Source organism: Thermotalea metallivorans (assembly GCF_001562415.1).
GTDB classification, from domain to species: Bacteria; Bacillota; Clostridia; order Peptostreptococcales; family Thermotaleaceae; genus Thermotalea; species Thermotalea metallivorans.
In genome coordinates this window covers 115,343-173,013 of the sequence record NZ_LOEE01000019.1, presented here as the reverse complement: position 1 = coordinate 173,013, position 57,671 = coordinate 115,343, and the positions used below count along the sequence as shown (strand labels likewise).

The 57,671-nt window shown below is 46.5% G+C and carries 56 protein-coding genes and 1 pseudogene (2 of these 57 running past the window's edge); 53 read left to right on the top strand and 4 right to left on the bottom strand.

All coding sequences use genetic code 11. From position 1 onward, the window contains the following. The 38 genes and pseudogenes from AN619_RS03425 to AN619_RS03260 all read left to right on the top strand — a co-directional run. A protein-coding gene (locus tag AN619_RS03425) for a helix-turn-helix transcriptional regulator (protein WP_068555071.1) crosses the window boundary here: on the top strand, positions 1-26 show its 3' portion. 163 nt of this gene lie to the left of the window's left edge; 26 of the gene's 189 nt are visible here — the last part of the coding sequence; its start codon lies beyond the left edge, outside the window; the stop codon is at positions 24-26. Between the two features lie 32 nt (positions 27-58). After that, positions 59-1,216 carry a hypothetical protein gene (locus tag AN619_RS03420; protein WP_068555070.1) on the top strand — a complete coding sequence of 386 codons (1,158 nt, stop codon included), beginning with the start codon at positions 59-61 and terminating at the stop codon, positions 1,214-1,216. A 13-nt stretch (positions 1,217-1,229) separates the two neighbouring features. Beyond that, positions 1,230-2,921, top strand: coding sequence for an ATP-binding protein (locus AN619_RS03415; protein WP_068555069.1), 1,692 nt, complete (start codon positions 1,230-1,232; stop codon positions 2,919-2,921). 15 nt (positions 2,922-2,936) lie between these two features. Then, entirely contained in the window at positions 2,937-4,547 is a 1,611-nt protein-coding gene (locus AN619_RS03410) for an ATP-binding protein (protein WP_068555068.1), read from the top strand. Then, a complete protein-coding gene (locus AN619_RS03405; protein WP_068555067.1) occupies positions 4,522-6,396 on the top strand; it encodes a hypothetical protein in 1,875 nt (624 codons plus the stop codon). The genes AN619_RS03410 and AN619_RS03405 overlap by 26 nt, the downstream gene beginning before the upstream one ends. A gap of 142 nt (positions 6,397-6,538) precedes the next feature. Continuing rightward, positions 6,539-7,363, top strand: a complete 825-nt coding sequence (locus tag AN619_RS03400; protein WP_068555066.1) for a ParA family protein — start codon at positions 6,539-6,541, stop codon at positions 7,361-7,363. Beyond that, on the top strand, positions 7,314-8,255 hold the full coding sequence (locus AN619_RS03395) for a ParB/RepB/Spo0J family partition protein (RefSeq protein WP_068555065.1): 942 nt from the start codon (positions 7,314-7,316) through the stop codon (positions 8,253-8,255). The genes AN619_RS03400 and AN619_RS03395 overlap by 50 nt, the downstream gene beginning before the upstream one ends. Positions 8,256-8,339: 84 nt before the next feature. Continuing rightward, the gene (locus AN619_RS16115; RefSeq protein ID WP_198153225.1) at positions 8,340-8,513 is read left to right on the top strand and encodes a hypothetical protein; all 174 of its coding nucleotides are present in this window, start codon (positions 8,340-8,342) and stop codon (positions 8,511-8,513) included. Positions 8,514-8,687: 174 nt separating this feature from the next. Further along, entirely contained in the window at positions 8,688-8,846 is a 159-nt protein-coding gene (locus tag AN619_RS15830; protein ID WP_157064891.1) for a hypothetical protein, read from the top strand. Positions 8,847-8,913: 67 nt separating this feature from the next. Next, positions 8,914-9,624 (top strand): Flp pilus assembly protein CpaB, encoded by a 711-nt coding sequence (gene cpaB / locus AN619_RS03390; RefSeq protein ID WP_068555064.1) that lies wholly within the window; start codon positions 8,914-8,916, stop codon positions 9,622-9,624. Beyond that, positions 9,614-10,351, top strand: coding sequence for an AAA family ATPase (locus tag AN619_RS03385; RefSeq protein ID WP_068555063.1), 738 nt, complete (start codon positions 9,614-9,616; stop codon positions 10,349-10,351). Before cpaB ends, AN619_RS03385 begins: the two co-directional genes overlap by 11 nt. Further along, positions 10,348-11,757: an ATPase, T2SS/T4P/T4SS family gene (locus tag AN619_RS03380; RefSeq protein ID WP_068555062.1), complete on the top strand. Its 1,410-nt coding sequence runs from the start codon at positions 10,348-10,350 to the stop codon at positions 11,755-11,757. Before AN619_RS03385 ends, AN619_RS03380 begins: the two co-directional genes overlap by 4 nt. Then, positions 11,754-12,665 carry a hypothetical protein gene (locus tag AN619_RS03375; RefSeq protein ID WP_068555061.1) on the top strand — a complete coding sequence of 304 codons (912 nt, stop codon included), beginning with the start codon at positions 11,754-11,756 and terminating at the stop codon, positions 12,663-12,665. The genes AN619_RS03380 and AN619_RS03375 overlap by 4 nt, the downstream gene beginning before the upstream one ends. An 11-nt stretch (positions 12,666-12,676) precedes the next feature. Continuing rightward, complete coding sequence (locus AN619_RS03370; RefSeq protein ID WP_242867301.1) at positions 12,677-13,582, top strand: hypothetical protein; 906 nt, start codon at positions 12,677-12,679, stop codon at positions 13,580-13,582. 185 nt (positions 13,583-13,767) lie between these two features. Continuing rightward, positions 13,768-14,019: a hypothetical protein gene (locus AN619_RS03365; protein WP_242867300.1), complete on the top strand. Its 252-nt coding sequence runs from the start codon at positions 13,768-13,770 to the stop codon at positions 14,017-14,019. A 101-nt stretch (positions 14,020-14,120) separates the two neighbouring features. Further along, a complete protein-coding gene (locus AN619_RS03360; protein WP_068555060.1) occupies positions 14,121-14,330 on the top strand; it encodes a hypothetical protein in 210 nt (69 codons plus the stop codon). Positions 14,331-14,376: 46 nt separating this feature from the next. Then, entirely contained in the window at positions 14,377-14,862 is a 486-nt protein-coding gene (locus tag AN619_RS03355; protein WP_068555059.1) for a DUF4320 family protein, read from the top strand. Between the two features lie 25 nt (positions 14,863-14,887). Then, positions 14,888-15,373 carry a TadE/TadG family type IV pilus assembly protein gene (locus AN619_RS03350; RefSeq protein WP_242867299.1) on the top strand — a complete coding sequence of 162 codons (486 nt, stop codon included), beginning with the start codon at positions 14,888-14,890 and terminating at the stop codon, positions 15,371-15,373. Further along, on the top strand, positions 15,370-18,486 hold the full coding sequence (locus tag AN619_RS03345; protein WP_068555058.1) for a hypothetical protein: 3,117 nt from the start codon (positions 15,370-15,372) through the stop codon (positions 18,484-18,486). Before AN619_RS03350 ends, AN619_RS03345 begins: the two co-directional genes overlap by 4 nt. A gap of 2 nt (positions 18,487-18,488) precedes the next feature. Continuing rightward, positions 18,489-18,908 carry a prepilin peptidase gene (locus tag AN619_RS03340; RefSeq protein ID WP_242867298.1) on the top strand — a complete coding sequence of 140 codons (420 nt, stop codon included), beginning with the start codon at positions 18,489-18,491 and terminating at the stop codon, positions 18,906-18,908. Between the two features lie 22 nt (positions 18,909-18,930). Next, entirely contained in the window at positions 18,931-19,020 is a 90-nt protein-coding gene (locus AN619_RS15825) for an LPXTG cell wall anchor domain-containing protein (RefSeq protein ID WP_157064890.1), read from the top strand. A gap of 101 nt (positions 19,021-19,121) precedes the next feature. After that, a complete protein-coding gene (locus AN619_RS03335; RefSeq protein ID WP_068555057.1) occupies positions 19,122-19,421 on the top strand; it encodes a hypothetical protein in 300 nt (99 codons plus the stop codon). Between the two features lie 811 nt (positions 19,422-20,232). Continuing rightward, positions 20,233-20,607, top strand: coding sequence for a TnpV protein (locus tag AN619_RS16295; protein ID WP_330382013.1), 375 nt, complete (start codon positions 20,233-20,235; stop codon positions 20,605-20,607). 3,788 nt (positions 20,608-24,395) lie between these two features. Then, positions 24,396-26,894 (top strand): annotated as a pseudogene (locus AN619_RS16770) (DEAD/DEAH box helicase family protein); the annotation flags it as partial. Positions 26,895-26,905: 11 nt separating this feature from the next. Further along, complete coding sequence (locus tag AN619_RS03325; protein WP_068555055.1) at positions 26,906-27,862, top strand: DUF3991 and TOPRIM domain-containing protein; 957 nt, start codon at positions 26,906-26,908, stop codon at positions 27,860-27,862. A 76-nt stretch (positions 27,863-27,938) separates the two neighbouring features. Continuing rightward, entirely contained in the window at positions 27,939-28,229 is a 291-nt protein-coding gene (locus tag AN619_RS03320; protein ID WP_068555130.1) for a type II toxin-antitoxin system prevent-host-death family antitoxin, read from the top strand. Then, complete coding sequence (locus AN619_RS03315) at positions 28,207-28,524, top strand: type II toxin-antitoxin system RelE/ParE family toxin (protein WP_068555054.1); 318 nt, start codon at positions 28,207-28,209, stop codon at positions 28,522-28,524. The genes AN619_RS03320 and AN619_RS03315 overlap by 23 nt, the downstream gene beginning before the upstream one ends. Positions 28,525-28,588: 64 nt before the next feature. Beyond that, positions 28,589-29,068 carry a DUF6650 family protein gene (locus tag AN619_RS03310; RefSeq protein WP_068555053.1) on the top strand — a complete coding sequence of 160 codons (480 nt, stop codon included), beginning with the start codon at positions 28,589-28,591 and terminating at the stop codon, positions 29,066-29,068. A gap of 86 nt (positions 29,069-29,154) precedes the next feature. Next, positions 29,155-30,564 carry a hypothetical protein gene (locus AN619_RS03305; RefSeq protein ID WP_068555052.1) on the top strand — a complete coding sequence of 470 codons (1,410 nt, stop codon included), beginning with the start codon at positions 29,155-29,157 and terminating at the stop codon, positions 30,562-30,564. Positions 30,565-31,401: 837 nt separating this feature from the next. After that, positions 31,402-31,773 carry a plasmid mobilization protein gene (locus AN619_RS03300; RefSeq protein ID WP_068555051.1) on the top strand — a complete coding sequence of 124 codons (372 nt, stop codon included), beginning with the start codon at positions 31,402-31,404 and terminating at the stop codon, positions 31,771-31,773. Continuing rightward, complete coding sequence (locus AN619_RS03295) at positions 31,733-33,130, top strand: relaxase/mobilization nuclease domain-containing protein (protein WP_068555050.1); 1,398 nt, start codon at positions 31,733-31,735, stop codon at positions 33,128-33,130. Before AN619_RS03300 ends, AN619_RS03295 begins: the two co-directional genes overlap by 41 nt. Further along, on the top strand, positions 33,081-33,911 hold the full coding sequence (locus AN619_RS03290; RefSeq protein ID WP_068555049.1) for a PcfB family protein: 831 nt from the start codon (positions 33,081-33,083) through the stop codon (positions 33,909-33,911). The genes AN619_RS03295 and AN619_RS03290 overlap by 50 nt, the downstream gene beginning before the upstream one ends. A 5-nt stretch (positions 33,912-33,916) precedes the next feature. Then, entirely contained in the window at positions 33,917-34,816 is a 900-nt protein-coding gene (locus tag AN619_RS03285; protein ID WP_068555048.1) for an ArdC-like ssDNA-binding domain-containing protein, read from the top strand. Positions 34,817-34,828: 12 nt separating this feature from the next. Beyond that, positions 34,829-35,020, top strand: coding sequence for a hypothetical protein (locus AN619_RS03280; RefSeq protein WP_068555047.1), 192 nt, complete (start codon positions 34,829-34,831; stop codon positions 35,018-35,020). Continuing rightward, positions 35,007-36,770, top strand: a complete 1,764-nt coding sequence (locus AN619_RS03275) for a VirD4-like conjugal transfer protein, CD1115 family (protein ID WP_068555046.1) — start codon at positions 35,007-35,009, stop codon at positions 36,768-36,770. Before AN619_RS03280 ends, AN619_RS03275 begins: the two co-directional genes overlap by 14 nt. Before the next feature lie 26 nt (positions 36,771-36,796). Then, positions 36,797-37,102, top strand: a complete 306-nt coding sequence (locus tag AN619_RS03270; protein WP_068555045.1) for a TrbC/VirB2 family protein — start codon at positions 36,797-36,799, stop codon at positions 37,100-37,102. A 5-nt stretch (positions 37,103-37,107) separates the two neighbouring features. Next, positions 37,108-37,335: a hypothetical protein gene (locus tag AN619_RS03265; protein ID WP_068555044.1), complete on the top strand. Its 228-nt coding sequence runs from the start codon at positions 37,108-37,110 to the stop codon at positions 37,333-37,335. 63 nt (positions 37,336-37,398) lie between these two features. Next, positions 37,399-38,238, top strand: a complete 840-nt coding sequence (locus AN619_RS03260; RefSeq protein WP_068555043.1) for a hypothetical protein — start codon at positions 37,399-37,401, stop codon at positions 38,236-38,238. A 30-nt stretch (positions 38,239-38,268) separates the two neighbouring features. Here the strand turns inward: AN619_RS03260 and AN619_RS03255 are convergent, their stop codons facing one another. Together AN619_RS03255 and AN619_RS03250 are read right to left on the bottom strand one after the other, a co-directional pair. Beyond that, positions 38,269-38,679 (bottom strand): hypothetical protein, encoded by a 411-nt coding sequence (locus AN619_RS03255; protein WP_198153224.1) that lies wholly within the window; start codon positions 38,677-38,679, stop codon positions 38,269-38,271. 86 nt (positions 38,680-38,765) lie between these two features. Continuing rightward, positions 38,766-39,008, bottom strand: a complete 243-nt coding sequence (locus AN619_RS03250; protein WP_068555042.1) for a helix-turn-helix domain-containing protein — start codon at positions 39,006-39,008, stop codon at positions 38,766-38,768. Between the two features lie 161 nt (positions 39,009-39,169). Between AN619_RS03250 and AN619_RS03245 the strand changes: the two genes are divergently transcribed. The 7 genes from AN619_RS03245 (at position 39,170) to AN619_RS03215 (ending at position 45,393) form a co-directional block, all read left to right on the top strand. Further along, on the top strand, positions 39,170-39,367 hold the full coding sequence (locus AN619_RS03245) for a hypothetical protein (RefSeq protein WP_068555041.1): 198 nt from the start codon (positions 39,170-39,172) through the stop codon (positions 39,365-39,367). Positions 39,368-39,426: 59 nt separating this feature from the next. Further along, on the top strand, positions 39,427-39,792 hold the full coding sequence (locus AN619_RS03240; RefSeq protein WP_068555040.1) for a PrgI family protein: 366 nt from the start codon (positions 39,427-39,429) through the stop codon (positions 39,790-39,792). Next, positions 39,785-42,121 carry a VirB4-like conjugal transfer ATPase, CD1110 family gene (locus AN619_RS03235; protein WP_068555039.1) on the top strand — a complete coding sequence of 779 codons (2,337 nt, stop codon included), beginning with the start codon at positions 39,785-39,787 and terminating at the stop codon, positions 42,119-42,121. The genes AN619_RS03240 and AN619_RS03235 overlap by 8 nt, the downstream gene beginning before the upstream one ends. 72 nt (positions 42,122-42,193) lie before the next feature. Continuing rightward, positions 42,194-42,601, top strand: a complete 408-nt coding sequence (locus AN619_RS03230; RefSeq protein ID WP_068555038.1) for a DUF6075 family protein — start codon at positions 42,194-42,196, stop codon at positions 42,599-42,601. A 45-nt stretch (positions 42,602-42,646) separates the two neighbouring features. After that, a complete protein-coding gene (locus tag AN619_RS03225; protein ID WP_068555037.1) occupies positions 42,647-44,344 on the top strand; it encodes a hypothetical protein in 1,698 nt (565 codons plus the stop codon). A 106-nt stretch (positions 44,345-44,450) separates the two neighbouring features. Continuing rightward, complete coding sequence (locus tag AN619_RS03220) at positions 44,451-44,687, top strand: hypothetical protein (RefSeq protein WP_068555036.1); 237 nt, start codon at positions 44,451-44,453, stop codon at positions 44,685-44,687. Position 44,688: 1 nt separating this feature from the next. Continuing rightward, positions 44,689-45,393 (top strand): JAB domain-containing protein, encoded by a 705-nt coding sequence (locus AN619_RS03215; protein WP_068555035.1) that lies wholly within the window; start codon positions 44,689-44,691, stop codon positions 45,391-45,393. Between the two features lie 462 nt (positions 45,394-45,855). Here AN619_RS03215 and AN619_RS03210 read toward each other — a convergent pair whose 3' ends face one another. After that, the gene (locus tag AN619_RS03210) at positions 45,856-47,058 is read right to left on the bottom strand and encodes a helix-turn-helix domain-containing protein (RefSeq protein WP_068555034.1); all 1,203 of its coding nucleotides are present in this window, start codon (positions 47,056-47,058) and stop codon (positions 45,856-45,858) included. Positions 47,059-47,091: 33 nt separating this feature from the next. Further along, positions 47,092-47,856 (bottom strand): DUF5986 family protein, encoded by a 765-nt coding sequence (locus AN619_RS03205; RefSeq protein ID WP_068555033.1) that lies wholly within the window; start codon positions 47,854-47,856, stop codon positions 47,092-47,094. Between the two features lie 213 nt (positions 47,857-48,069). Here AN619_RS03205 and AN619_RS03200 point away from each other — a divergent pair, with 213 nt between their 5' ends. The 8 genes from AN619_RS03200 to AN619_RS03165 all read left to right on the top strand — a co-directional run. After that, positions 48,070-48,285, top strand: coding sequence for a helix-turn-helix domain-containing protein (locus tag AN619_RS03200; RefSeq protein WP_068555032.1), 216 nt, complete (start codon positions 48,070-48,072; stop codon positions 48,283-48,285). A 56-nt stretch (positions 48,286-48,341) separates the two neighbouring features. After that, positions 48,342-50,639, top strand: coding sequence for a site-specific DNA-methyltransferase (locus tag AN619_RS03195; protein ID WP_083524953.1), 2,298 nt, complete (start codon positions 48,342-48,344; stop codon positions 50,637-50,639). Positions 50,640-50,641: 2 nt separating this feature from the next. Continuing rightward, positions 50,642-53,143: a DEAD/DEAH box helicase gene (locus AN619_RS03190; RefSeq protein ID WP_068555031.1), complete on the top strand. Its 2,502-nt coding sequence runs from the start codon at positions 50,642-50,644 to the stop codon at positions 53,141-53,143. 23 nt (positions 53,144-53,166) lie between these two features. Beyond that, a complete protein-coding gene (locus AN619_RS03185) occupies positions 53,167-53,502 on the top strand; it encodes a hypothetical protein (protein ID WP_068555030.1) in 336 nt (111 codons plus the stop codon). A gap of 24 nt (positions 53,503-53,526) precedes the next feature. Then, positions 53,527-54,141 (top strand): hypothetical protein, encoded by a 615-nt coding sequence (locus AN619_RS03180; RefSeq protein WP_068555028.1) that lies wholly within the window; start codon positions 53,527-53,529, stop codon positions 54,139-54,141. Further along, on the top strand, positions 54,138-54,392 hold the full coding sequence (locus AN619_RS03175) for a CPCC family cysteine-rich protein (RefSeq protein WP_068555026.1): 255 nt from the start codon (positions 54,138-54,140) through the stop codon (positions 54,390-54,392). Before AN619_RS03180 ends, AN619_RS03175 begins: the two co-directional genes overlap by 4 nt. A gap of 553 nt (positions 54,393-54,945) precedes the next feature. Then, positions 54,946-55,305 (top strand): BlaI/MecI/CopY family transcriptional regulator, encoded by a 360-nt coding sequence (locus AN619_RS03170; protein ID WP_068555024.1) that lies wholly within the window; start codon positions 54,946-54,948, stop codon positions 55,303-55,305. After that, positions 55,302-57,671, top strand: the 5' portion of a protein-coding gene (locus tag AN619_RS03165; RefSeq protein ID WP_068555022.1) for a M56 family metallopeptidase. The gene runs 180 nt beyond the window's last position; the window shows 2,370 of its 2,550 coding nt (coding positions 1-2,370); its start codon is at positions 55,302-55,304; the stop codon falls past the right edge of the window. The genes AN619_RS03170 and AN619_RS03165 overlap by 4 nt, the downstream gene beginning before the upstream one ends.

Below are 57,671 nucleotides of genomic sequence, written 5' to 3'. Positions count from 1 at the left end.
AATCTGGTGGTGCTACTGAAAAATAAGACGGCAATTACGTGGAAAGGGGGGGAGCAATATGGGGACAGTACTCAAGGTTATTGAAAAGGAAACGTCGGGAGTGAGCTTTAATTCATATAAATATTGCCATGACACTACCGACAGGAGTGGCATTGATTACGATGATAACAAGGATATAGTATGGAAAGAGTATGGTGAAACAGAAAAACTCACCAAACCAGTTAATTTAAAAGATGCTGCCGATGCGAGACGCGGTTATCCATCGATTTTCTCCTTTTTTCTCGACGGATCGCGCTACACTTATAAAGTTGATGATATGTCGTTCCAGAAAAATGTATATCCTATCATTGCGGGTCAAATTGGCGTAGGTTGCTGTGAACGTCGTAATTTAAGGCTGCAACCAGCTTTATTATTTGAAAGCAAACTTGTTATTGCTTTACCTGATCGGGCATTTAGCACTGATTGGGACGGTCAGGACCAGGCAAGACCTTTGTTGGAGAAAATTAATAATAGCGTGCGTCTTAAAGGCCGTCCGCTAATTCAATTCAATGATTTGCTAATTTACGATACAAATAAGGATGACAAATTTGAAAGAAAAGGGATTGCGAAAATTCAAGACTATATGGTTGAACTCGAAAAACAATTGGTTGCAGATTTAGTGGCAGCAGGAAAGTTGAATGAGTCGAATTATTTAATCAAAGATGGCTCTCTTGATTATCAGAAAGTATCAACAAAAAAGAATAAGCATGCATTAAACTTGAGTAGTGAACATATTCGTAATAATTACCGACGAGTAATTGGAGTGTCTAAGTCATTTGACCCTACTAAATGCCTTGTGCACGGTGGAGGATCAAACTCAAATATAATTGCGAATCTAAAACTTTATGAAAGAACGCCTGCCTTTCGATATACATCGTCACGCGCGGATGTAGATTTTTGCATTTGGTATCTTCGGATTCGAGAGGCACGACACACACACAGCATTTTTGATGGGGTACTAAAAATTGAAAAGCTTATTGTAACCGAAAAAGAGCGGATTCACGGTATTGAAACGGACGACATAAATAATATCACTGCATATTTGATCAATGAACGGAATCCGGTTTGTTACGGTTCGGATGATAGATGGGCAAATCACCTATATCCCATCTACCTAACAGAGCAGTATGTTAAAAGCAAATATTTAAGCAATGATTTATTTATTCAACTTTTTTAGGGAGGGTAGCGCCATGAGTCTAATTGGACGTGTTATAGCAACAGAAAAGGTACCGACGACTATTGATAGTTTTTGTTTTTGGACAAATACTGATTTGATTCTTAATCCGTTCGATGTGGTTAAGGTCGAACATATCAACGGCAGCAAAACATTTGCAGTAATTGAAGAGATTTCGCATATCACTGATTCTGCCAGTTTTCTTTCCAATTTTATATCAAATGATTTTGGAGATGTAAATACCGATGCTCCAACCCTTCGTATAGGTATGAACTATGCAAAAGCCAATGTAGTTGGAAATGATAAGAATATTTTTATTCCTGTTCAAAGCGGACAAAGAGTTTATTTGGCAAGTAGAGATGAGGTGAGCGAGGCTCTTGGTCTTGCAGATATAAAGAATCCCTTAGTATGCGGATATATTGAAATGTATGAAAGTTCAGGTGAAGACAACAAGATCACACTGCCGGTAAACATCGATTCCAAATTTCTAATTGGACCGGAAGGTGCACATTTGAATATCTCTGGAATTTCTGGTTTAGCAGCAAAAACATCATATGCAATGTTCCTATTGAAAGCGATTCAGGACAAATATCTTAATATGCAAGAGGAAGATGCTGAAAATGATAGCGTTGCTTTTGTTGTGTTCAATGTCAAAGGACGTGATCTGCTGGCCATCGACGAGCCAAACGATTTCGAGGGCAAACCAGAAAAGGCAGAAGAAGTAAAAGCCAGGTACGAGATGCTTGGACTATCAACAAAACCTTTCAGCCAGGTCAAATATTTCTATCCATATTCAACAAAAACAAAGTCTAACTCTTATGTGCCAAAAGAGCTTTTTGATAAGCAGAAACAGCAGAAAAAAGCGTTTCAATACAAATTTACATATGAGCAAGACAAAGATACCATTGATTTGATGTTCTCGAATGTTGATGATTCCACGCAAACAATGGCTGGAATTATCAACCAAATTGTGGATGGACAAAATGGCTTTAATACAATTTCAACATGGCCAAATTTTATTAAAAAGCTTGAGGAACAATGCGAGGCTGGTAATACAGCGAACTCTAAAAATAAAGAAATTGGCGTCTTGAGTTGGAGAAAATTCACAAGACACATAAAAAAATCCGTATACCATAATCCTCTGTTTAATGATCTTGATGAGAGTAACGGTGAAGTTCGCCTTGCGGATAAAATTTCGGATATTCAAAAGAACGATGTATATGTTATAGATATTGCCAAGCTGGATTCTGATATGCAAGGATACGTATTTGGTAATGTTATTCGGGAGCTATATAACTTCCAGTTAGGAGAGAAGGATTATAGCAATGGCAAATGCCCGCCCTCAAAAATTATTGTATTTATCGATGAATTGAACAAGTTCGCATCTAAGGACTCCCCAAAGGATTCTCCCATTTTAAGGCAGATACTTGATATTGCAGAAAGAGGCCGTTCTTTAGGTGTGATACTGTTTGCAGCAGAGCAGTTTAAGAGTGCCATCCACAATAGAGTTTCTGGCAACTGTTCAACATTTGCATATGGCCGGACCAATGCGATTGAACTCTCCAATAGCGAGTATAAGTATATTCCTTCTGTCTATAAGAATATGATGACTCGCTTGAAGCAGGGGGAATACATCGTTCAAAACCCAATCTTCAGATCGCTCCTTAATATTAAATTTCCTGAGCCAATTTATAAACAGTTTAAGTGACAAGGGGGATATATTATGAGCGAGATAAAAATAGGCAAAAACGCAATTGAGAATTTAACCCGCGGCATGTATGAAGATTCCAGAATAATTTATAGAGAATACATACAAAATGCCGCTGACCAGATTGATTATGCAATAAAACACGCATTATTTGATGAAGATCTGTTTATTGATATTAAGATTGATAAGAATGGTCGAAATATAACCATAAAAGATAATGCAACTGGAGTTAGGCGGGATATGGTAGAGTCAACCCTAGCATATGTTGCCGATTCAGATAAGATAAAAGGTGAAGCTAAAGGTTTCCGAGGTATTGGTCGTTTGGGAGGCTTGGCTTATTGTGAAAAACTGCGCTTCATAACTACGGCCAAAGGTGAAAAACAAAAAACAATTATGACCTGGGATGCAAAGGCTTTGAGTAAGATGCTTGATGATGAAACTGTTAGGGATGCTGCTGGTACGATTCTTCAGAAAATAATTTCATACGAATATGAAGAATGCCCTATAGATGATCATTATTTTATTGTCGAGATGCTTGGTATCACAAACGAAAATGTTGACCTGCTGGATACTGAAAAGGTTAAAGAGTACATTGCTCTTAACGCACCTGTGCCTTATGACAGCAAATTCTACTATAAGCAGAAAATATATGAATATCTTAAGAAAAAGGGGTTTCCGAAAAACGAATACAAAATATTCGTGGATGGCGAAGATATCCAAAAACTATATACAACAACTCTTTTTGAGAGAAACCCTGCAGGACAGCGTCGGAAATATGACGATGTGTATGATATCAAAATTCAGGAGTTTTACAACGATAATGGAGAGTTACTTGCATGGATGTGGTATGGAATCAGCCGTTTTGAAAAACAAATTCCGTACCCGCTAAATGAGACGGCTGGCATAAGACTGCGTCAATCAAATATCCAAATTGGTAATGAACGCACATTAGCCCCCCTTTTCAAGGAAGCAAGAGGCAATCTGTATTTTATTGGTGAAGTCCATGCTGTACATAAGGGCTTGACCCCAAATGCGCGAAGAGATTACTTTAACGAAAACAGTGTGAGGAACGAATTTGAAGCACAGCTTAAATATTTCTTTCATTCAACGCTTCACCCGTTATATATTGACGCAAATCGTGCTAAAAATGCTTACAAAAAAGAGATTGCTCTTTATAAAAAAGAAGATGAATATTCTAAAAAGAAAGGTCGCTTTATAAGTGACCGAGAAAAGCAAAAGATCGAGCATGAAATTGAAGTTGCAAAAACGGAGGATGAAAAAGCGAAAAGAGAACTTACACGACTAAAGACTAAAGCCGAGAGTGATGAAGTTTTTCGTGTTGTCCTTATGCATATTGAGGATAACCATAAAAAGTCTTTAAAAAATGCCGGATTTTCAAAACCAAATCCAAAGGCATTGACATCACCTATTCCCGAAGAACATCCGCAGAAAAAGAAAAAAGGATATCTTGTTGATGAGCTTTCAAATTTGCCGGACAAACAGAGGAAATTGGTATCACGCATATATGATATTATTGCACGGAATCTGCCTCCTGAACAAAGCGAGGAACTGATCAACAAGATACAGGAGGAACTGAAGAATGGCAAGAAAAATTCTCTTAATTGAACCAAATTATAAGAATAAGTACCCTCCTATAGGTCTTATGAAAATTGCTACTTATCACAAGATGCTCGGTGACGAGGTACGATTTTTCAAGGGAGAGTTTACGGACTTTATTCTGGAACAAATATATGAAGAATTGCTGGAAAAACTATCTGCCAACGATGACTCTGTTGAATGGGCAGAACACCGGGCAGACATTATTCAGTATATTAAAAAAGGTCTATCTACAAAGTATTCTGAACTGACAGCTTTGAGTAGAAGTCAGTTAGTAGGCGAAAACCTGAAGTACTATAGGCGATATTTTAATAAAAAGGAATATTTGGATGATCCTAAATGGGACAGAGTATACATTACTACTTTGTTCACATTTTATTGGGAACAAACCATCGATACAATAAACTCTTTTAAACGAATATGCAAAAATATTAGCGAAGTTAAGATCGGAGGTGTTGCTGCAACACTTCTCCCTGATGAGATCGAAAAAGAAACTGGCATTCGTCCTCATATTGGCCTTTTAGACAAAGGCGGTGAGTATGATGATAATGATATTATTATTGATCATCTTCCGTTGGATTACTCAATTTTAAATGAGATAAATTATGTTTATCCCGAGAATGACGGTTATTACGCATACATGACTCGTGGCTGTGTAAACAGTTGTCCTTTCTGTGCTGTTCCACAGCTTGAACCGGAATATAACTGTTATGTCAGTATCAAAGAGCAAATAAAGTATATTTCAGAAAACTTTGGTGAAAAGCGTAATCTGCTTTTGCTTGATAATAATGTATTAGCCTCCGAACGTTTTGATGACATAATAGATGAAATCAAAGAGTGTGGATTTTATAAAGGTGCGACATACATTGAGCCTAATAAATATTCATTGTTAATCCAAGACATGAAAAGATTAAACAACAATTACCGTGGTCATGTAAGAAGCATAGTCAACTTATATAAATGGTTGTATAAAAGAGCAGATGCTCAAACGAAAAGCAGTATTTATTCTGTTCTTTACAAAAATAGATTACTTAGCGTTGATACTGCGAAAAAAGAATCTATATTGGCTGTTGATGAATTTTTTGCACCATTGTTTGAAAAATACAGAAACAAGAGTGTAAAGGCACGTTATGTGGATTTCAACCAAGGTCTCGACGCGCGTCTATTAACACCAGAAAAAATGAAAAGATTGACTGAAATACCGATTCAGCCTTTACGAATAGCTTTTGATTCATGGAGTTTAAGAGAAACTTATGAAAAAGCTATACGACTGGCTGCTGCAAACGGTATACGGGATATGTCCAACTATTTACTGTATAATTACAAAGAAAAGCCGGTTGATCTATACCGTCGTTTAAAACTGAACATTGATTTGTGTGAAGAACTAGACGTTAGCATCTATTCGTTTCCAATGAAATATCATCCGATTCAAGATCCAGAATATTTTAGAAATAGAACATATATCGGAAAGCATTGGAACAGAAAATTTATACGGTCAATCCAGGCAATTCTTAATTCTACTAAAGGAAAGGTCGGTAGAGGAAAAACATTCTTTGAAAAAGCATTTGGTCATGATGAGGATGAATATGAAAAGCTTTTATATATGCCAGAAGTTATGATTATTTATCGTTTTTACTATGAAGAAAATGGTATGACTGATGCTTGGTGGAATGCATTTTCGTCGCTTGAACCGAAGAAGATGGAATTTATAAAGCCAATTATTCATGGTAATGATTTTAGTGATATCTATTCACTAACTTCGGATAAGGATATTTTAAATGTGTTGGAATACTACACCATTACACGAGATGAAGCCGAAGAAGCAATCAAAACTAAAGATAAATCTGTAAGTTTATAAATTCTCTAAAGTATAAACGCACTATTAAGGAGACATAGGTTTCAAGCCTATGTTCTTTTTTTATTATGTAAAACAAATAAAAGCCGTTTGCTTTATTTCCCAATAGAGCAAGCGGCTTTTTGCGTGAAAGGAGGAATTTCAAGTGTCAAAAGTAATCACTTTAGCGAACCAAAAGGGCGGCACAGGGAAAACAACGACTGCGGTCAATCTCGGCATCGGCCTTGCGGCACAGGGTAATAAGGTACTGCTGGTGGACGCGGACGCGCAGGGAAACCTTACGGATTCATTGGGCTATCAGGAGCCGGACAATCTGCCCGTTTCGCTGGCTACCATCATGACCAAAACCATTATGGAGGAGCCGTATGAGTCTGATGAGGGTATCCTTCACCATGCGGAAGGCGTTGACCTGATGCCGGGCAACATTGAGCTGTCTGCCATTGAGGTATCATTGGTCAACACCATGAGCCGGGAAACGGTACTTCGGTCATATATCAACTCTGTCAAAGACAAATATGATTATGTGCTGATCGACTGTATGCCCTCTCTTGGCATGATGACCATCAATGCCCTTGCCACTGCGGACAGCGTGATTATTCCCGTGCAGGCCCATTACCTGCCCGCCAAAGGAATGACGCAGCTTTTGCAAACCATTGCCCGTGTAAGAAGGCAAATCAATCCCAGGCTGACTATTGACGGTGTTCTGTTAACAATGGTGGATAACCGAACCAACTTTGCAAAGGATATTTCCTTTGTCCTGCGGCGGGACTACGGCGACAAGCTGCGGATTTTTCAAACGGAAATCCCTCTATCCATCCGAGCGGCTGAAACAAGCGCGCAAGGAAAAAGCATCTATGCGTTCGATCCGCACGGAATAGCCGCCAGAGCCTACGAAGCCTTTACAAAGGAGGTGCTGGACATTGGCGAAAAGCAGCACAAGAGACAGCATCAAACTAACCTCAGTAGATGAATTGTTTTCCACGGAGGAAAGCCGCGCCGATAGTCAGCGGGAAAAGGTGCTGGATATTCCCCTGTCGGAAATCAGCGATTTCCCCAATCATCCTTTTAAGGTGAAAGCGGATGAAGCCATGTTGGAAATGGCCGACAGCGTAAAGCAGTACGGCGTTTTAGTCCCTGCACTTGTGCGTCCCAAACCGGACGGCGGTTATGAAATGGTTGCAGGACACCGCCGTAAAAAAGCAAGTGAGCTTGCAGGCAAAGAAACCATGCCCTGCATTGTCCGTGAACTGGACGATGATGAGGCCACAATCATCATGGTTGACAGCAATCTGCAACGTGAAAGTATTCTGCCGAGCGAAAAAGCCTTTGCCTATAAGATGAAGCTCGAAGCTATGAACAGGCAAGGACAGCGGACGGATTTAACTTGTTCCCAAGTTGGGAACAAGTTGGACGGTAAAAAATCAAGTGAGATTTTAGCAGAGCAAATGGGAGAAAGCAAAAATCAGATATTCCGATATATCCGCTTAACCGAACTCATACCGCCTATTCTTGAGATGGTGGACGAAAAGCAGATTGCTTTTAATCCTGCGGTGGAAATCTCATACTTAGCCGAAAAGGAACAGCAGGACCTATACAATACCATGCAGTCGGAGGACTGCACCCCGTCTTTAGCACAGGCGCAGAGGATGAAAAAGCTCAGTCAGGACGGCAGACTGAATGTGGATGTCATCTTTTCCATTCTCACGGAAGAAAAACCAAACCAAAAAGAAAAATTCCAAATCCGGCGTGATCGCATCGACCGCTTTTTTCCCAAGAACTTCACCGAAAAGCAAAAAGAGGATTTGATTGTCCAATTGCTTGAAAGCTGGTACAGGAAGCGGCAAAAAGAGCAAGAACGATAAAAAGGATGCGACGACACTGTATGCTAAGTAAGCTTTCAAATGAATGAGAGCTTTTTTTATGCCCTTTTTTAAGGAGGTGCTTCCATGTACTTTACGGAAGGGCGGCTGCGCACATACGAGCGCATGATGCAGGAAAAGCCGAAGCATGACCGCGAGCCTGTTAAACCAGTGAGAGAGGATGATTGTGCGCAATGTCGGTACTTTGACAAGCATAGTGGAAAATGCAGCAAAGAAAAGTGTGTCATCCCTGATGATTAACGAGGTGATTTTACACCAAGGGGGTAGTCTGTCCATTTGCCTGCAGGCGTTGCACAGCGGCTTTGCGGTTTCCCCCTCCCCACACCCCTCCCCTGAAAATTTACCGGCCGAAAAAGAAATATTTCTGCCTTTCGGCAGGTAATACCGCAAAATTCATGTAGAAAGGAGCTCTTTATGAAACAGACAGCCCAAAAGAAACCGAAAGTCTTTCGTACCCTGATCCGGCGAATCCATATCAGCCGTAAAACAGCAAGGGATGAAAGCAATGGGCCTGCCGCAGGGAGAAAGAACGAAAAGCAGGAAACCCACCCGCCTTTCTTTTTCGGTCCGTAATGATGCTCTTTGTGAAAACACAGGGAGCTTTTTTAATTCATCACAACGGAAGGAGGCATAGAACAGTTTGAAAATATTGAAAAACCGGATATTTCTAAGCGCCCTCTGCATCATTGCTGCAGCAGTCGTTTCCTTTGTGCTTCTGCCAAGGTTTTACGAGAACAAGGACGCAACCGTCATGGTGCTGCGGGCAGCAGAGGACATCCCCGCGGGAACCAGGATAGAGGATAAACAGCTTGCCGAGGTGGAAGTTGGAAAGCTGGGCCTGCCGGAAGGTGTCATCAACGACAAGACCCAAATTGTCGGGAAAATCGCGCAGACCGACATTTCCAGGGGGGATTATTTCTTTTCCAAGAAGCTCGGAAATTTTGTTGCAGATGAAATTCTGGACCGCATCGCCAGGAATAATCAGCGCCTTGTTACCGTGAGCGTTTTGAGCATTGCAGCGGGGCTTTCCTCCCATCTGCAAAGCGGGGACATTGTGACGGTATCCGTGTTTATGCAGAAGGCATCCAACGGCCAGGACGCTTCCCCGCAGGTTATTATTTATCCCGAATTAAAGGAGCTGGAGGTTTACAGCGTAGAAAATGCCCGCACACAGAGCACTGCTGAAATGCGGAAACAGCAAAAGGAAAGTCAATCTTCCTCCAGTGACCCCGTTCCCAGGGCTGTAACCCTGGTTGCTACCGAAGCACAGGCAGAAAAGCTAATCGAAGCCGAATACACTGGCAAGCTGCACCTGATCTTTGAGAAAAGGGGTGTAAGCCGTGAGCGGTAGAATCATAGCTGTATGGGGCGGCAGCAACAGCGGGAAAACCACCTTTGCGGTGAATCTGGCCTGCGCCCTGTCCACAAGCGACCGCCTGGTGGGCCTCATATCCTCCAACCTGACCCACGGGGACCTGCAAGTCTTTTTCGGCCAGAGCGTTCCTCCCCAAAAGGGCCTGTTTCACGCCCTGAATGAGGATAATCCCAACATCGGAGAAAAATTTACGGAATATGCGGAAAGCAAAAACTTGTTTTTCCTGTCCGCACCCACCCATTATACCGGTCTTCTCTGCGATACGGTGACTCTCCGGGAAGCGGAACGGATGATGAATGCCGCAGCTTTTGTTTTCGACATTCTCATCGTGGATGGAGCCGCGGAGGCGACCAATCCGATATCCGGCGTCGGCCTCTGGCTGGCTGACAGGATATATACCCTGCATAAGCCGTCCATAGCGGCGCAAATGTGGCATGAAGGCGTTTCGGATTTTGTGCGGGAGCTGCATATTGCGGAGAAGCAGATTCATATCCTGCAGCTTCCCAACGGCGAGTTTGACGACAAGACCTATCGGAGCATGATGGGACTTCCCTTTGCCTATGATCTGCCCTATGTAAAACGGGCGGGCGAGCTGGAAAATGCCGGAACGCCAATTTATTTCTTTCACGACAGAACCTGCAGGCGCTACGGCAAGGTATTGGAGCAAATAGCAAAGGGGATCTGCGGAGGTGAAGCATCGTGAACAACAGGTTTTCTGTTAATGAGTTGATATACCGGGCCAACAAGCGGCGTTCCGATAGCGGAGAAAGCAACCTGGAAGCCCAGGACTACGGCGAAATACTGGATAAGCTGCAACGGATCATCGCAAAAAACCACTCCGCGGAACTGGCACAGGTGCTGTATTCGGAGGAAGCGGAGGGAAAGCTCAAGGACCTGATCATGCGCTACCTGAACAGCGAGCATATGGTAGCAAAGGGCATCCAAAACATCTCCGAGCTGGTGGATATGATCTACGACGATATGGCCGGCCTGGGACTTTTATCCCCCTACCTCCAGGACAGTGACGTGGAGGAAATCAATGTTAACGGTTATAACGGCATCTGGGTGCTGTACAAGGACAAAAAGGTGAGGCTGTCAAACACCTTCGGCAGCTCGGAGGCTTGCGCCAACATCACCAAGAAAATGAGCCGCTTCGGGAATGTCATTCTGGACGGCTCCAAGCCCATTGGGGATAGCTTTATTGCGCGGGGCATCCGCATGTCGGGAGCCATTGAACCATGCGTCGACCCTGATGCCGGGGCCATCGCTTCGGTCAGAAAGCAGAAGCCCTCCTACATCACCAGGGAAAACCTCATCGGATGGGATACGGCCACGGCGGAGGAACTGGACTTTCTCACCCTCTGCGTCAACAATGGCGTATCGGTGGCCATTGCCGGAGCCACCGGCAGCGGAAAAACCTCCGACATGGGATACATTTTAAGCTGCGTATCCCGGGACAAGCGCATCGTCACCATTGAGGACACCCGCGAATTGTCACTGGCACAGTTCGACGAAAACGGCGTTATGGTCAACGACGTGATCCACCTTCTCACAAAAGAAGAACCCAACCCCGTCACCATGCTGGATTTGTTGAAGCTCTCCCTGCGGCTTCATCCCACCGTCCTTGTTCCCGCCGAAATGCGCGGCAAAGAAGCGCTGACGGTGCAGGAGGCCGGACGGACGGGGCACACCATCGTCAGCACGCTGCACGCCAACAGCGCCAGATCCGCTTATGACAGAATCCTGACCATGTGCCTGGAAGCAGGGACTTCCCTGTCGGAGGAAAGGCTCCTGAAAAACATCGTAGAAGCCTTTCCCATCATGCTTTTCAAAATGCAGCTTCCCGACAAGTCCCGCAAGTACATGGAAATCTTTGAAGCCACCGGGGTAAAGGACGGCGAAGTCATCGGCAATACCCTTTTCAAATATGAGGTTGACCATTATAAGAGGGATGAGGCCGGAAGGATTGCAAAGGTCGTGGGAAGCCATCGGCGTGTGGGAAACATCTCCCCCGCCCTTGCCGAGCGGCTGCTGGTCAATGGCGTTGAACTGACAGAGATCCGCCGTTTTGCGGGCAGCGGATACAGGCCGGAAGGAGGTTGGAAATGAACATTCAAATATCCCTTATCCTTGTATTCGCTCTCATCAGCCTGTCGCTTTTCCTACTGTTGGGACTAAACCCCTTTGCGACGGAGCAAAACCCGCTGAAAAAGCGCCGCCTGCATCTGACGGGGACAAAGCTGAAAATTACCGAGCGGATCGCCATCCGGTTTCAAACCCTGTTCCGGCAGACCGGATGCACGCAGAAGAAATACCTTGTTATGACGGGCACATCAGCGGCAGGCGGATTTCTGGCAGGGCTTATGCTGTTTAACAGTGCCGAACTGGCGGCAGTCGTGTCGGTATGCCTGACCCCCGCCCCATTCTTCTACCTGACCGTAAAAAGCGCCACAGCCGCGCGGGAGGAAATCGAGGGGCTGGAAAACACCATGTCCATCATCGCCAATGCCTATGCAGGGTGCGACGACATCATCAAAGCCGTGGAAACCTATGTGGAGGAAAAAAACCGGTACATTCCGGTTCATCTGAGAACCCCTACGCCCTTTGACGAATTTGTATCGGAAATACGTCTCATCAACCCCAATGTGGAGCACGGACTGTACCGCCTGTCGGCAAAGATAAAAAACCGGTATTTTGCCGAGTGGGTGAAAATGCTCATCCTATGCTACCACGACCGGCGGCTGAAATTCGCTTTGTTTCCCATTATCAAAGCCATGAACGATGCAAAGTCCATGCAGATTGAAAGCGACGGCATGATGGTCCGGGTCTGGCGGGATTACCTGCTGACGGCGGGGCTGATGTTTTCCGTCATTCCCATGATGCGCTTTTCCAACGCCGAATGGTTTTCCATTCTGACACAAACCACCATCGGGAAGCTCTTGATCGTCATTATGCTGCTGACCGCCCTTGCCACGGCATTTTATGTGATGAAGATTACCAAACCCGTTAACAGATAGGAGGTTCCAATTTGTTTTATCAGATCATTGTCTTTGTCCTGCTGACTGCGGCAGGGTTTTTAATTTGCAGGCAACTGCTTAAAATCCCGAAGCTGAGCATGAAGAAAAATATCAAAAACCTGCAGACGGAAAAGGAGAAAGCAGGCGAAAAAATCTTAAACTGCTTTGTCATGCCCCTTGTCAAGCCGGTATCCCGCTGGATCAGGCTTGACCCGGCAAAGGAAGCGAAGCTGGCATCCATGATAAGGCGCGGAGGGCTTGACCTCACACCAAGGGAATATCAAGCCAGGGCGCTCATCTGCGCCGCCTTCACCCTGCTGCTCCTGGTTCCGCTTTTGGCAATCGGGGCAACAAACATCGCACCCGTCATTCTCATTTTTTCCATTGTGGTCTATTTCCATTTTACGACCGACTTCAAGGATAAATTAAAAACGAAAAAGGCCTTCATAGAAGCGGAGCTTCCAGGCTTTGTCCGTTCCATCCTATATAAGCTGGACGATATCCGGGAAGGCAGCCCAAAAACCATCGTGCAGGTGGACTTGATCCAAATATTCGAGGATTACCTAATGGTTGCAAGCGATGTGTTCCGCTACGATGTCGCGGTTTTGGTCATGGAGATGAAGGCCAAGGATATTGAAACCGCCCTTCGGAATTTCAATGAACGCATCGGCCTTACGGAGGTGTCCTTTTTAGTCAATGCCCTTATCGGATTATATCGGGGCGAGCATCAAGGAGAAGCATTGGCATACCTTGCCCGGGATATGGACATCAAGGCAAAGGAAGCCTTAAAGAAAAAACTAAATAAGCTGCCCCGCAAGGTTAAAATCGCATCCATCCCTTTGGTGGCCGTAACCCTGGCCACCCTGCTCTACGTCATCGGCTCCCACCTGATACGGTCCATGGGGGGCCTTTTTTAATGCCAAAAGGCGATAAGCATCGAATTACTGCGTTGCACTGCGGTCGGAAAGTCCTCACATACAGGAAGTATGCTCCGGGCTTTCCGCCTTGTGTGCCTTGTACTTTTCGCTTCTGGCCTTTTGGCCGGCAATTAACGTGAAAACGGGGCAACCCTTTTCAAATACAATTTTCAGGAGGTATTACCATGCAAAACAGAACAACCGCAATCCAAATCACCGGAGAAAGGAGAGAAAATTCCATGAAGAAAAGAATCGCAAATGCGCTTTCAAGCGCCAGAGGACTTCTTAACAGCAAGTCCGGCGACCAGATGACTGGCTGGCTCATTGTCGTGCTGGTTGTCGTAGTGGTGGGAGCTGTGTTCATGACACTGTACCAGGGTTCCATCACCAGCATCTGGAACAGCATTGTCACCAAAATCACCAGCCTTTTGAGCTAACAATTCTTGCAGCCGAAAAGGCTATGGCAACAAGGGGGAGAGTCGTTCTCCCCTTTTCACTTTGAACCAAAAATCTAAAAAATCACATGGAGGTATTTGTTATGATGACTGCTTTAAAAAACAAAATGCAGAGGATGGGACTGAAAGCAAGAAAGATTCTTGCAAGCAAATCCGGCGACCAGATGACCGGCTGGCTTATCGTCGTCCTGATCGTTGTAGTTGTGGGTGCAGTATTTATGACGCTGTATCAGGATTCAATCACCACTATCTGGAACAACATCGTCACAAAGATTACCGGCTTGCTAAGCTGATGGAATCCGTGCCGGATATATCTGCTCACGTGGGAGGTGCAAGCAGATGAACAGAAAGCACCGGGGCATATGGGGGAGAAATTCTCCCCCTCCGCCTTTCAAAAAGCTGCTTTTTAATCGGAGGGGCAGCGCCTATTACGAACTGATTATCAAGACGCTGGTGGTGATTACGCTCATGGCCACGGTGATGTCCTTTTTGAGCATATTCACAGCTTATTTGAATCTGAACCATATGTGCCGCCGTGTTGTCCGGGTGGTTGAGCTGGAGGGACAGGTATCGGACAACGCATACGACGTTTTTTACCGGCTGAAGGAGCAGACCGGCCTGTCGCCGGAAATGACCGTTGAGAATGTCCAATACTGCGACGGAAGACAAAAAATCCAACTGCGGGATACCTTTACGGTGACGATGACAGACAGCTATGCCTTTACCCTTTTCAAGCCGTCCTTTGCGCCGCCTGTCCAGATCAATATCCCCATGAAGGTGAGCATCACCGGCATGTCGGAAAAGTACTGGAAGCTGCCGGAATGAAGATGCCGGAAAGGAGGGGAAACCTGTGGGCAATTTCAAACGCATTATGAACAACCGTAGGGGCGACGCTTTTGTGTTTATTCTCATCCTCGTCTTTTTCATCCTCACCCTTGCCGCCATCCTGATCGAGTATTTCCGCATGGAAAGCCTTTACCAGCAGGTGGAATACGTTCTCCAGCGCGGGGTAAACGACTCTGTGGAATACGCCATGCTGGACGAATACCGCAGGGACGGCTATTCGCGGATGGACAGCGCCCTTGCGGAGGAAACACTGTACGAATATTTGCACGAAAGCATGGGGCTGGATTCGGGGTTAAACAAATATGCCGGCAATCAATGGGTTTATAAGCTTGAAATTGAAAGCCTGAATACCACCGACGAACCGCCCCGGCTGACACTGAAAGGGACTCTGAAAACCCGCAGCATTTTCAGCTTCCTGACCGGCGAGGTGCGGCTTCCCTTCACTATATCCAGCGTCAACAACAGAATTGAGGAAGGAGGTTCCGAATGAAACGAAAGTATATTTTAGCCATGCCGCTTGTATTTGTTTGCTGCCTGCTCTTTTCCGCCAAGGCGTTTGCCGCATCGGGCAGCGACATTGAAATCAATGTCACCTCTCCCATCGACAGCCTGCAAACCGAAAGCGGTGTGGTAGCCGTAGAGCATTTTCCGGCAGAAATCCCTATCCGTGTCACGGCTAAAACCGGGACGCTCACAGATATTCAACTGGAGTATGGCGGCCAAAGCCAAGCGATAACTCCGGACTATACGCTGACGATTGAAAACAAGGAGGCTTGCGGCCCCTATACCATCACAGCTAAAACAGATCAAGGTGCTGTCCTCACCGTCACGGCCAATGTGGTATTTCAAGTCAAAGCCATTTATGACACCCGCTACCGCACCATCGGCATGAACGTGAAGGAAATCTATGAGGGTGAAACACTGTTGAAATCTTTCCCGGAACCGCAGCGCATCGACCTTGTTAACGCCAATACCGTTGCCGGCCATGAACAGGAACGGATTGCCGGTTGGATCGGAAAACACGACGGAGGCACTTACACTCTAAAGGGCAGCCTGGTGGTTGAAATTTACGGTTTTTCTTCCGGCAAGCTCTATGGAACCTATGATACGAATACGGATTTTGAACCGTTGACTACCAGCTATGGCTGGACGGAGAAAGCCCTCATTGCCTTTGAAACCATGCGGAACACAGAAATAACCTATCAAGCACCCGTCAAGATTGATGTGGACGCAACCTGGTACGATGAAAGCAAGCAGGAGGTTTATGGGAAGCTCACGGCCCAGGACAAGGGAGTGCCGGAGCTGCTCTATCCTTATCAAACCACATCCGTTACTTTTACGAAAGACGATATCAGGCTGTCCCGAAATTTCATCTACTGCGGCCTGGAATGGGACTACACGCCGGAGAGCGCCGAATATACCGATGGAGAAAGTAAAACCCAAACCAGCATCACGCAAAAAATAAATTATACAATACCGATGACAGACTTCTATTTCAAGTTCAAGGCTTGTGATGGAAACGACCTGTCGGTTGCCATCCGTGCCCCTGCTACAGTGTACCGTGGGGATAGCTATTCCTTTACCGTAGTTTTTATGAACAGCGGAAATAATCCGGCTTATGACGTACCCCTCAGAGGCACGGTGGACGGCCTTCTGATCAACGAAATCCCTGCCATGCAGGACTTTTCACCCAATGAGAGCAAGACCTGCACCATAAAGCGCACAGCCGATACCAAAGCCGACGTGATACACCTGTGGGCAAACATCGGTGTGCCGGAGGGCTTTATCGACGGCAATCTGTCCAACAATACAGCCATGGCAGACATCAGGGTGGTGGAAAAGCCCGCACCGGAACTGACAAAAACTCCCGAACCCAAAGACAACCCGGATCAGCCGGACGACCCCGATAATCCCCCGGATCAGCCGCCTGACTCACCGAAGCTGTGCGACCTGTCGGCAAGCATTCTTGCGCAGCCCACGGTATATGAGCATGAGAGCTACAGCTTTACCGTGAGCTTTACCAACCAATCCAGTTCGGAACTGAAAAATGTACTCTTGCAGGCAAAAAACAACGAAGCCGCTTTGACGCAAATTCCGAAAACTTGCAGCTTCAAGCCGGGGGAAACGAAATCGTTCACCATTTCAGGCACGGCGGGAAACGCGGGCGAAATATACAACCTGTGGGCCGATATTGCAGCGCCGAAGGGCTTCCGGGATGATAACCCGGTCAACAACACCGCCGTTTCAAAAATCACTGTAGTGAAAAAGCCTTCCGGCAATCCTGACAATCCACCTGATAATCCGCCCGATAATCCCGACAACCCACCGGACAACCCGGACAATCCCGATAACCCGGACAATCCGAACGTGCCTTCAGAAAAACTGTGCGACATATGGGCAAACCTATCCTGCCCGCCCACAGTCTACGAGCAGGAGGAATACAGCTTTACCGTGTACTTTGCCAATTCCACAGACAAACCGCTGTCAGGAGTGAGATTGAACGCTTCTATCGACGGCAAGGCAGTTTCCACAGTGCCATCGACGGCAGATTTTAAAGCCTATGAAACCAAGGCTTATGCTGTCAAAAGCACGGCGGGGAAAAAAGGCACAACCATTCATTTATCGACACAGATATCACCGCCTGCGGATTACAGGGATACCAACACCGGCAACAATCAGGCTACGGCGGAAATCATGGTGACAGAACGTCCCTATGACCTGGATGTACAGCGGATAACGCCCGACCAATACAAGGAAAACCAGACGGTTATCAGCACCGTCAAGGTATCCAATAAAGGGGACCTGGACTTTACGCCGGGACAAAAGGTTTCCGTCCTGTTTGAAATCCCGGAGCTCTCGGTCAAAAAGCGTGTGAATGCCGTGGTCATGGAGCAAGACACCTGGAACGTCGCATCGGTTAAATGGAATACCCCCAATGTCCAGGCCGATAAAAACATCACCCTGGTTGCCACCATCAATCCCGACCAAACTTTGGACAATGAAACCACCGCCGCCAACAACACCTATACCCAAAAAGCAGTCATCAAAAATGTAACCTATGACGAGCCGGAAGAAAGCAGGACCATCCCTGCACCGCCGCAAAGAAGCGATCAGCCCAGGGTGACATGGTGGGAACAGCGTTATGAAAACGGCCGATTTGTATGGCGGCAGTTTTACGCGGAACTGAAAGCCACCGCCGTGCTGGACTATGACACAAAGGCAAAGGGCTATCTTAAATCGGGCTACGGCTTTTCCATCAGCGTCACTGCTACCGTGAACACCAACTATGACAGGCCGGAGCTGATCACCGCCGCGCAGACAGCGGAGGTGTATCTGCCGCAATATCGCTATGAAACAGCCATTCCGTTGATGTCCGACAGTACGAATCATTTTACTTTCCGGGAGAATCCCGCATCCCCGTTCCGGTATAAAAAGCAATACATTCCGGTGTGGTTCCCCGACAACAGGGACTATATCGTACAACTCCTTGTTACCGACGTGCATACTCCCGGAGGCACCCTGTCCAAATGGATAACCGGAGGAGAACTAAAAATATTTGTGGTTGACAGCATGTATTCCGATGATGTCACCACGGGGAACTGAATATGGCTATGCTGCTTTGCGCCGCTCCCCTTGTATGGGCGGCCATCACGGATTTTAGAAAGCGGATCATCCCCGATTGGACGTGGATAGCCATTCTCTTGATCGGCGGTACATCCGCTTTCCTGCTGCCATATCCTACCCTGCTTGAGCGGATTGCGGGATTCTTGCTGCCGGGATTGTGCCTGTTCCTTCTTGCCGTCAAATATGGCGGTGTCGGAGGCGGCGACATCAAACTGACGGCGGCAATGGGCTTTTGTTTCGGCCTGTACTCCCTTGCGGCCATCCTCTTTTTTGCGCTTGTTCCCGCCTGCATCTATGCAAAAGTGACAAAGCAAAAGAGTGTCCCATTGGCCGTGTTTTTGGGCATCGGTTTTTTCACGTATGCCGGTGTTCTTTTTATATATGGACTGATTTGCTGCTGATTAAGTAGCAGGAGGTGATTTCGTGGAATTAAAAACGATACTGGCCATTGTGTTGTGCCTGATAATTATCGGCGGCGCGGTGTATCTGCACATTAAGCGGAAAAAGAAATAACGGCAGAACAGCAAAAGGGGCGGCAACACCGTCCCTTTTTGCCTGCCATATAGATTGGAGTGAGAATGAAAATGAGCCGGAGCGTTAGGAGGTTTTAAAACATGGATCAGGAAATCAATGCCGGTTATGTCATTACCGACCGGTTAACCATAGGAAATACGGAATTTGTCATCGGGCAGAACGAAAATGCTCCCGCCAAATTTGTGACCTGGAAATGCAAAAAGGGTGAAAAGAACTACTACTGGGGGCATTACTGCAATGACCGTATGACCGCCCTTGAAGATTTGTGCAATCGTGCGCTGGATGAAATTCATTATTTGAGAAGTCTCCGGCAGGAAAAGGACACCAACGAAAAAATGGCGGGACAAGCCGAAAAGAAAAGCCGCGTGCCGGAACGATAAGGAGGGATAGAGTTGGCGACGAAACTGCAACTGATTACGGAGCTTTCGCAAAGGACGGCCCACAGCGTCACAAGAAATCCAGTCAACTGGACTTCCTTTCTGAAAACGGCGGCATGGAACTATAAATACCCGTTTCAGGACCAGCTTTTGATTTACGCGCAGCGCCCCGACGCGACGGCCTGCGCTCCCATTGAGATATGGAACCGGAAGCTCGGCAGATGGGTAAACAGGGGAGCGAAAGGCATCGCCCTCATCGACGACAGCGGAGGCTGGTTGAGCCTGCGCCATGTTTTCGACGTATCGGACACCAACAGCCGGTATAACCGTCCCCCTGCCCTTTGGTCTATGCAGGATAGATATGCGGAGGCCGTGACGGAAACGCTGGAAAATTCCTTCGGCGACCTCAATGATAAGAGCAATATTCCCTCTGCGCTGGTTTCAGCCGCCTTCAATGCCGTGGAGGATAATTATGCGGATTATCTTTCCGACCTTATGTACTGCCGGGAGAACAGCTTTCTGGAGGAACTGGACGGCTTGAACGTGGAAGTCATCTTCAAGGATGCCCTTAGAAGCTCCGTGGCTTACATGCTCTTAGTCCGCTGCGGCTGTCCCGCCGATAATTTTTTTAGCTTTGAGGATTTTCAGGGCGTTGTGAATTTCAATACCCTCGATACCGTATCCAGGTTGGGAGCCGCCGCAAGCGATATTTCCGAAATGCTGCTTAGGGAAATCGAGGCAACGGTCAAAGACCTGCAAAAAACGGAAAGGAAACAAATCCGCACAATTGCAAAAAATCAGGGTGCAGGGCACAATGAAAGCAGAAAGGATGAAAGGAATGGTGAAGATGGAACTGACCTACACAATGCAGGGCGATTATCTGATACCCGACCTGGCGCTGCCGGAGGAAGAAACGCACATCGGCAAATATGGGAAGTTGCGCAAAACATATCTGAAAAACCACCGGAAAGGGATGTACGCCAGCCTGATGCTGTCGGGCAGGCTGACGGAACACCTCGCGGAGATCGACCGGACGGCGAAGGAACGGATCGAGAGAATCACGGCGAAGCTCCTCACGAGCAGCCCCGCGCCGGACAAAGCGGCCGACCCGATGGGCTGGACGGGACACATGAACAACCTGCGGCACTCGGCGGAGGAAACGGTGCTGGCGGAGCTGGTGTACAGCTAACCCTTTTCCCTACCGCAGAGCAGCAAATTGAAGCCATAGAACAGGCGGAGGACGAAAAATCCTCCGCTTTTTCTATTTCACAGGAAGAAATCGACCATGTGCTTTGCAAGGGTACCGGCTTTCAGGACGGCAAATTCCGTGTTTGCCTGCACTACCGGGAGCAGCATGCCCCAAAGGAAACCATTGACTTTTTAAAGCGTGAATACGGAACCGGCGGCGGTACGCATATTTTCACCGATGGAACCCAGGGATACACATGGCACGACGGCAAGGGAATTTCCATCAGCAAAAGCGGCAGCTTTATATCAAATCCTGATCTGAGACTGTCCTGGAACCAGGTTGCAAAACGCCTTGGCGAGTTGATCGCCTCCGATCGATACTTAAACAGCAAGGAAAAAGAGCGTCTGCCTGCCGTGCAGCAGGAAATGGAGGAACGCCGCCGGCAGCTTGCCGAGGAAGCCTATGCCCGGCAAACCCTGAACCAGGAGCCAACCTCTGCCGAACCGGAGCCGCCGCCAAAGAATGAGGCGAAATATGCCTTTTGCCTTGGCGATTCGGTGTATCTCGGCGCGGAGGAATACGAGATTTTATCCTTTGACGGCAGCACGGTGCAATTGCGGGACACTCGTTATCCCCTGCTCGTCAAAGAGCTTCCGCGGGAAGCCTTTGAACGGATGCTGCGGGATAATCCGTTAAACAACCATCTCATTGCGCCGGAGCAGCCGGCTGAAGAAAAAACGGAAACGCCATCTCCCCGCACGCTGTACCGGACGTACCTGCCTGAAATCGTCGGCAGGGTGCGGACAGACGAAATCTACCCCTACCTGCGGGACAGGGATACCGACCCCGACAGCGCAAAACGAGAGCTGGACGCCGCCATCGACCGCATTGTTCTTTCTATGAGGGAGGAGCACCCGGATTTTTATGAAGCCTACAACAACCTGCCGCAGTTTAGGGAGTGGCTCCATGAGGATGTGTTCCGGCGGGTATACCAGGATCATTTGGCGGATTCGAGGGACAGCATCACGATTCATGCCGATGATCCCGGTGCGCCGGAATGGATGCGGGAAACCGGCGGCATTACCATCCCCAGCGAGGGCGATACCGCCACTATCAAGAGCAGCAGTGAAGGTGTAAAGCACGATGTGGAATTGGGCCTGGAGCTGCCGGAAAGTCAAACCGAGCAAGAGGAAAAGGAACCTGCCGAAAAAGAAATTGCCGCGGGCATGGAGCTTTCCATTGAGGACCGCCGCTATATCATCGATGCTATTGACGAGGAAGCCGGAACGGTTAGCCTGCGGGACATCACCTTCCAGCAAAGCACGGGCTTCCCCATTTTCCGCAGCGAAAGCATCGAGTTTGTACGCGGCGTTTTGGAACAGGCGAAAGAACTAATATGGCAAAAAACACGAGGCGGCGAAGTCTCCAAAGTCATCATTGACCTCAAGCCGGAAACACCAAAACCCCATCAGCCGCGCATCAATTACCGCATCACCGACGACATGCTGGGACATGGCGGCGCAAAGACCAAATACAGCTGGAACGTCGCCGCCATCCGGCTGTTAAACTGGCTGGAAAAAGAAAACCGACTTGCCACACCGGAGGAACAGGAAATCCTGTCCCGTTATGTGGGTTGGGGCGGCCTGCCGCAAGCCTTTGACGAGAACAACACCCAGTGGGCAAAGGAATATGCCGAACTGAAGGAGCTGCTTACCGAGGAAGAATATGCTTCCGCAAGAGCTTCCACCTTAAACGCCCATTATACTTCCCCCACCGTCATCAAAGCCATGTATGCCTGCCTGGAAAACATGGGCTTTAAGACGGGCAACATCCTGGAGCCGGCCTGCGGCATCGGCAACTTTTTCGGCCTCATCCCCGACAGCATGAGGAATTCAAAGCTGTACGGCGTGGAGCTGGACAGCATCACGGGCCGGATTGCCAGGCAGCTTTACCAGCAGGCCAACATTGCGGTGCAGGGCTTTGAGGAAACCAGCCTGCCCGACAGCTTTTTCGACCTGGCCATCGGCAATGTTCCCTTCGGCAGCTACGGCGTGGCAGATAAAAAGTATGACAAATACCATTTCTACATTCACGACTATTTCTTCGCAAAGACGCTGGATAAGGTGCGTCCCGGCGGCATCATCGCCTTTATCACTTCCAAGGGCACGATGGATAAGCAAAACCCCGAAGTGCGCAAGTACATTGCACAGCGTGCAGAGCTTTTGGGCGCTGTCCGGCTGCCCAACAATGCATTTTACGATAACGCAGGCACACAGGTTACAACAGACATCCTCTTTTTACAGAAGCGCGACCGCGTGATCGACATCGAACCGGACTGGGTACATCTCTCCACTACCAAGGACGGTATCCCCATCAACAGCTATTTTGCCGAGAACCCCGACATGGTGCTGGGCACGATGGCCTACGATGACATGATGTACGGCAATGCCAAAGAAACCACCTGCCGTCCCTTTGAAAACGCCGACCTTGCCGGGCTGCTCCGCGAAGCCCTGGAGAACATCCATGCGGAAATCACCGAGTATGAGCCGGACGAAATAGCCGAGGAAGAAGATACCTCCATTCCGGCAGACCCGAACGTGAAAAATTTCAGCTACACCGTCGTGAACGGCGAGATCTACTATCGCGAAAACAGCCGGATGAACAAGGTGGAAGTCTCCGTTACGGCGGCGAACCGCATCAAGGGCATGATCGCCATTCGGGACTGCGTGCGCGAGCTGATCGAGTACCAGACCGAGGATTGCACCGATGAAATAATCCGGGAACAGCAGCGCAAGCTGAATAAGCTGTATGATGAGTTTACTGCAAAATACGGACTGTTAAGCAGCCGCGGCAACAACATGGCCTTTTCGGATGATTCTTCCTACTGCCTGCTCTGCTCGCTTGAAATTCTGGACGAGGACGGGAATCTGGAGCGCAAGGCGGATATGTTCACCAAGCGCACTATCCGGCAGCGCACCGTAGTCACCCATGTAGACACCGCCACCGAAGCGCTGGCCATCTCCATCGCGGAAAAAGCCCGTGTCGATATGGCCTTCATGCAGAGCCTGACCGGACTTTCTGAGGAACAAATTGTTAAAGACCTGGAAGGCGTGGTCTTCCGCAATCCCGAAAAGCCGGACGCCAATGGGAAAGCGCATTATGAAACGGCGGATGAATACCTGTCCGGCAATGTGCGGGAGAAGCTCAAAACCGCCCGGCGGTTTGCCGAAATGCATCCCGACATCTACTGTATAAACGTCAAGGCACTGGAAAAGGTGCAGCCGAAGGATTTGAGCGCGTCTGAAATCGACGTGCGGCTCGGCGCGACCTGGCTTCCCCCGGATGTCATCAAGGACTTTATCTTTGAGCTTCTGGAAACTCCTTATATGTACAGGCGCTACATCGACGTTTTTTATTCGTCCTATACCGCCAACTGGAACGTCAAGGGCAAAAACGACGACCGGAGCGGCAACATCAAGGCCAATGTGACCTTTGGCACCAGCCGCATCAACGCCTACAAGATTATCGAAGAGACCCTCAACCTGCGGGATGTGCGCATCTTTGATACCGTCGAGGAGGACGGCGTTGAGAAGCGTGTGCTGAACAAAAAGGAGACCGCCATCGCCCAGCAGAAGCAGGAGGCCATCAAGGAGGCATTCCAAAGCTGGATATGGAAAGACCCCAGGCGCCGGGAACGGCTGACGCGGATCTACAACGACCGCTTCAACGCCGTACGGCCCCGTGAATATGACGGCAGCCACATCCGGTTTACCGGCATGAACCCGGAAATCACCCTGCGCAAGCATCAAGTGGATGCGGTAGCCCATATCCTGTACGGCGGCAATACCCTGCTGGCTCATTGCGTGGGTGCGGGCAAGACCTATGAGATGGCGGCTGCGGCTATGGAAAGCAAGCATCTGGGGCTTTGCAATAAAAGCCTGTTCGTCGTACCCAACCATTTGACCGAACAGTGGGCGGCGGAGTTCTTGCAGCTTTACCCTTCCGCCAACATCCTTGTAGCAACCAAAAAGGATTTTGAAACCAAGAACCGCAAGAAGTTTTGCGCAAGAATTGCGACCGGGGACTACGACGCGGTGATCATCGGACACAGCCAGTTTGAGAAAATTCCTATTTCCATGGAAAGGCAAAAACGGCTGCTTGAAGAACAGATTGCGGAAATCACCAGCGGCATCCGGGAACTGAAAGAAGAACGCGGCGAGCGTTACGCCATCAAGCAGCTTGAAAAGACAAAGAAAACCTTAAAGCTCAAACTGGATAAGCTCAACGACACCAGCCGAAAAGATGATGTGGTTACCTTTGAGGAACTGGGCGTTGACCGGCTGTTTGTGGATGAAGCGGATTTTTACAAAAACCTCTTTCTTTACACAAAAATGCGCAATGTGGCGGGCTTATCCCAGACTGAGGCACAGAAATCCTCTGACCTGTTTATGAAGTGCCGCTACCTTGACGAATTGACGGACGGGCGCGGCGTCATCTTTGCAACAGGAACGCCCATTTCCAACTCCATCACCGAGATGTACACCATGCAGCGGTATCTGCAATATGAAACCCTGCGCAAAAACGGGCTCCAGCACTTTGACTGCTGGGCCTCCACCTTTGGGGAAACCGTAACCGCCATCGAGCTTGCGCCGGAGGGCACGGGCTACCGGGCTAAAACTCGCTTTGCCCGGTTCTACAACCTGCCGGAACTGATGAATATGTTTAAGGAAATCGCGGACATCAAGACGGCGGATATGCTCAACCTCCCCGTACCGAAAGCAAACTACCACAATATCGCAGTGAAGCCGAGCAAATTCCAGCAGGACATGGTGGCCGAGCTTGCGGAGCGTGCCGAACGGGTGCGCGCCAAGCTGGTGGAGCCTTATGAGGACAACATGCTTAAAATAACCAACGACGGCCGGAAGCTGGCCCTTGACCAGCGGCTGATGAGCCCCATGCTTCCCGACCATGAGGACAGCAAGGTAAACGCCTGCGTGGAAAATGTGTTCCGCCTCTGGCAGGAAAACAGCGATAAGAAGCTGACGCAGCTTGTGTTCTGCGACCTGTCCATTCCAAAGAACGATGGAAATTTCAATGTGTATGACGATGTGCGCCAAAAACTTATTGCTCGCGGTGTCCCCGACGACGAGGTTGCTTTCATCCACGATGCCGACACCGAAGCGAAGAAAAAGGAGTTATTTGCTAAAGTCCGCAAGGGGCAGGTGCGAATCCTGCTGGGCTCCACCTTTAAAATGGGAGCCGGAACCAACGTGCAGGACCGCTTGATTGCACTCCACGATCTGGACTGCCCGTGGCGGCCGAGGGATCTGGAACAGCGTAGCGGAAGAATTATTCGTCAGGGCAACCAAAATGAAGAGGTGCATATCTTCCGGTATGTGACGGAAAACACCTTTGACGCTTATCTCTACCAGATACTTGAGAACAAGCAGCGTTTTATCAGTCAGATTATGACTTCCAAATCCCCTGTAAGAAGCGCCGAGGACATTGATGAAACGGCTCTTTCCTATGCCGAGGTGAAGGCTCTGGCGACAGGTAATCCTTACATACGCGAGAAGATGGATTTGGACATTCAGGTTTCCAAGCTGAAATTGCTGAAAGCCAACCATTTAAGCCAGCGATATGCTTTGGAGGACAGATTGCTCAAACACTACCCGCAGCAGATCAAATCCACCGAGGAACGCATTGCAGGCTATGAAAAAGACCTTGCCCTGTACGAGCGCCACAGCGCATCAAAATCTGTCGAGGATGGCACAGAGGACAGCAAATTTCCGGGCATGACGGTCAAGGATGTTCTCTACACCGAAAAGGCCAAGGCGGGCGCGGCCATCCTGGAAGCCTGCAAGCTGATGACCTCGCCGGAGCCGCAGGAGTTGGGCAGCTACATGGGATTTTCCATGCTGTTTTCCTTTGACGGCTTCAATAAGCAGTATCAGATCACTCTTCGGGGCGCTCTGAGCCATACGGCCACACTGGGCACGGACATCCACGGCAACATTACAAGGCTCAATAATGCTCTTGCAGAAATACCAAAAAAACTGGAATACTGCCGGGAACAGTTAAAAACGCTCCGCCAGCAGATGGAAACCGCAAAGGAACAAATTGACATCCCCTTTGAAAAGGAGCAGGAGCTGCAAGCAAAGTCCGCGCGGCTGGCGGAGCTGAATATTTTGCTCAACATGGATAAACATGAAAACGAGGTGTTCGACGGTGAACCGGACGAGGATATGGACATTCCTGAAAAGAAAGCCGTGGGCTATGAAAGATGAGGTGAAAAAACATGCCTTATGTAACACCAGAGCAGATTGAGCGGGCAAAGCAAATGGACCTGCTGACTTATCTGCAATATTACGAGCCGCAGGAGCTGGTGCGCTTTTCCGGCAACGTCTATACCACACGTACCCATGACAGCCTGAAAATCAGCAACGGGAAATGGTGCTGGTGGTCGCGCAACATCGGCGGGCGCTCTGCCCTGGACTATCTCATCAAGGTGCGGGGCATGACGCTCCCCGAAGCGGTGCTTCAGATAGACGGACAGGCGGCTGTCACACCGCCTGTTTCGCCAAGGCAACAGAAACCCGCTGAGCACAAAAAACTGCTTTTGCCGGAGAAAAACAGTAATAACGATCGTGTAATTGCCTACCTCATAGGGCGCGGCATTCACCGGGAGATTATAGACTACTGCATCCGGACCAAACGGCTATATGAAAGCCGCGATTATCACAACGCCGTCTTTATCGGCTTTGACCGGCATGGCGTTCCCAAATATGCTACTCTCCGTGGTACGTTTGGCAAACGGTTTATGGGGGAAGTCAATGGAAGCGATAAGCACTTCTCCTTCTCTATTCCGGCCAGGAACGAATGCAGCAAACTGCACCTGTTTGAAAGCGCCATTGATTTATTGTCATACGGCACTTTGGAATTGCTTTCCGGCAGGGACTGGCGGCAGGAAAACTGCCTGTCCCTTGCGGGCATTTATATGCCGAAAAAGATTATTGAGGAAAGTACTCCACCCGCCGCACTCATGCAATACTTAAAAGACTTCCCGCAAATTAAGGAAATCGCTTTACATCTGGACAACGACACGGCCGGACGGCTGGCGGCAAAGACTATCAAGACCATCCTCCCGCCCATCTATACTGTTTCCGACGAGCCTCCGAAACGCGGAAAGGATTATAACGACTATCTGAGAATTGTATTAAGAATACGGCAGCCACAAGAACGCGAACTGTTATAATTAAGAAGAATTGATTGATATCATAGCATGAAAGGAGTATAATATGATTAGAATGTTACTACAAGGAGCTGATATCATGCAGATTAAACCGTCCGCAAGCATCAGGCAGAATTACAATGAAATTGCGGCTTTGTGCAAGTCTACCGGAGAACCTGTTTTTCTTACCAAAAACGGTGAAGGAGATCTTGTCGTCATGGATATAGAGGCGTTTACCCGCCGCGAAAAAATGCTGAAGCTGCGCGAAGAACTGCTGGCTGTTGAGGAAGACCGTCTGGCAGGACGTGCAGGAGTTACGCCGGATGAACTGGATAGCTATCTGGACAGCATTATTGATGAGGTGGAGCATGGAAAAGAAGGTTCAATATAAGGTGGTTGTTTCCGACCGTGCCCGCCAAATGTTGGCGGGTCATGTACGGTTTTTGGCACAGAGAAGTCCTACTGCCGCCCGCAAGGTAAAAAATGACCTGATGGACGCTATCCGTTCCCTGCATCAAATGCCGGAGCGTTTTCCATTTCTGGAGGCAGAATTTATCCCTCCGAATAAATATCACAAGATGTTCGTAGAGAAATGGTATTTGATTTTGTATCAGATCAAGGGCCAGACGGTGTTTGTTGACTATATTGTTGATTGCAGACAGGATTATGGGTGGCTGGTGCGATAGATTTTGATATATGATGTAAATGTTTTCAGGCTAATGAAAGTAAGTTTATAAGGGAGGACTTGTTTTGAAACATACAGAAATTTTTAATAGATTGACTGGAATAAGCTGTCCTGTGTTTGGACTTTCTTGGAACCCACCAGAGAGCCAGAGAAAGATTGCGCGAAAAATTATTATTTTTCTTGAGTCAAAACGAGTCCTGTATTCCCCATATGAATATGAAACCGTACATCCCGTTATTAGCTCTGTATTGGAAATCAAACACTTTTTGACATCAGAACTTCCTAACATAAATGAAAAATCTGAACTACAAAGTTATGTCCGCGCAATGCGAAACGCATGCAATAAATTTTTAAGTAAATGCCGTGATGACGATGACTTTAGAAATAATGCTATTAGACCGGGGAATATAAATAATTGGATTTTTACATCAGCAATTGGTGAGATGCGTGGAGTGTTTGGAATTATGATTGGACAGATCGCTTCTTCTTATGGGATTGACGTTGAAGATGATTTAGCTCAGATTATTCCTATTGATAAATCGTAATAGAAGTCAATTAAGACTAATGATAGGAATTTTTGTGTAAATGCAATATAAGTTTATAAATTGTGGATAAGGAGATTATTCACCGAATGTTGCCATATGATAATATTTACACTGTAATAAAAGAACATAGATTACCAGTAAGCAGGGACTGTTTACCAATATCAGACTTTTTGAAAAATTATTTTGAGGAGTATATACAATCATTAAAATTAGCTCTAAAAGACACACAGAAGTGCTTCTTGAGAAAAGAATTTTATAAAAATTTATCTGATAAGATATATGTTATTGAAGAACTTTGTAATGACATTTTAAAAATTTTTCGACTATATGATTCAGCAGACATGCAAAACCTTTATAGTCATTTAGATAATTTAATGAATAAAGCTGAAAATTATCTATTTGTTCGTGAGATAGATATAAACAAAAAAAATACCATTCCCAATTTTTACAGAATTAGGGTGGGTACTGATGAAAGTTATTCAAGAAAAGATTTATTTCATATACCAATAGATAAACGACATTTGATAAAATCGTACAGATATAGTATTGCTGGTTACCCGTGTTTATATTTGGCAGATTCTATTCAATTGTGTTGGTTTGAGTGCGGAATGCCTAAAGAATTTACCATAAGTCAATTCCTTTTTGAACCGCGCGATAATGCTCCATTAAAATTAATAGATTTTTCAAAAAATCCCATTGATCTGATTAGAGAGGCGACTACTGAATACTATAACCATAAGGACAATCTTGATTTAATAGATGATTATATATTACGTTATGTAACATCTCATCCCCTAAGAGTTGCTTGTTCTGTGAAAGTAGCCGACAGAAATATATCATTTATTCAAGAATATATTATGCCTCAATTGCTTTTGCTTTGGGTCAGGAAAAATAATAATTTTGATGGCATTGCTTATTCAACTGCATCTTCAATAGAAATTGCACGTGAGAGGAATTCATTTAATGTAGTCTTACCTGCAAGGGATATTGAAAACGGATATTGCAAAAAATTATTGCAGATGTTTAAAATTTCTCAACCTGTAAAATGTAATATAAGTCAACTATTTAAAAGTTATTCAAATAAACTTCGGGAAGTAAAAGATTTCACACAAAAGTTGGAAAGTATTTGTTTGAATGGAAAGCCATTCTATTTATATGGAGAGATATTGTCTTTATGTAAAACTTTTATTTTATTATATGATTGTATAGTATCAGAAAACTATACAGACTCAGAAGTTCTTTATCAAATGACTGACACTTTAAATTTTATGTCTTACATTATTGATGATAACAAATGTGCATTTGAAGAAGTTGCTACATCACAGGCAAAACGCTATTACCCACAATTATCAGAAAAAGAAATAAAAAAGGAATTTAGAGAAGTGATAGAAAGATTTTCAAAAGAAGTTAAACCAGTATTATGTGATTTTATGAGATATGCAAATAGAATAAGTTGTGATATTAAAATTGATATAGATTCATTTGAATATATTTAAAATTTATTGGATTATAGATTAGGCTCAAGTTTGACGGTTAACCAGCAAAAACCGTTGCACTTAAAATGCAATAACCGCTTTTCATGCGGGTTCCAGGGTTCGACTTCGCCTAAAAATCTGGTCAGAGTCCGAAATGTGGTGCCGCACACTTCCATATTATTCCTGTTATCATGCAAATCCTTGTGGTACAATGGTTTCAGCAAACTGAGTTTAGGAAACAGACCAAATACATTTTCCAATAAATGGGGAATGTAGTGGTACGCCCATTTGACGAAGGCTGAAACCCTTGTAGCACAATGGATTCAGCTTTTTTGCTGTCAAACTTGAGTTAGGTAACGTTTATAAGATATGTTCATATGAATCTATCCATAATCCGTAAAATTATTTCATATAAAAGATAAAAAGGTGCTGAAAACCTGAAAACAGCGCCTTTTTATTTTGTCTATAATAAAAAAATAGGCTCAAGTTTTATGAACCTATCAGTGAAAATCAAAATAACGCTTTGCCTGATCATTGCTACAAAAATAGAAGTGAAAATTGCTTCAAATACTTATAAATACTGGAGTTTGACAACTTAACATAATTAATATAACAAGCAATCTTGATTTTCATTCGAGGCTATGAGGGCAACGTCATGAGTCGTTGAAAATTAAAGTGGCAAATGCGTAGCATATATACGCTGATTTTCTTTTTCGGCTGGTGATATCTGAAACCAATCGTAACTTTCATGACAACACAAGACAGTTGTCTTATGTTGCAGCAAGCACTGAATAATGCCAGCATTATTCGCTTGTCAGGGATAATCCCTGAAACCCTTAACAGAACAGGAGGTTCCGTATGCTTAAAAGAAGCATCAAAATAACGTTCCGATTGAACGCACAAGAATGCCAGCGGTTAAAAAAGCAGGTAAAGAAAACAGGGCTTTCGCAGGAAGCATTTATCCGTACCCTCATCAACGGTTACGTGCCCAAAGAGCTTCCCCCACCCGACTATTACGCCATGATGCGGGAGCTTCACGCCATCGGCAGCAACTTAAACCAGATTGCGGCAAAGGCAAACGCCACAGGACATATCGACAGGACGGTGTTCCAGTATGAAGCTAACCGGCTCCGCAAGGCCGTGCTGGATATACAGGCGGCGGTCACGTCGCCGGAAAGGAGGGAAAATAATGGCAACCACGGCGATATGGGATGTGACAGACCGCCTTAACCGGGTGATCGACTATGCCACCAATCCCGAAAAAACCGAGAACCTCGATTTTTCAAGTCCCGATTTTCAGGGCCTGCGGAACGTGCTGGAATATACCGAGCAGGATGCCAAGACCGAAAAGCAGTTTTACGTCACCGGCATCAACTGCGACCCGGTCACCGCCTGTGAGCAGATGTCCCGGACAAAGCTGCAATTCCAGAAAACAGACGGCATCCTGGCTTTTCACGGCTACCAGTCCTTCGCTCCGGGGGAAGCCACCCCCGAAACCGCTCATGCCATTGGCGTAAAGCTGGCACAGGAGCTTTGGGGCGAGCGCTTTGAGGTGGTGGTTTCCACCCACCTTGATAAGCATCATCTGCATAATCATTTTGTGCTTAACTCTGTATCCTTCATGGACGGCAAGCGGTATTACGACAACAACGCCACCTACGCCCTCATGCGGCAGACCTCCGACCGGCTGTGCCGGGAATATTCCCTGTCTGTCATAGAAAACCCGCAAAAGGGCAAATCAAAACACTACGCAGAATGGAAGGCCGAGCAGGAAGGCAAACCCACCTGGCGGGGCCTCATCCGCGAGGATATAGACAAAACCATTGCCGCATCCATGACCTTCACGCAGTTTATCGCTGCTTTACACAAGCAGGGCTACGAGGTAAAAACCGGCGTAAAATACATGGCGGTGCGTCCTCCGGGAAAGGAACGCTTTGTCCGGCTGAAAACCCTGGGTGACGATTACACCGAGGACGCCATCAAGCAGCGGATACTTCAAAACCGCGCCCCGAAGCGTCCGGAAGTCCTGCCGGAGCCGAAGCGAAAACGCTATGCTGTCAAAGGCGGACTTAATCCCAAAAAGACAAGAAAGCTCACGGGCTTGCAGGCGTTATACTTCCACTACCTTTACAAAATGGGCATTTTGCCAAAACATCGTGCGTCCAGCAAACGGATGCATTTTTTATTGCGCGAGGACATCCGCTATTTGGATGAACTCATTGCTCAAACCAAGCTGCTGTGTACTCATCACATTGAGAACAAGGAGCAGCTTCTCACGTACCAGAACGGACTGGAGCAGGAAATGGCAGCCCTGTCCGACGCCCGCAAATCTCTTTACCATCGGCTGCGCCGGTGTAAGGACGATACACAGGCTACGAAATGCAAGCAGCAGATTTCAGAGCTTTCCGGTAAGCTGTCCCTGCTCCGGAATGAGGTGAAGCTTTGTACGGGCATCCTGTCCCGTTCCGAAGAAATGAAGCAAAAATTATCCCGGATCAAACAGGAGGAAATCCATCAAGGAAAGGAGGAAAAAACCTATGAACAGCGGGACCGACGCAGCGGATCAAATCGTCAATATGAGCCTTAAAGGGATTGAGGTGATGGCCAAAATCTCCGGCGTGGGGGCAAAAAACCTGGCCACCTATTTGTATGCCGTCCTCAAAGGCCAAAAGAAAACAAAGGGCAAAATCCGTCTGGAGGGGCTTTTGCGCAGCGGCAAGGAGCTGAAAGTCTTTGCGGTGCGCAACGAGGACTTAAAGAAGTTTTGCCAGGAGGCCAAACGCTACGGCGTCCTCTATTGCGCCCTCCGTGACAAAAATGACACGGACGGCATGTGCGACATCATGGTGCGGGCGGAGGATGCTTCCAAAATCAATCGCATTGTGGAACGCTTCAAGCTGGCCACCGTGGATACGGCAAGCATCAAGAACGAAATCGAGAAATCCAGGACCGCCAGGCAGAAGGAAAATACACCGCACAAAGAAGGCCCGGACGAAAAAGCACCTCCCGAAAAAGGAACGCCCGCCGAAAAAAGCGCGGATGATTTTCTGCATGAACTCATGGCAAAGCCCGACCGGCCGGAGCCGGTCAAGGAACAACCGGACAACCCAAACCCCACGACGGCGACGGCGGAGAAACCCCTTCCGTCCGAGCCTATCTCAGAGCGCAGCGGGAAAGCCGCCGAGGGTGCTATTGAGCCGCCGAGAAGATCAATCCGGGAAGAACTGCGGGAAATCAAGGCCGCTCAAAAGGAACAGGCGGAACCCAGGCGCGAGCCTGCCAAAGAGCAGCCGCAGGCCATAAAGCAGAACGCCAAATCAAACAGGCAGCAACCAAAATCAAAAAAACCAAAATCGAAAGCGAGGTAAGAGTTATGAGCAGTTTCGACGATCTTTTCCGGCAGGAAAGCGAACAGCCTGCTCCCCGAAACGACCGGCCTTTTGACAAAGATGCATGGAAGCAGCAGAAGCAGGAGCAGCGGGAAATGGTTTACGCCATGATCGACGACACGGCGCAAACCGTGGCGCAGGACGGCGCTGCCTTCCAGAAGTACCTGGATGTGCAGAGCCGTTTTGACCGCTACAGCGTGGCCAATGCCCTGTTAATCCTTGCGCAGAAGCCGGACGCCACCCGCATTGCTGACTTTGACACCTGGAAGGAGCAGGGTGCCTACATCCGCAAAAAGGAAACCGGCTTCTACATCCTGGAGCCCGGTGAGGAATACCAGCGTGACGACGGCACTGTCGGCATCAGCTACAACCTGAAAAAGATGTTTGACATTTCCCAGACCGGAAACAGCCGCAAACGGGAAACACCCACCTATCCCGACGACCGCACCCGCATCAAAGCCCTGATGGACCATGCGCCGGTGCCTATCCGCATCAGCGATGCCCTGCCGGACGGCACAAACGCCCTGTACCGGCCGGACACGAGGGAAATCCAAATCAGAAAAGGCATGGATGCGGGGAATATTTTCCGTGCCCTGTCCCAGGAGCTGGCCCACGCGGAAATGGATACGGGAGACGGTAGCTACCGCCGTTCCGACCACGCCTTCCGTGCCTACTGCGTGTCCTATATGCTCTGCAAGCAATATGGCGTGGATACAAGCGGCTACCGCTTTGACCGCGCTCCTCAAATGCTGGAGGGCATGGACCCGCAGGAGATCCGCGCCGAGCTTTCGGTCATAAGGGAAGCTGCCGGTGAGATTTCCGGCAGGATGAACCGGATGCTTTCGCAGCAAAGGCAGCAAATACGGCAGGAGCCGGAACGTTAGGAGGGATTGCCCATGAAGGAAGAAGAAAGGGTGCTTACCCTGGACGATTACGAATACGGCGTTGTGGTGAACGCCTTGAATGAGCACAGAAACGACCTGATTAAAGAAGATCGGCCCACCGATGCCGTGGACGAACTGCTTTTAAAAACCATTGACGCCCCGACAAAAAAACAGAAGCGCAGGAGCCACGATGAGGCGCGATGAAACTGCAAGGAGCAGCCTGATACTCTTTGCGGTTTTTTTAATTCCTGTGGTGTGGGCGGCATTTTTGACCGCCCCTTCCCTTTCCGGCGGGCTTCCCGAAATCCTTGCCAACCTCACAGCGGCAGTGAACAATCCGTTTGACATCCGATGGGTGGACGACACGCCCAAGTGCATCCTGCTTTTTATCGCCGCATACGGCATGGGCATCGGGATTTACCTTTCCACCAGACGCAATTACCGGCGGAGGGAAGAACACGGCAGCGCACGCTGGGGCGGCGCGGCGGCTGTCAATAAAAAGTACCGGGACAAAGACCCGCAGAAAAACAAAATCCTGACACAGAACGTTCGCATCGGCCTGGACGGCCGGAAGCACAAGAGAAATTTGAACGTGCTTGTGGTGGGCGGCTCCGGCTCCGGCAAGACGAGATTTTACGCGAAGCCCAACGTCATGCAGGCAAACACCTCTTTCGTCGTACTCGACCCAAAAGGCGAAATCCTGCGGGACACGGGGAACCTGCTCAAAGCAAATGGCTACGAAATCAAGGTGCTGGATTTAATCAACATGCACCTGTCCCACTGCTACAATCCCTTTGCCTACTTGAAGGACGACAAGGACGTGTTAAAGCTGGTCACCAACCTGATCCGCAATACCACGCCCAAAGGCAGCAACACCAACGACCCCTTCTGGGAACACTCCGAAACCGCGCTGCTGGAGGCTTTGATTCTCTACCTTCTTTATGAAGCGCCGAAGGAAGAACAAAATTTCCCGATGGTCATGGAGATGATCGCCGCCGCCGAAGTCCGGGAGGATGACGAAACCTACCAAAGCCCCCTTGACGAGCTGTTTGAACGGCTGGAAATGCGGGAACCGGAGCACCTGGCGGTGAAGCAGTACAACATCTTCAAGCTGGCTGCGGGCAAAACCGCCAAATCCATCCTAATCGGTCTGGGCGTCCGGCTGGAAAAGTTCAACCTGTCCACCCTTGCGGGAATCACCACGGTGGACGAAATGGAGCTGTCCTCCATCGGGGAAAAAAAGACGGCGCTCTTTGCCGTGATCCCTGACAACGACAGCAGCTTCAACTTTATTGTCGGGATGCTCTACACCCAGCTTTTCCAAAGCCTCATGTACCTTGCCGACTATAAGTACAGAGGCCGCCTGCCCGTCCATGTCCACTTTGTCATGGATGAGTTTGCGAATGTCGCCTTGCCGGATGAGTTTGACAAGCTGCTTTCCACCATGCGTTCAAGGGAAATATCGGTATCCATCATCCTGCAAAACCTGGCACAATTAAAAGCCCTGTTCAAAGACACCTGGGAATCCATTGTCGGAAACTGCGACGAATTCCTGTACCTTGGAGGCAACGAGCAGTCAACCCACAAGTATGTGTCGGAGCTTTTAGGCAAGGAAACCATCGACACCAACACCTACGGACTGAGCAGAGGCAGGAACGGAAGCTACTCCACCAATTACCAGCAGTCCGGCCGCGAGCTTCTGACCCCCGACGAGGTGCGGATGCTGGACAACCGCTTTGCCCTGCTGTTCATCCGGGGGGAACGGGCAGTGATGGATGAAAAGTACGATATTTTAAAACACCCCAATCTGAAGCTGACCGTTGACGGCGGCAGCCAACCCTTCCGGCACGGCGGTGCCGAAAACGCCCTGGACTGGAAAGCCGTAGCCTTAAACGAAGAAGGCGATTACGAGCTTCTCTCCGAGGAAGAACTCGAAGCGATGCTTCAATCCTAACAAACAAAAATCAGGAGGTATGATTCATGAAAATTTCCAAAAAAACCAAAAGGAATTTTGCCGTTTACTGCGCACTGGTGCTGGTGATCCTCTTTACCTCACCTGCCTATGCGGCCGACGACCCGCTGACCGTCGTCAACAACCTGTCCAACTTCATATTCGGGCTGATCCGGGCCATCGGTCTGATTCTGCTGGGCTTCGGCATCGTGCAGATCGGCCTTTCCCTCAAATCCCATGACCCGTCCCAGAGGGCCAATGGCTTCCTGACATTGGCCGGCGGGGTGATTATAACCTTTGCCCGCGAGATACTGAATCTCATTACAGGAGGTTGATATCAATGTTTAACAAATTTCCCATTAAAGAAAAAATGCACATTCATTCACTGGACGGCGAACTGCGGGAAGCTACCATACTCAAGAGGCTGGGTGACAACGATTATCTTGCCGAATATAACGGCGTAAAGTGCCATGCAATCTACAACCCGTTTGTCAATAAATTTTATGTGGATGACAAGTATGGCGTCATCAGGGACAAAATGCCCGGCAGGGATGAACCATGCAGGTAACGATCGTAAAGACAGGCCCGCGCTTCATGCGCGGGCATTGTCTTGGAAATGAGGTGAGTTTATTTGGGAAGCGGCAACTGGGTAATTGATAATCTGAACAATGCTCTGGAAACCTGGAATAACAAGCTGGCGGAAATCTGGCAGCTTGTAACCCAGTCCCCCACGGAATTTAAAGGCGGCGGTATCTGGAACGTTATTGTGAATATCCACGGGGCGCTGCAGGCCACCGGCCTTGCCCTGCTGGTGCTGTTTTTCGTCATCGGCGTGGTGAAAACCTGCGGCAGCTTTGTCGAAGTCAAAAGGCCGGAACAAGCGTTGAAGCTGTTCATACGGTTCGCCCTGGCCAAAGGCGTCGTTACCTACGGGCTGGAGCTGATGATGGCTCTGTTCAACATCGTGCAGGGGATTATCTCCACCATCATGGGCAGCTCAGGCTTTGGGACAGCCACTCAAACCGTCCTGCCGGACACAATCGTGCAGGCCATTCAAAACTGCGGATTTTTAGACAGCATCCCGCTATGGGCGGTAACACTCATCGGCGGCCTGTTCATCACGGTGTTTTCCTTCATTATGATCCTGACGGTGTATGGCCGGTTTTTTAAATTGTATTTATATACCGCCATCGCCCCGGTGCCTCTGGCCTCCTTTGCCGGAGAACCAAGCCAGAGCATAGGGAAAGCCTTTTTGAAAGGCTATGCCGCCGTGTGCCTGGAAGGGGCCATCATTGTCCTGGCCTGCGTCATCTTTTCCGTCTTTGCGTCCTCCCCCCCGGTGGTAGACACCAGCGCCAGCGCCGTGACGATGGTGTGGTCCTATGTAGGGGAGCTGATTTTCAACATGCTGGTGCTAGTGGGCGCAGTAAAAATGGCCGACCGGGTGGTGCGAGAAATGATGGGATTATAAAGAGAAGTCGGGTATTATTGCCCGGTATCGTCATATATCCTTGAACTGAACACCCTCCCCATAAACAACAGGTTCCCCTGTTCTTGGATCAAGCAAATCCCCATGCTCGTTAAACTGAATTTTGTCAAGAGGTACGCCCATCTCTCTTGCCCTTCGGATTTGCCATGCGACATCATCTTCAAGGTATTTCTCGTCACGTTTGCGCCGTATCGCCTTTATAAGCGACACAATCCAGCTTAACACGGTCAAGCCAAGCAGCGAGAAAAGAATGATGAATGCTAAAGTCTCATGTTCTCCTGCCCACTTGTTCAGCACGGTACTGAACAGCAGGAAGCAAGGAATGGGAATCGTCAGCCGAATTTTACCGGCTGCTTTAAATATAAAAGAGAGAATGAGCAATCCCACCGTAAGGCAAAGGGAAATAAATGCTGCGATTGGCATAATGGACACCCCTTTCCACGCAGTATATATATATTTCCATTATCGCACATGGAAAAAAGGAATGGAAGGCTGTCCCATATTACAGACTATTTTATCTCCTGCTCCAGATTGGAAAACAAATCGCAGTCAAAAAATTCACGCACACTGATTCCGAGCCCGTCACACAGCTTTTTAATAGTGACAATTCCCGCATTGTATGTCTTGCCACTCACAATATCGTTTACAGTTGATTGCGTGACGCCTGAAATGTTGCTGAGCGCATTGATTGTCAGGTTCCGTTCCCTGCATAACCCTTCAATGCGTTTTACTACCGCTTGAGAAATATTCATTCTACCACCTCTTAAACGTTATTCCGTTAATCAAAGCTTATCAATTTATCAGGTAAATAGTTAACGGAATACCGTTGATACAGATTAAGAGGTAATTTATACTAACGATATACCGTTAAGATAAGGATTTATTAACGTAAACAAGCAAAGGAGGTTTCAGCATGAAACAGGAGACTCTCAAAGAAAAACTGGAAAAAGAGAAGGAAAAACTTAACAAGCTTGTAAGTGAAGCTTTGAATAAAGGCGCCCCTCTCACAGAAGATGAGGCAATTATAGAGCAGAACCGTAAGGTTGACGATTTGGTAGTCAAGCTCCAAAGGGAGAAAGAAAATCTTAGAAAAAAGCAAGAAGAACGATAGGACAAGCAATACAATGGCGCTTCAAGTGAGGCGCTATTTTTCTTTGGAGGTGATTGTTTTTGGAAGTCAAGATCAACCGGGAAATCCGGGATTATACCGAAAGCATGTTTTTTGGACTGTCCCTGCGGCAGTTTATTTTTTCTGTCCTGGCCGTGGGCGTAGCCATCGGCATCTATTTCGGCCTGAGGAGCTTCTTCGGCACGGAGACCGTGAGCTGGATGTGCGTTTTGGGGGCTTTCCCCTTTGCAGCCCTGGGCTTTATCAAGTACCACGGCATGACAGCAGAGCAGTTTTTATGGGCGTACATCAAATCGGAGTTCCTCATGCCCAAAAAGCTGACCTTTTATCCGACCAACATCTACTATGAGGCACTTAAAAACGTTATCGCAAACCACGAAAAGGAGGAATGGAAACGCCATGATTAAGACCCTGCAAAAAATCATGAAGCAGGATAAGGAAAGGTTTGCCGTCCCCAGAGGCGTCCAACAGGCCATCCCTATCCGCACCATCTGGCCGGACGGAATTTTCCGGGTAGGCAAAAAGTTTTCCAAATCCTTTCGCTTTGAGGACATCAATTACGCGGTGGCGTCCAAGGAGGACAAGGAAGCGATGTTTTTATCCTATTCGGAGCTTCTCAATTCCTTCGACAGCGGAGCCACCACCAAAATCACCATCAACAACCGCCGCTTAAATAAAGCGGACTTTGAAAGCTCCATTCTCATTCCGTTAAAATACGACGGTCTGGATGAGTATCGCAGGGAGTACAATCAAATGCTTATGGATAAGGCCACAGGCGCAAACAGCATTGTGCAGGATAAATATGTCACCGTGTCGGTGATGAAGAAGAACATTGAAGAAGCACGCAATTACTTCTCCCGCATCGGCACCGACCTCATCACCCATTTTTCCCGCCTGGGCTCAAAATGCGTGGAGCTGGACGCCACCGCCCGCCTTAGAATCCTGCATGACTTTTTCCGTGCAGGCGAGGAAACAGACTTCCGTTTCGACCTGTCCGACACCATGAGAAAAGGACATGATTTCAAGGACTATATCTGCCCTGACACCTTTGAATTTGAAAGGGACCACTTCCGCATGGGAAACAAATACGGGCGCGTCATCTTCCTGCGGGAGTTTGCCAGCTACATCAAGGACAGCATGGTGTCCGAGCTGTGTGATTTAAACCGCAATATGATGCTGTCCCTGGACATCATCCCCATCCCCACGGACGAAGCCGTACGGGAGGTGGAAAACCGGCTTTTGGGCGTGGAGACCAACATTACCAACTGGCAGAGGCGGCAGAACCAGAACAACAATTTTTCCGCCGTCGTCCCCTATGATATGGAGCAGCAGCGCAAGGAAAGCAAGGAATTCCTCGACGACCTGACCACCCGCGACCAGCGGATGATGTTTGCCGTCCTGACAATGGTGCACATTGCGGACAGCAAGGAGCAGCTTGACAGCGACACCGAAACCCTGTTCACCACCGCACGGAAGCACCTCTGCCAATTCTCCACCCTGACCTTCCAGCAGATGGACGGACTGAACACGGCGCTGCCCTACGGCCTGCGGAAAATCGACGCCATCCGGACACTGACCACCGAAAGCACGGCGGTGTTCATCCCCTTCCGCGCGCAGGAAATCTCCCACAGCGGGGGGATTTATTACGGTCAGAATGCAATTTCAAAAAATATGATTATCGCCAACCGCAAGCGCCTGTTAAACGGCAACAGCTTTATTCTGGGCGTGTCCGGCTCCGGCAAGAGCTTTACCGCCAAGCGGGAAATCGTCAACCAGATGCTTGCCAGTGACGACGACATTATCCTAATTGATCCCGAGCGTGAATATTCGTCGCTGGTCAAGGCGATGGGCGGCGAGATCATCCATATTTCCGCCACCTCCCCGAACCACATCAACGCCATGGACATGAACAGGGATTACGGCGACGGCGCAAACCCCGTCATCCTGAAATCCGAATTTGTGCTGTCCCTTTGCGAGCAGTTGATTGGAAGCCAGAACCTGGGCGCAAAGCAGAAATCCCTCATCGACCGCTGCACCGCAAGCGTGTACCGGAAGTACTTGCAAAGCAATTACCGGGATAACCCGCCCACCTTGCAGGACTTCCATGCGGAGTTGCTGAAGCAATCGGAGCCGGAGGCGCAGGAAATTGCCCTTGCCATCGAGCTGTTCACAAGTGGCAGCCTGAACACCTTTGCCAAGCCGACCAATGTGGATGTGAGCAACCGCCTCATCTGCTATGACATTCTGGATTTGGGCAAGCAGCTTCTTCCCATCGGGATGCTGGTGGTGCTGGACAGCATCTTCAACCGCATCACGCAGAACCGGGCAAAGGGCAAAAATACCTTCATTATTATTGATGAAATCTATTTGTTGTTCCAGCATGAATACAGCGCCAACTTCCTGTTCACGCTCTGGAAGCGAGTCAGAAAGTATGGCGCTTTTTGCACGGGCATCACGCAGAACGTGGACGACCTTTTGCAGAGCCATACCGCGCGTACTATGCTGGCAAACTCAGAATTTATCGTCATGCTCAATCAGGCCAGCACCGACCGCATGGAGCTTGCCAGGCTCTTAAACATTTCCGACCTGCAGCTTTCCTACATTACCAACGTAGACGCAGGCAACGGGCTGATTAAAGTGGGAAGCTCCCTTGTCCCCTTCACCGACCAATTCCCGCGCAACACCAAGCTCTACCGCCTGATGACCACAAAGCCCGGCGAACAGGCGGAAATATAGGACAATCCATCAAATGCGAAGGGCCGGCCGGTTTTACGGTCAGCCCTTCACCATATTAAGGAGGAAAACACAATGGAAAATATCCGGTTTGCAAACAAGGAACACGAGGCTTTTTATTTCGATATGCTTGCGGCGACACGCAACAACGACACCTTCCATAAAGCATTTCTCTACACAATGGGAATCAGCGCGGAAACGAGAAGCCATATCCGCTCCCTCTTTGACTTTAAGGAGGACATCATAAAGCCGGAGGGCCTTTCGGCTGCATGGCAGACCGGCAGCACACAACGGCTGTGCCGCCTTGCCTTTAACCTCTGGAACGGATGGACGGAGGAAGGGAACGAAAACCGCTCTACTCCCTACTGGCTGTTTGACTGCGGCTTTGCTCCCTACTTTTTTGAAGCCATCCGACTGCGTTATCCAGAATATTGTAGAAGCATGGAGCGCCCTGCTCCTTATTTTTTCCGATCAGAGCGGTAAATCCGTTGAAAAGACTCAACCAAATTGCGGAAGGAGGTGCGTGTGTTGAAAGATATCAAGACCAAATCGTTTGTCAAGGATATTAAGGTGCTGGATAAGGCAACGGACGTATCCCGCAGGGCAAAAAACGCCTATATACGCACTAAGGAGCAGGCGGAACGGCTCGGGCATAATGAGGACGGCAACTATGTGGACGATGCCTCAAGCAGCGTCCGGCATGGTGCAGAAACCGTTGTCCGCAAAGCCGGACATACCGCTGGAAACTACGGAAAGAAGGCGGTTGAAAAAATACAGGAACGCCGCGCGCCGGATGCAGATGCTTCGCGTTACAACGATTCCAACAGGGAGAATGCCCGTCACACCTCTACAAGTGAAGTGAAGGAAGCAGTACACAGGGATGTTGTCCGGACTGAAACAAAACTGGCAACGGAGCATGGCACAACCTCGGTAAAAGCAAAGGAAGCAGTGAAACCTAACGTTTCCCAATCCGGAGCAAAGCAGGCGGCAAAGCAGAATGCCGCGCGATCCGGGACAAAGGAAATCGTCAAGCGGAAATTTACCCTGTCGAAACCAAATGAATTGGCAAAACACAGGTTCGTTCAAAGCAGAGCAAAAAAGCGATTTTTTCAAATCAGTGAAATCCGGACGGCAAATCAAAATATTGCTCAAATACAATCACAACAGATATCCGAACAAATACCTGCTAAACGTTCCCTTTTTCAACCGGCCGAAAAAACAGCGGCACAGGACCTCCATTCCTCAAGCACACCGGGACACACCATCAGGCAGGCCGCCGATACTGGTGTTAAAAGTATAAAGGAAGCCTCCAAAGGTATGGTAAAAACGGCGCAAAGATCGGTCAAAACCGGTGACAAGGCTGTAAAGGAAGCCACAAAAGGTACACTAAAAACAGCCGCTAAATCCATCAAAACCGCAGACCATACCGCAAAAGCTGCCGTTAAGACTTCGCAGGCGGCAAAAACCACCGCCAAAACCGCTCAGACCACTCAAAAGGCGGCACAGGCAGCGCGGCTGGCGGCAAGAGCGGCGGCTGTTTCGGCAAAGACAGCAGCGAAGGCAATGGTGGCTGTCATAAAGGCGATTATCGCGGCAGCCAAGGGCCTGACCGCCCTGATTGCTGTCGGCGGCTGGATAGCTGTGGTGGTCATTCTTGTGATATGTCTTGCGGGGCTTTTGTTAGGCTCAGCATTCGGCATATTTTATTCCAATGAAAGCTTCGATGGGAACACGCCGGTCATGCCGGAGGTTGTCAACCGGCTTAATGAGGAATTCACGGCGGAAATCCAACGGATACAGGATAAAAATCCCCATGACACCCTGGAGCTGTCCGGTAGCGACAGCATCTCCGCAAACCAATGGCGGGAAATCCTGGCGGTCTATGCGGTAAAAGTAACTGCCGATCCGGAAAACGGCATGGAGGTTGCCACCCTCGACTATACAAAGGTGGAAATCCTGCGGGACGTCTTTTGGGACATGAACAAAATCGACTATTGGATAGAAACCGTTGAGCATGAGGAAACGGTAACCACCACTGACGAGGACGGCAATGAAACCACGGAAACCATCACCACCACCGAAACCATCCTGCATATCAATATAACCTCCAAATCCCATACGGACATGATTGCCGAGTACGGCTTCAATCCGGATCAGGTAAAAATGCTGAATGAGCTGATGAAGGACGAATACCAAGAGCTTTTCATGCAGCTTACCGGCAGTTAGGCGGATATTACCCTGTCTACATAAGAAATCGCAGCTCATAGTAGAAGACATCAGAAAATAAACAAAATAGTTTAATGATCAAATCATATGAAAGGTGGAAAAACAGATGAATTTAGAAAAATTAAGGGATACGGAATATATAAAGTGTGTGGAATTATTGGCTGAGTTGATTGACCTGGATGCGGATACAAAAGAAAAAATTCATAAATGCTTTCAAAGTATGGGTATTAAAAATTTTTTTCTGCATCTTGAATCGGTGGACTTATCCCCTGAGACTTACGAGAAGCTGAAAAGTATAAAGTTCATAATTGAAACAGTTGATGAGAAAGGGGGGCGGGCATAGCATGAAGCAGGATATACGGCATACCGAGAAATTTCTAAAAGGGCTGACAACTTTAACAGGACTGCCCTATAAAAAGGTCCAGCAGTATGTAAAAGGAAATAACCCCCTTAACATCCTGGAGCATCCCCACATCATGGAACTAAATGAGAAGCAGCTTGAAAAGATAGGGCTGCTCAATGAGTTTATTGCTTCTTACAACATTTTGAAAATCTATGAAAGCAATGAGAAGGTCACGCTCAATTCATCAACCTTAGCAGGCCAATATTTTTTAGCCCTTTTGGGAGGAATGAAGGATAAAGAAAGGTTTATGGTGGCTTTTTTAGACAGCGGCAACAACATAATTGAAACAAAGACCATGTCGGAAGGGAGTATCGGACAAACGGCGGTTTATCCAAGAGAAATATTGAAATATGCCCTTGCTTGTGATTGCAATGCAATGATTTTAGCCCATAACCATCCCGGAGGCTCTAAAAATTTTTCTCCGGAGGATAGGGCATTGACACAGAGAATTGTTGACATTTTTCATCCCCTTGAGATAAAAGTTCTGGATCACATTATTGTGGGCAGCGGAAGCTATACTTCTATGGCAGAAAAAGGGATTGTTCCCTACCAGAGCAAAGGTACGGCAAATTATGATACTATTGTATTAGGCGCTGTACCTGTGGAAGAAAAGCGGAACAGATTTAAACATACACACTCGCGTTAAAACAAATATGAAAAACCTACTCTTACGTTGCATCAACGCCAACTCTAAAATCATATCCACAGCAGAAAGGACTGCTTCGCACAAACTAGTACACTGTCAACTCATAAACTATAATGAACTGTGTTTATATACGCACCTACAGCCGGAAGAGTTGATTACCAAAGTATACTTTGGATTTAGAGTTGACATGTACTAGGAGGTGCTTTATGGGCTACTTTACATTCCTCTATTCCTTGAAGCTTTTCCCCTATGCCTGTCATAGGAAAGGTGATACTATGTTCCTTTATAGAATTACATAGTTTAACAGGATTCAGTGTATTGAAAAGAAGCATTATTTAATATATATAGACACCTCTTACATCACAAGAGGTGTCCAATAGAATGGATTATGCTTTATATTGAAAATCTTTAATTCATTAGCTTTTTGCCCTATCCACATTTCCTCCCTGAATCTATTCTAGATCAGGATTCATCATCTTGCTGTTTCAACTGAATGAGGACGGGCTTTTTTGTAACCTGAGGCTCAAGTGTTCCTTTTTTTAAACCGAGTAGTTCCTCGATTTCTTTCGGATACATCACAATTCCTCTGCTTTTTAAAACATCCACAAATTCTGCACCAGTCAACTGCTTATTCTGAATCAAAAGTATCAAGGCGCTTTGTAAAAGGTTGCTAGTCAAGTTGTACGGCTTATCTTCTGGCTCCTTTGTTTTCCAACCATTTTTAGAAATCTGACGCATCAAATATTGATATTGATTTGATGTAATAATATCTAGCTGATGCGCTCTATAAACCATCGCCTGAATGGAAACATTCCACTTTTTCTTCAGATGCCTGTAATATTCCAAATTGGTTGGATAGTGAGCTACATCAATGCTAAAGCTCTCTTTTGGAAGGAGAAATGCACTTGCGAAAATATTTGCTTGTCTTTCACGAGCTTTAAACTCCTCCTTGGTAATTGATTCCAAATCTTCACTCCAAGGATGAAGTAAAATGTGCGCAAGTTCATGTGCCATATCAAAACGAGCTCTCGCAATAGATTGCCCTTTTTTTGAGACTACAATAAAGAAAACTTCTTCTCCATTTATTATGGTTCTCTGACTGAAAGCATCAATTTTATCTGCATTGGCATCAAAGCTGGTAATGATGATTCCGTTTGATTCCAAAACATACTGCAGGTCTTTGATTGGCTCAAGACCAAGCCCCCAAAAGTCTCGTACTTGTTGTGCGATTTCCTCAAGTTCAGCAACTTCTGTGTCATTTTCGTACGCATAATCTTCATTCCCGCCATTAAAGCTTATATCCGGCAAGTTCAGTTTCGGGAATACAACCCTTTCAAATAGAGTTTCATAAATTTGCGCAACATATTCGAGTTTAATGCTCTGTGCAGTACGATCTTTTTTTGTGGCACTTAATAAGGATCGAAAATAGGTAGCTTCTGTTTTAACTTGATAAAAGCTTTCTGAACTGAAAAATTCAATTGGGAAGTCTAATGCCCTAGACAGAAGAAGCACATTTTTCAGTTCCGGTTTATTTTTGTTATTTTCATAGAGGGATAGAGACTGCTTACTGATATCTGTAGCAGCCGCAAGTTCTGTTAACGTCATACCTCTATATTGCCGAGCACTTTTTAATCGTTCACCTTGAAATTTAAGTAAGTTCGTCATGGTTCACATCTCCAACATAAAAATAATTTTATGTCAAGCCTGCTTCCGTTCCTCCCTAACTGCTACAGGACTGCCGTTTTCATTGCCGTTCATAGAACTGCGTAGTGACAGCAATCCAGCATTGGAAGGCTGTTCTTCTTCCTCAATGGTTGGTTCGGGAGGCTCGACACTGGTAAGTTTAGCAAAGTCTGGTTTGATATACTCATTAAGAGAAACCTCATCGATTACATCAAGGTCTTTGTCCAGAAAACAAATTCTAATGTCAGTAATTTCATTGTGCTCCGTTTCATAGGCCACTACGCAGTGCAAATATCCTTCACCTTTGTCAATTCGCCCATTGAATATTGTCGCATAGTCTTTGTTCAGCGTTTCTTCGTCAAAACCAATAAACCCCATATCAACTAGGGTCATTTGTTTTGTGTCAGCTTCAAAACCCTCATTTAATACTGAAACAATAGTTTGCAAATAATGAGGCCTTTCCCGCGTTTCGCGGCGGATCTGTCGGAGCCTTTTGGCTCTCATAATGGAATATGTAACCTTATTCTCACTATCAATAACAATTTTCCCTTTCCAACTGTGCCGGGTAAACTGCATTACATCCACATTACCGCTGATCAGATGCTTTTTGATATTTGTATTGATCCAATCCCCGATCTGATGAGGAACACCATTTGTAGTCTCCGGATGAAATTCAGCCAAATATCTAGGCAAGTCGTCCTGAAGCGCTATGTTAATGCAGTCAACCAGTCTGCGTCTAAAATCTTCGGGAATTTTTTCACTGATTGAAACTTTATTCATCGCATTTACCTCACTTAAAGATTTTATAATACTATTTTACAATATTAAATATATTTGTCAAGTATAATTCATAGTTATTTTATATTTGTTAATTGTAAATATCCTGTATTCAGAGTAAAGCTACGCGTTCTCGGTTATTATTATTGCTATACAGCTATTTGCATGATATAATATTAAATAAATTTTATGAAAAATCATGCGAGGTGACAATTTATGGCCGTCAGTTACAAAAAGCTTTGGAAGCTGTTGATTGATAAAGATATGAAGAAAAAGGATTTGCGTGCAGCAGCCGGAATCAGCCAAACGTCCATAGCCAAATTAGGTAAAAATGAAAATGTAACAACGGATGTACTTGTGAAGATTTGCAAAGCTTTAAACTGTGATATTTCAGATATTATGGAGATTGTTGACGATACAAAAACGCATTAAGCCTGTTTCAAGGGACACACGGCAATCACGCTAATATTCACTGTGGGGGATAAAAGATGGCTGCAATCAATGATCTAATAAAGCAAATTGAAGATAAAACTCTTAGAGATAGATTGACACAAGAAGTTGAACGGATTAACAACAATAAAAAGTTCGGCCTTGTTTTTGAGGAACACTTACCTGAATGCACACCAATATACGGTGCGAGCATAAAAAAAGGGAGTATTGTTGCCAGAAAAGGCAAAAAAATAAACGACATCTACTTTGTTGCAAACATTGAAGATGGCCGTGCTACATGTATAAACAAAGCCAACGGTGAAAATACGGATATTCCCGTTGGCGAATTGGTTGTCATAGCTCAATTTGGCGAACCGATCTTTCCAACATTAATCCCGATGGACAAAGTAAAAAATGCAGACGACGATTCGCTTTGGCACACGTTAATTGAAGCGGATAATTACCATGCGCTCCAGTTACTGGAATACCTCTATCCCAAGCAGGTAGACTGTATTTATATCGACCCGCCATATAATACAGGGGCCCGCGACTGGAAGTATAACAACGATTATGTAGACAGCAGCGACAATTGGCGGCACAGCAAATGGCTTTCCATGATGCAAAGAAGATTAAAGATTGCAAAGCGATTGCTAAGAGATGATGGTGTACTTATTACTACAATTGATGATAATGAATATGCTCATTTGTGGATGCTTTTAAATGATGTTTTCCCGGAAAGAAAGCACATCCCAGTATCAATTCAGCATAATCCCGGTGGAACACAGGGTGATAAATTTTCTGTCACACATGAATATGCAATATACTCCATCACGGAAAGCAGTACTATTTTCAGGAAAAAACATACAGGTGGAGATGTGTATAATCTGCGCAGATGGGGCAGCACGTCTGGGCGCTATGAAGGGGCAACCTGTTTTTATCCAATCTTATTGGATAAAAACCATAATATTATTGGTTTTGGTGAGGTTGCAGAAGATGATTTTCACCCATCAGGACAAACTGTTTATCGCGAAGATGGAATTATCGAGGTCTGGCCTATTGATAGAAACAACATTGAAAAGAAATGGCGTTATAGCCGTGATACCGTAGAATCTGTCCGCGAAAGAATGTTTGTTGAACAAAACGGCGATAGATTAGAAATCATTTTAAGGCGTGAAAGCGAACCTCCAAAAACAATTTGGACAGACCCTTTATATAACGCCGAAGCTCACGGAACAAATATGATAAAAACAATTATCGGAGGCGGGTTCTCTTACCCCAAATCCTTATATGCGGTAAAAGACGCTATAGGGTTTGCTGTTTGGGGCAAAAAGAATGCCTTGATTCTTGATTTCTTTGCCGGAAGCGGCACCACCTTGCATGCAGTCAATCTGCTGAATTATGAGGATAACGGCAGGCGTAGATGCATCATGGTTACAAACAATGAAGTTTCCGAAGATGTTACAAAAGAATTGATTAAGAAGGGCTTTGTTAACGGTGACAAGGAGTGGGAAAAAGAGGGAATATGCCAGGCTATTACATGGCCAAGAACAAAAAACTCAATTTTGGGTATAAACAGTGCTGGTTTAAAGCTTGAAGGTGATTATTTCACGGCTATACAAGTAAGTAAAGAAAAAGAGCGCAAGTTTTTACAGCTTAGTTTTACTGACATAAACTCGTTAAACTCAGCTAAAAACAAAAAGCAACTGGTTTCTCTGCTTGGGAAGGACAAATTGCCGCAATCTTTAGTCAAAGCTGATTCTAAATACATAGTTTCAGACAAACACCCTGCTTCTATCCTTTTCGATGATTCGGCTTACGAGGAATGGCTGTCCGCATTGGAAGACCAGGATCACATTTCAGAGTTTTATATTGTAACGCGGAATAATGCGCTGTTCAATGAAATAAAAGAAAGAATCGAACAATTGCTTGGAAACATTATCGTGCTTGAAGATGTTAAAAAGCCGATGAGCGAGGGTTTTAAAGCAAACGTTGAGTATTTTAAGCTTGGGTTCTTGGATAAAAACAGCGTGGCGCTCGGGCAGCAGTTTAGAGAGATCCTGCCAATGCTCTGGCTGAAAGCCGGTGCCGTGGGAGAACGTCCGGAGTTGGAACAAGACGCGGAATTGCCGGCAATGCTCATCCCTGCTTCAAGCAACTTTGCTGTCCTTATTGACGAAACGCATTTTGCGGAATTTGTTAAGCAAATTTCTGCAAGAAAAAATATATCTCATGTATTTATCGTCACAAATTCTGAAGAAGCATTTAGGGAGATGGCCTCCCAATTTGACGTGGAGAATATTACCCAGCTTTACAGGGATTATATCGATAATTTCGTTATTAACGGCAGGAGGATTTGATTATGCGAGATACGCTTTTCCCTTTCCAGGAAGACGCCCTGGAAGAATTAAAATCGAAAATAGCCAAAGCACACTTATTATTGGATGACGGCGATCCTCAGGTGATTTCGTTTTCTGCGCCGACCGGCTCAGGCAAGACAATCGTCATGACTTCCCTGTTTGAAGATATTTTCTTTGGCTCCGCCGACTTTGAAAGCCAGCCTGACGCTGTAATCATATGGCTGTCCGATATGCCTGAATTGAATGAACAGACGCGCCTTAAAATCGAGAGCAAATCGGATAAAATCAGAGTGAGGCAGCTTGTCACCATTGATTCTAACTACGACGCAAAATACTTTGAGGGCGGAAACATCTATTTCTTGAATACGCAAAAGCTCGGCACCGATAAATTGCTGACACAGAAGTCTGATGCCCGCCAATATACCATTTGGGAGACGCTGACCAATACGGCTAAGGCCAGCCCCAAGAGCTTCTATGTTATTATTGATGAAGCGCATAGGGGAATGTACTCAAGTCCCCGGGCTGAAAACACGGCACAATCCATCATGCAGAAGTTTTTATTAGGCAGCCCAGAAGACGGGCTTTGCCAAATGCCGCTGGTTATTGGCATCACTGCTACGCCGCAGCGCTTCCAAAAGCTTTTGGCGGACACATCCTCCACAGTACATAAAGTTATTGTTAAACCCGAAGATGTCCGTGAATCTGGCCTCCTCAAAGACCGGGTCATCATCCATTATCCGGATATCGCAATCAATGCTGATATGACCATGTTTAAAGGCGCAATAGAAAACTGGCTGCAAAAGAAAGAGCATTGGAAAAATTACTGCGAGCAGGAGAATGAAAAGCTCGTTAAACCAATTTTAGTAGTCCAGGTTGAGGACGGAAACGACAGCACATACACCAGAACCGATATGCAGGCTTGCTTGACAATGCTTGAGGAAACGCTGGGGAGAAAACTGATTGATGGCGAAGTCGTTCACACCTTCAATGACCAGAATACCATCAATCTTTGCGGGATCAACATCCCGCGTGTGGAGGCCTCCCGCATAGAAGAAAACGAAGAAATCAATGTTGTTTTCTTTAAGATGAACCTGTCAACAGGATGGGACTGCCCTCGCGCTGAAGTGATGATGTCCTTCCGGAGCGCCCAGGATTACACATATATTGCCCAGCTTTTAGGCAGAATGGTGAGGACGCCGCTGGCAAGAAGGATACAATCGGATGCGGAGCTCAACAATGTCAGCCTGTTCCTGCCCTATTACGATGAGGAAACGGTTTCATCTGTTATTGAGGCCCTAAACAAAAGCGAAGATATTGTACCGGCCGAAACGGGTACTTCAAAGGAGCTTGTTTCCTTAAAGCGAAATTCCGATTTCGCAGATGTTTTTTCTTCGATGAATAATCTGATTACATATAAGATAGATGCCGCAAGAAAGCAGCAGCCCTTAAAACGCCTGTCGGCATTGTCGCGCGCTCTTACACAGGATGCAATTGCTCTTGACGCGCAGCGCAACGTTCAAAATGCCATTGTTGAAAAAATGAATGAGGAAATTGCTCGGCTCAAAGCAGATGGAGCCTTTGACGAAAAGGCAAAAGCAATAACCGGATTTGACATGAAAGCTTTGGCCTTTGACTTTGGTGAAAACGCCTATGTTATGGAATCAGCGAACAAGTATATTGTTACGGAATTTGACATCAACAACTTGTTTAACCGGGCCGGGAAAATCCTTGGCGATGGGCTTCATATGGCTTATTGGATAAAACACAGTGCCAGGGATCATGTGGAAGTTAAAGTCGAAGTGATTGTCCTTGTCAATGATGCTGAAGCCATGAAAAGGCTCAATGAATTTGCCGACAATGAATTTGACAATCTGTATGAAGCAAATAAGAGAGCTATTTCCCAGCTTAAGGAAGCCCGCAGAAGCTTATATGACAAGCTGCTGTTCTCGTCCGAAAAACCTGTTGCTGTTCCATGGCAGCTTCCCAGTGTTATAGATTTTTCATTGTCGGCAGATGCAGCCACTTACGAAAAGCACCTGTTTGTTGATGACAACGGCCGGTTTAAAATAAGCTTAAACACTTGGGAACGCGAGGTATTGTCTGAAGAATTGGCCCGAGGGGCTGTTGCCTGGTTGAGAAATCTTGACCGAAAATCATGGTCCCTTGAAGTACCTTATGAAAAAGCCGGTGTAGTAGCTCCTATGTATCCTGACCTAATTATTGTCAGAAAGGATGGGCATGGATATATTTTTGATATTCTTGAACCGCACGACCCCAGCCGGAGCGATAACTGCGAAAAAGCAAAAGGATTGGCAAAATTCGCAGAAAGCCACTGGGCGTTATTCGGGAGGATACAGCTTATAAGAAAAATGAGAGGCCCGGACGGATCAGAGCATTATTACAGGCTTGATATGTCTAAAGCTTCCACAAGAAACAAAGTGCGTGCTATAGCGGACAACCATGCTTTAGATGAATTATTCAAGACCGATGCTGTTTTACAATAACCCTTTGGAGTGGAGATGATAGCTTGATTGACCGACGCGCTGTTTATGCCGTGAAATTCCCAAATGAAGAAGACTTTCAGAATTTAGCTATGGATGTGCATATTCACAAAGGAAATCTGCGCTTCTTGTCCCCTCCAGACAGGGGGCACGAAATTGAAGGCAAGCTCGGTACAGAGACCAAAGACGGTTTTACTTGGATTTCCGACCATACTTTTGCCGGAGAATGGCATTTTAAAATATGTACAATTGATGACTTCCGAGATAAATATTATAAATTTATTTATGATGGCGCAACGATAGCGAAAATTATACAAACCACTGAGGATCTGCATGAGTGGTACCGGAAGAATTTTATGTAAAGAAGATATCATAGAGGGAAAAATATGGGAAAGAAATCTATTGAAGACAGATGTAAATACCCTGCCGTTGAAATAAAGAAAAAGTCGGGCGACGAACAATTCTTGAATGCAGGCGATGATGCCTACACGCTTAGAGATTTTTGGGCCTGGGCGTACTCTGATCTTGTTGGCAATACCGAAAGAGGCAGACTGGCCGAATTCATAGTCGCCATGGCCCTTGGCATTACAGAGGGTATTAGTGTGTCATGGGACAAATATGATTTGCTTTCCAAGGAGGGCATTCGCGTAGAAGTAAAATCTTCCGCTTATCTTCAGTCTTGGGAACAGCAAAGTCTTTCAAAAATCAGCTTTGGCATTCAGCCTACCTACGGCTGGGACAGCGTCAGCAATAAATTTGATGCAGAGAAAAAGCATCAATCCGATGTCTATGTATTTTGCTTGCTAAAACACATAGACCAAGATACCCTTGATCCGCTTGACCTGTCACAATGGGAATTTTATGTTTTACCAACAGCTGTTTTAAACAAAACGGTTCCTGAACAAAAAACAATAACGCTTAATAGCCTTTTAGATATAGGAGCTAAAAAATGCGATTATGCAGTGCTATATAAAACGATTAGGGATGCGAGTATATTATGAAATATAAATGTTTATGCTGCGGTAATTATACTCTGCCCGTTGAACCGGAAGCTGCGGTAGCATTTATTTGCCCTGTTTGCTATTGGGAAAATGACGTATTCATTTCAAGCGAAAATGAGCCAAGTGACGAAAATCGCAGCTTAACGCTGTTACAGGCAAGAGAAAATTACAAAAAATATGGTGCATGTCGCGTTGAATTAGTTCAGTATGCAAGGAAACCGACTGAAGATGAACTGACCGGCCCGAAGTAAGATGTCGCCGAACGATACTCGTTTAGGCAAGAAGTAATATCTTTACAACGTACGGGTTGTACATAAAAGATTGATTTTTTATTACTGCAGAGTGTAGAAATAAAAAAGTTATACCCATCCGCCCTTGCACCTTTGCCCCAACGCACGTGGAGTGCGTGGTATTGATGACAAATGTAAAAAACAAATAGATGCTTGAAAAATGGCTTGAATACTGGGTTTTCCGGTATTTTGCCACCTGCCGAAAGAGTGCAGGCGGGTGGTCAGGATACAGGAAAACCCTGTTTTTTTGTTTGTGTGACTGTGCAAGGGAACATATCTACCGCCTTTCGGGGCGGTCTTTGGCGGGCAGAGTTGTGTTGACGAAAAAGACGTAATTTGCAATAGTTTGATATGTTCGCGGGAACATGTCTATAACTTGAATCTTTTTGTGCTTTAACAAAATCAATATGATCTGCAAAAATGCAATTTAATTCATATTTTGCCATTGACATATTGGGTCGAACGCGATAGACTTTAATTAGGTCTATTAAAATAAACCCAGGGAGGCAATAGCATGGAGAAATATAAGCTGTTTGATGCGGAATATAAATTTGTCAGTATAATCTGGGACAACGAGCCAATCAATTCCACTGAGCTTGTAAAGCTATGTGCGGATAAGCTCGGCTGGAAAAAGTCAACCACCTACACTGTTTTAAAAAAGCTTTGTGAACGCGGTATCCTGCGAAACAGGGATGCGACCGTTACTTCATTGGTTAAGCGTGAAGATGTGCAGAGATATGAAAGCAGAACTGTGTTGGAAAAAACATTTGACGGTTCGCTGCCGAAATTTCTGACTGCCTTCCTGAGCGGCCGTACGCTTTCTGAACAGGAGGCCGAGGAACTGAAGCGGATTATAGAGGAGGCGGTGAAATGAGCTTGCTGCAAGATTTATTTATAAATATTTTGAACATGAGCATCACCGCTTCATATGTGGCTATTGGCGTTATTCTTGTCCGCCTGTTGTTAAAAAAAGCACCAAAGGTCTTTTCCTATATTCTTTGGGCTCCTGTGCTTTTCCGTCTTGTATGCCCATTTTCTTTTGATTCGGCTTTTAGCTTTTTCAATCTGATAAACCTGAATGCGAAGCAAGGAATCGGAGTATCTGAGTTTGTACCGCAGAATATAGGGTTGATGCAGACACCTGCGATTCAGTCTGGTATTGGCAGCATTGACAGCGCGGTGAATGCTTCTCTGCCTCCGGCCATTCCGACGGCAAGCGTGAATCCCATGCAGATATGGATGGCTGTTTTGAGCCTTATTTGGATTTCTGGCGTTATTGCCCTGCTGGTATACAGCATTGTTTCTTATGTAAAAATCAAAGGAAAGCTTCAGACCGCGACCCGCGTGGATGGCAATGTCTTTGAAACCGATGCCATCGGCACAGCCTTCGTATGCGGCTTTATCCGTCCGAAAATCTATGTGCCCGCAAATATTGGGGATGCCAACCTTTCTTACATACTGGAACACGAGCGTACACATATTCGCAGGAAGGATTATCTGATAAAGCCGCTTGCTTTTCTTGCGCTCATCCTTCACTGGTTCAATCCGCTTATGTGGCTGTGTTTTGCGCTCATGAGCCGGGACATGGAGATGTCCTGCGATGAGAGCGTGCTGCATAAGCTGGGTGACAGCGCAAAGGGCGGCTATTCAGGATCGCTCCTGTCGCTGGCGGTGAAAAGAAAAGGACTTTTGGCGGCGAATCCTTTAGCATTCGGCGAGAGCCATGTAAAAACCAGAATAAAAAATATACTCAATTTTAAGAAACCTGCATTTTGGGTCATAATGGTTGCGGTTGTGGCTGTTTGCGGGGCTGCGATTGCTTTTGCCGCAAATCCTCCTAAAGGAGGAACAATTTCAGAGGAAGACAAAAGAAAACTTGCAGATGTTGTCAGTGAATACTACATGAAGGCTGATCCGGCCAACAAGGGAACTCTTAAGATTTATAATATAAAAAAATTTGGCAGTAGTTACCTGGTATTAACTCAAAAATATAGAGGAGAAGGCGAGAGCTTTTCTGTTTTATTTTTAGCAGATAGCAGTTTTAATATAGTGGCTAAGGCTCCAGGGGATATACCTATAAGTCCTTGTTTCTCGGCAAATGTTGTAAAGTATCAGGGGAAAAGTATAGTTTACGGGAATTTTAAAAACAAGAAATGGAATCCTCAAACAGACCTCGTAACAGATGTGCAAATTGACTTCATTAAGATTACGTTTGAGGACGGAACTTATGTCAGGGAACAGGTTTCTATGGATAAAGGATATATTGTTGTAGTTGATACTCTTTCAAATATTCGAAATATAGAAGTATATAACAGCAAGGGAGAGTTGCAAAGCGATCTTATAAATGAAAGCGCTTGTTCAGAATATAATTTTATAAAAGCGGAGAATGAAACCGTATCCTGGCAAGAAGAAGAAAAGGATTCAAACACCCTGTTTGACAAAAGCAAAGTGCAGGAATATTGGCTTGAAACTGTTGTAATTCATGATTGCTTGATTAAAGAAGGTCCCGGCGAAAATTACAAAAGCGTAGGGAATTTGAAGTACGGCGATATTGTTGTGGCAAGAGGCAGATATGGGAATTGGTTTCTTTGCTTTGCTGACAATGTACAGGGGGAATTCTGGATCGAAGCAGGCAATTTAATTGATGAGCAAAGACACACGGAATACAATTTAGGAATCATTACGGCGGATGAGGTAAAAGTGGGAACGGTGACGCTGTACAAAGGCAATTTGGTGCAGGTATTGAAAAGAGATGAGGATAAGACGTGCGTGACTATCAGAGTTATTGACATAAATGTTGGCAAGACAGGGTGGATAAAAAACAGCGATTATGTTCCGGCAAAAGAGGGAGTTTATTTTAACCAGGCTTATTTGAGAAAGGGAACGGCTATCTATGAAGAACCTTCTCTCAAAGCGCGGCAACTGGATGATTACGGAACAAAAAACACAGAGCTGCTTGTTAATATTGAAAAAGAACGAAACGGATGGGTGTTGATTTCTACCTATGGTCCGGTAAACGGCTGGGTGAGAAAGGAAAACATCTTTATTCCCATGCCTGACGCAATGACGGATGAAGAGCAAAAGGCTCTTCAAGTAGTAAAAGAGTATTTCGACGCTTTTGGGGAAGCTGATTATGATAAAATGCGCACCCTTGCGACAGAAAACCATAACCGTAATCTTGTTCATGATGGCGACGTGTGGGGTATGAAATGGGCTAAAGCAAAACAAATAGAATTAATA

Bases quoted from the DNA above. Each gene is read 5' to 3' on its own strand.
- AN619_RS03420 (WP_068555070.1), top strand. From the start codon at position 59: ATGGGGACAGTACTCAAGGTTATTGAAAAGGAAACGTCGGGAGTGAGC.
- AN619_RS03415 (WP_068555069.1), top strand. From the start codon at position 1,230: ATGAGTCTAATTGGACGTGTTATAGCAACAGAAAAGGTACCGACGACT.
- AN619_RS03410 (WP_068555068.1), top strand. From the start codon at position 2,937: ATGAGCGAGATAAAAATAGGCAAAAACGCAATTGAGAATTTAACCCGC.
- AN619_RS03405 (WP_068555067.1), top strand. From the start codon at position 4,522: ATGGCAAGAAAAATTCTCTTAATTGAACCAAATTATAAGAATAAGTAC.
- AN619_RS16115 (WP_198153225.1), top strand. From the start codon at position 8,340: ATGTACTTTACGGAAGGGCGGCTGCGCACATACGAGCGCATGATGCAG.
- AN619_RS15830 (WP_157064891.1), top strand. From the start codon at position 8,688: ATGAAACAGACAGCCCAAAAGAAACCGAAAGTCTTTCGTACCCTGATC.
- AN619_RS03375 (WP_068555061.1), top strand. From the start codon at position 11,754: ATGAACATTCAAATATCCCTTATCCTTGTATTCGCTCTCATCAGCCTG.
- AN619_RS03365 (WP_242867300.1), top strand. From the start codon at position 13,768: ATGCAAAACAGAACAACCGCAATCCAAATCACCGGAGAAAGGAGAGAA.
- AN619_RS03360 (WP_068555060.1), top strand. From the start codon at position 14,121: ATGATGACTGCTTTAAAAAACAAAATGCAGAGGATGGGACTGAAAGCA.
- AN619_RS03355 (WP_068555059.1), top strand. From the start codon at position 14,377: ATGAACAGAAAGCACCGGGGCATATGGGGGAGAAATTCTCCCCCTCCG.
- AN619_RS03345 (WP_068555058.1), top strand. From the start codon at position 15,370: ATGAAACGAAAGTATATTTTAGCCATGCCGCTTGTATTTGTTTGCTGC.
- AN619_RS03340 (WP_242867298.1), top strand. From the start codon at position 18,489: ATGGCTATGCTGCTTTGCGCCGCTCCCCTTGTATGGGCGGCCATCACG.
- AN619_RS03335 (WP_068555057.1), top strand. From the start codon at position 19,122: ATGGATCAGGAAATCAATGCCGGTTATGTCATTACCGACCGGTTAACC.
- AN619_RS16295 (WP_330382013.1), top strand. From the start codon at position 20,233: ATGAAAGCAGAAAGGATGAAAGGAATGGTGAAGATGGAACTGACCTAC.
- AN619_RS03325 (WP_068555055.1), top strand. From the start codon at position 26,906: ATGCCTTATGTAACACCAGAGCAGATTGAGCGGGCAAAGCAAATGGAC.
- AN619_RS03320 (WP_068555130.1), top strand. From the start codon at position 27,939: ATGCAGATTAAACCGTCCGCAAGCATCAGGCAGAATTACAATGAAATT.
- AN619_RS03315 (WP_068555054.1), top strand. From the start codon at position 28,207: ATGGAAAAGAAGGTTCAATATAAGGTGGTTGTTTCCGACCGTGCCCGC.
- AN619_RS03305 (WP_068555052.1), top strand. From the start codon at position 29,155: ATGTTGCCATATGATAATATTTACACTGTAATAAAAGAACATAGATTA.
- AN619_RS03300 (WP_068555051.1), top strand. From the start codon at position 31,402: ATGCTTAAAAGAAGCATCAAAATAACGTTCCGATTGAACGCACAAGAA.
- AN619_RS03295 (WP_068555050.1), top strand. From the start codon at position 31,733: ATGGCAACCACGGCGATATGGGATGTGACAGACCGCCTTAACCGGGTG.
- AN619_RS03290 (WP_068555049.1), top strand. From the start codon at position 33,081: ATGAACAGCGGGACCGACGCAGCGGATCAAATCGTCAATATGAGCCTT.
- AN619_RS03285 (WP_068555048.1), top strand. From the start codon at position 33,917: ATGAGCAGTTTCGACGATCTTTTCCGGCAGGAAAGCGAACAGCCTGCT.
- AN619_RS03280 (WP_068555047.1), top strand. From the start codon at position 34,829: ATGAAGGAAGAAGAAAGGGTGCTTACCCTGGACGATTACGAATACGGC.
- AN619_RS03275 (WP_068555046.1), top strand. From the start codon at position 35,007: ATGAGGCGCGATGAAACTGCAAGGAGCAGCCTGATACTCTTTGCGGTT.
- AN619_RS03270 (WP_068555045.1), top strand. From the start codon at position 36,797: ATGAAAATTTCCAAAAAAACCAAAAGGAATTTTGCCGTTTACTGCGCA.
- AN619_RS03265 (WP_068555044.1), top strand. From the start codon at position 37,108: ATGTTTAACAAATTTCCCATTAAAGAAAAAATGCACATTCATTCACTG.
- AN619_RS03255 (WP_198153224.1), bottom strand. From the start codon at position 38,679: ATGCCAATCGCAGCATTTATTTCCCTTTGCCTTACGGTGGGATTGCTC.
- AN619_RS03250 (WP_068555042.1), bottom strand. From the start codon at position 39,008: ATGAATATTTCTCAAGCGGTAGTAAAACGCATTGAAGGGTTATGCAGG.
- AN619_RS03245 (WP_068555041.1), top strand. From the start codon at position 39,170: ATGAAACAGGAGACTCTCAAAGAAAAACTGGAAAAAGAGAAGGAAAAA.
- AN619_RS03235 (WP_068555039.1), top strand. From the start codon at position 39,785: ATGATTAAGACCCTGCAAAAAATCATGAAGCAGGATAAGGAAAGGTTT.
- AN619_RS03230 (WP_068555038.1), top strand. From the start codon at position 42,194: ATGGAAAATATCCGGTTTGCAAACAAGGAACACGAGGCTTTTTATTTC.
- AN619_RS03220 (WP_068555036.1), top strand. From the start codon at position 44,451: ATGAATTTAGAAAAATTAAGGGATACGGAATATATAAAGTGTGTGGAA.
- AN619_RS03215 (WP_068555035.1), top strand. From the start codon at position 44,689: ATGAAGCAGGATATACGGCATACCGAGAAATTTCTAAAAGGGCTGACA.
- AN619_RS03210 (WP_068555034.1), bottom strand. From the start codon at position 47,058: ATGACGAACTTACTTAAATTTCAAGGTGAACGATTAAAAAGTGCTCGG.
- AN619_RS03205 (WP_068555033.1), bottom strand. From the start codon at position 47,856: ATGAATAAAGTTTCAATCAGTGAAAAAATTCCCGAAGATTTTAGACGC.
- AN619_RS03200 (WP_068555032.1), top strand. From the start codon at position 48,070: ATGGCCGTCAGTTACAAAAAGCTTTGGAAGCTGTTGATTGATAAAGAT.
- AN619_RS03195 (WP_083524953.1), top strand. From the start codon at position 48,342: ATGGCTGCAATCAATGATCTAATAAAGCAAATTGAAGATAAAACTCTT.
- AN619_RS03190 (WP_068555031.1), top strand. From the start codon at position 50,642: ATGCGAGATACGCTTTTCCCTTTCCAGGAAGACGCCCTGGAAGAATTA.
- AN619_RS03180 (WP_068555028.1), top strand. From the start codon at position 53,527: ATGGGAAAGAAATCTATTGAAGACAGATGTAAATACCCTGCCGTTGAA.
- AN619_RS03175 (WP_068555026.1), top strand. From the start codon at position 54,138: ATGAAATATAAATGTTTATGCTGCGGTAATTATACTCTGCCCGTTGAA.
- AN619_RS03170 (WP_068555024.1), top strand. From the start codon at position 54,946: ATGGAGAAATATAAGCTGTTTGATGCGGAATATAAATTTGTCAGTATA.